At 52.2% G+C, this 57671-nt stretch carries 54 protein-coding genes and 1 riboswitch; of the genes, 2 read left to right on the top strand and 52 right to left on the bottom strand.

Features of this window, described 5'->3' with window-relative positions:
* Window positions 1-72 precede the first annotated feature (72 nt).
* The 23 genes from FKP33_RS18010 to FKP33_RS17900 form a co-directional block, all read right to left on the bottom strand.
* Window positions 73-2691, bottom strand: a complete 2619-nt coding sequence (locus FKP33_RS18010; protein ID WP_141335948.1) for a stalk domain-containing protein — start codon at window positions 2689-2691, stop codon at window positions 73-75.
* Between the two features lie 158 nt (window positions 2692-2849).
* Window positions 2850-4052 carry a methionine adenosyltransferase gene (gene metK, locus FKP33_RS18005; RefSeq protein ID WP_141335947.1) on the bottom strand — a complete coding sequence of 401 codons (1203 nt, stop codon included), beginning with the start codon at window positions 4050-4052 and terminating at the stop codon, window positions 2850-2852.
* Between the two features lie 190 nt (window positions 4053-4242).
* Window positions 4243-4512, bottom strand: a complete 270-nt coding sequence (locus FKP33_RS18000; protein WP_054799369.1) for an alpha/beta-type small acid-soluble spore protein — start codon at window positions 4510-4512, stop codon at window positions 4243-4245.
* An 89-nt stretch (window positions 4513-4601) separates the two neighbouring features.
* Window positions 4602-5135, bottom strand: coding sequence for a hypothetical protein (locus FKP33_RS17995; protein ID WP_141335946.1), 534 nt, complete (start codon window positions 5133-5135; stop codon window positions 4602-4604).
* A 134-nt stretch (window positions 5136-5269) separates the two neighbouring features.
* On the bottom strand, window positions 5270-8365 hold the full coding sequence (locus tag FKP33_RS17990) for an S-layer homology domain-containing protein (protein WP_258313479.1): 3096 nt from the start codon (window positions 8363-8365) through the stop codon (window positions 5270-5272).
* A 494-nt stretch (window positions 8366-8859) separates the two neighbouring features.
* Window positions 8860-12780, bottom strand: coding sequence for an S-layer homology domain-containing protein (locus FKP33_RS17985; protein ID WP_141335945.1), 3921 nt, complete (start codon window positions 12778-12780; stop codon window positions 8860-8862).
* Window positions 12781-13035: 255 nt separating this feature from the next.
* Window positions 13036-14148, bottom strand: a complete 1113-nt coding sequence (locus FKP33_RS17980; RefSeq protein ID WP_141335944.1) for a glycosyltransferase family 4 protein — start codon at window positions 14146-14148, stop codon at window positions 13036-13038.
* A gap of 126 nt (window positions 14149-14274) precedes the next feature.
* Window positions 14275-15018, bottom strand: coding sequence for a WecB/TagA/CpsF family glycosyltransferase (locus FKP33_RS17975; RefSeq protein ID WP_141335943.1), 744 nt, complete (start codon window positions 15016-15018; stop codon window positions 14275-14277).
* Entirely contained in the window at window positions 15015-16145 is a 1131-nt protein-coding gene (gene csaB, locus FKP33_RS17970; protein WP_141335942.1) for a polysaccharide pyruvyl transferase CsaB, read from the bottom strand. Before csaB ends, FKP33_RS17975 begins: the two co-directional genes overlap by 4 nt.
* On the bottom strand, window positions 16118-18178 hold the full coding sequence (locus tag FKP33_RS17965) for a DUF5693 family protein (RefSeq protein WP_141335941.1): 2061 nt from the start codon (window positions 18176-18178) through the stop codon (window positions 16118-16120). The genes csaB and FKP33_RS17965 overlap by 28 nt, the downstream gene beginning before the upstream one ends.
* Window positions 18179-18199: 21 nt before the next feature.
* The gene (locus FKP33_RS17960; protein WP_141335940.1) at window positions 18200-19909 is read right to left on the bottom strand and encodes a phospho-sugar mutase; all 1710 of its coding nucleotides are present in this window, start codon (window positions 19907-19909) and stop codon (window positions 18200-18202) included.
* A gap of 54 nt (window positions 19910-19963) precedes the next feature.
* On the bottom strand, window positions 19964-20395 hold the full coding sequence (fabZ, locus tag FKP33_RS17955; protein ID WP_054796284.1) for a 3-hydroxyacyl-ACP dehydratase FabZ: 432 nt from the start codon (window positions 20393-20395) through the stop codon (window positions 19964-19966).
* A gap of 184 nt (window positions 20396-20579) precedes the next feature.
* Complete coding sequence (locus FKP33_RS17950) at window positions 20580-21101, bottom strand: CDP-alcohol phosphatidyltransferase family protein (RefSeq protein ID WP_141335939.1); 522 nt, start codon at window positions 21099-21101, stop codon at window positions 20580-20582.
* A gap of 117 nt (window positions 21102-21218) precedes the next feature.
* The gene (locus FKP33_RS28565; RefSeq protein ID WP_373423915.1) at window positions 21219-21338 is read right to left on the bottom strand and encodes a DNA-directed RNA polymerase subunit beta; all 120 of its coding nucleotides are present in this window, start codon (window positions 21336-21338) and stop codon (window positions 21219-21221) included.
* 127 nt (window positions 21339-21465) lie between these two features.
* Window positions 21466-22338: a flagellar hook-basal body protein gene (locus FKP33_RS17940; RefSeq protein ID WP_054796283.1), complete on the bottom strand. Its 873-nt coding sequence runs from the start codon at window positions 22336-22338 to the stop codon at window positions 21466-21468.
* Window positions 22339-22406: 68 nt separating this feature from the next.
* Complete coding sequence (locus FKP33_RS17935) at window positions 22407-23306, bottom strand: flagellar hook-basal body protein (protein WP_127609033.1); 900 nt, start codon at window positions 23304-23306, stop codon at window positions 22407-22409.
* 16 nt (window positions 23307-23322) lie between these two features.
* Window positions 23323-24321, bottom strand: coding sequence for a rod shape-determining protein (mreB, locus tag FKP33_RS17930; protein ID WP_127609032.1), 999 nt, complete (start codon window positions 24319-24321; stop codon window positions 23323-23325).
* 228 nt (window positions 24322-24549) lie between these two features.
* Entirely contained in the window at window positions 24550-24837 is a 288-nt protein-coding gene (gene spoIIID / locus FKP33_RS17925; RefSeq protein WP_054796282.1) for a sporulation transcriptional regulator SpoIIID, read from the bottom strand.
* A 181-nt stretch (window positions 24838-25018) separates the two neighbouring features.
* Entirely contained in the window at window positions 25019-25750 is a 732-nt protein-coding gene (locus tag FKP33_RS17920) for a M23 family metallopeptidase (protein WP_127609031.1), read from the bottom strand.
* A 66-nt stretch (window positions 25751-25816) separates the two neighbouring features.
* Complete coding sequence (gene spoIID / locus FKP33_RS17915; RefSeq protein WP_141335962.1) at window positions 25817-26878, bottom strand: stage II sporulation protein D; 1062 nt, start codon at window positions 26876-26878, stop codon at window positions 25817-25819.
* Window positions 26879-27100: 222 nt separating this feature from the next.
* Window positions 27101-28435, bottom strand: coding sequence for a UDP-N-acetylglucosamine 1-carboxyvinyltransferase (gene murA / locus FKP33_RS17910; RefSeq protein ID WP_127609029.1), 1335 nt, complete (start codon window positions 28433-28435; stop codon window positions 27101-27103).
* A gap of 136 nt (window positions 28436-28571) precedes the next feature.
* Window positions 28572-28823, bottom strand: coding sequence for a DUF1146 family protein (locus FKP33_RS17905; protein ID WP_054796281.1), 252 nt, complete (start codon window positions 28821-28823; stop codon window positions 28572-28574).
* A gap of 146 nt (window positions 28824-28969) precedes the next feature.
* The gene (locus FKP33_RS17900) at window positions 28970-31486 is read right to left on the bottom strand and encodes a S8 family peptidase (RefSeq protein ID WP_141335937.1); all 2517 of its coding nucleotides are present in this window, start codon (window positions 31484-31486) and stop codon (window positions 28970-28972) included.
* A 199-nt stretch (window positions 31487-31685) separates the two neighbouring features.
* Between FKP33_RS17900 and FKP33_RS28560 the strand changes: the two genes are divergently transcribed.
* Complete coding sequence (locus FKP33_RS28560) at window positions 31686-31907, top strand: zinc-ribbon domain-containing protein (RefSeq protein WP_372813644.1); 222 nt, start codon at window positions 31686-31688, stop codon at window positions 31905-31907.
* Window positions 31908-32033: 126 nt separating this feature from the next.
* Here the strand turns inward: FKP33_RS28560 and FKP33_RS17895 are convergent, their stop codons facing one another.
* From FKP33_RS17895 to upp, 23 genes are all read right to left on the bottom strand, one after another.
* The gene (locus FKP33_RS17895) at window positions 32034-33551 is read right to left on the bottom strand and encodes an NADH-quinone oxidoreductase subunit N (RefSeq protein WP_127609100.1); all 1518 of its coding nucleotides are present in this window, start codon (window positions 33549-33551) and stop codon (window positions 32034-32036) included.
* A 4-nt stretch (window positions 33552-33555) separates the two neighbouring features.
* A complete protein-coding gene (locus FKP33_RS17890) occupies window positions 33556-35181 on the bottom strand; it encodes a complex I subunit 4 family protein (protein ID WP_141335936.1) in 1626 nt (541 codons plus the stop codon).
* Window positions 35174-37066: an NADH-quinone oxidoreductase subunit L gene (gene nuoL / locus FKP33_RS17885; RefSeq protein ID WP_054796280.1), complete on the bottom strand. Its 1893-nt coding sequence runs from the start codon at window positions 37064-37066 to the stop codon at window positions 35174-35176. The genes FKP33_RS17890 and nuoL overlap by 8 nt, the downstream gene beginning before the upstream one ends.
* Before the next feature lie 44 nt (window positions 37067-37110).
* On the bottom strand, window positions 37111-37428 hold the full coding sequence (gene nuoK / locus FKP33_RS17880; RefSeq protein WP_054796279.1) for an NADH-quinone oxidoreductase subunit NuoK: 318 nt from the start codon (window positions 37426-37428) through the stop codon (window positions 37111-37113).
* 2 nt (window positions 37429-37430) lie between these two features.
* Window positions 37431-37955, bottom strand: coding sequence for an NADH-quinone oxidoreductase subunit J (locus FKP33_RS17875; RefSeq protein WP_127609103.1), 525 nt, complete (start codon window positions 37953-37955; stop codon window positions 37431-37433).
* A complete protein-coding gene (nuoI, locus tag FKP33_RS17870) occupies window positions 37956-38399 on the bottom strand; it encodes an NADH-quinone oxidoreductase subunit NuoI (protein ID WP_127609104.1) in 444 nt (147 codons plus the stop codon). It abuts the gene before it with no gap.
* Between the two features lie 43 nt (window positions 38400-38442).
* Window positions 38443-39450 carry an NADH-quinone oxidoreductase subunit NuoH gene (gene nuoH, locus FKP33_RS17865; protein WP_054799360.1) on the bottom strand — a complete coding sequence of 336 codons (1008 nt, stop codon included), beginning with the start codon at window positions 39448-39450 and terminating at the stop codon, window positions 38443-38445.
* On the bottom strand, window positions 39450-40553 hold the full coding sequence (locus tag FKP33_RS17860) for an NADH-quinone oxidoreductase subunit D (protein ID WP_127609105.1): 1104 nt from the start codon (window positions 40551-40553) through the stop codon (window positions 39450-39452). Before FKP33_RS17860 ends, nuoH begins: the two co-directional genes overlap by 1 nt.
* A 6-nt stretch (window positions 40554-40559) precedes the next feature.
* Complete coding sequence (locus FKP33_RS17855; protein WP_127609106.1) at window positions 40560-41453, bottom strand: NADH-quinone oxidoreductase subunit C; 894 nt, start codon at window positions 41451-41453, stop codon at window positions 40560-40562.
* Entirely contained in the window at window positions 41450-41968 is a 519-nt protein-coding gene (locus tag FKP33_RS17850) for a NuoB/complex I 20 kDa subunit family protein (RefSeq protein ID WP_127609107.1), read from the bottom strand. The genes FKP33_RS17855 and FKP33_RS17850 overlap by 4 nt, the downstream gene beginning before the upstream one ends.
* Window positions 41953-42318 (bottom strand): NADH-quinone oxidoreductase subunit A, encoded by a 366-nt coding sequence (locus tag FKP33_RS17845; RefSeq protein ID WP_127609108.1) that lies wholly within the window; start codon window positions 42316-42318, stop codon window positions 41953-41955. The genes FKP33_RS17850 and FKP33_RS17845 overlap by 16 nt, the downstream gene beginning before the upstream one ends.
* Window positions 42319-42708: 390 nt before the next feature.
* Window positions 42709-43116, bottom strand: coding sequence for a F0F1 ATP synthase subunit epsilon (locus FKP33_RS17840; RefSeq protein ID WP_127609109.1), 408 nt, complete (start codon window positions 43114-43116; stop codon window positions 42709-42711).
* A 143-nt stretch (window positions 43117-43259) separates the two neighbouring features.
* Window positions 43260-44666, bottom strand: a complete 1407-nt coding sequence (atpD, locus tag FKP33_RS17835; RefSeq protein WP_127609110.1) for a F0F1 ATP synthase subunit beta — start codon at window positions 44664-44666, stop codon at window positions 43260-43262.
* 145 nt (window positions 44667-44811) lie between these two features.
* Window positions 44812-45669: an ATP synthase F1 subunit gamma gene (gene atpG / locus FKP33_RS17830; RefSeq protein ID WP_141335935.1), complete on the bottom strand. Its 858-nt coding sequence runs from the start codon at window positions 45667-45669 to the stop codon at window positions 44812-44814.
* Between the two features lie 132 nt (window positions 45670-45801).
* The gene (gene atpA, locus FKP33_RS17825; RefSeq protein ID WP_127609112.1) at window positions 45802-47316 is read right to left on the bottom strand and encodes a F0F1 ATP synthase subunit alpha; all 1515 of its coding nucleotides are present in this window, start codon (window positions 47314-47316) and stop codon (window positions 45802-45804) included.
* 16 nt (window positions 47317-47332) lie between these two features.
* Window positions 47333-47884, bottom strand: a complete 552-nt coding sequence (locus FKP33_RS17820; protein ID WP_054796276.1) for a F0F1 ATP synthase subunit delta — start codon at window positions 47882-47884, stop codon at window positions 47333-47335.
* Window positions 47881-48366: a F0F1 ATP synthase subunit B gene (atpF, locus tag FKP33_RS17815; RefSeq protein WP_127609113.1), complete on the bottom strand. Its 486-nt coding sequence runs from the start codon at window positions 48364-48366 to the stop codon at window positions 47881-47883. The genes FKP33_RS17820 and atpF overlap by 4 nt, the downstream gene beginning before the upstream one ends.
* Before the next feature lie 84 nt (window positions 48367-48450).
* The gene (atpE, locus tag FKP33_RS17810; protein WP_054796275.1) at window positions 48451-48666 is read right to left on the bottom strand and encodes a F0F1 ATP synthase subunit C; all 216 of its coding nucleotides are present in this window, start codon (window positions 48664-48666) and stop codon (window positions 48451-48453) included.
* Between the two features lie 41 nt (window positions 48667-48707).
* Complete coding sequence (atpB, locus tag FKP33_RS17805; RefSeq protein ID WP_054796274.1) at window positions 48708-49490, bottom strand: F0F1 ATP synthase subunit A; 783 nt, start codon at window positions 49488-49490, stop codon at window positions 48708-48710.
* Between the two features lie 33 nt (window positions 49491-49523).
* Window positions 49524-49883 carry an ATP synthase subunit I gene (locus FKP33_RS17800; protein ID WP_141335934.1) on the bottom strand — a complete coding sequence of 120 codons (360 nt, stop codon included), beginning with the start codon at window positions 49881-49883 and terminating at the stop codon, window positions 49524-49526.
* Between the two features lie 4 nt (window positions 49884-49887).
* Entirely contained in the window at window positions 49888-50118 is a 231-nt protein-coding gene (locus FKP33_RS17795; protein WP_127609115.1) for an AtpZ/AtpI family protein, read from the bottom strand.
* A 280-nt stretch (window positions 50119-50398) separates the two neighbouring features.
* Complete coding sequence (gene wecB / locus FKP33_RS17790; protein ID WP_054799355.1) at window positions 50399-51541, bottom strand: non-hydrolyzing UDP-N-acetylglucosamine 2-epimerase; 1143 nt, start codon at window positions 51539-51541, stop codon at window positions 50399-50401.
* Between the two features lie 30 nt (window positions 51542-51571).
* Window positions 51572-52201 carry a uracil phosphoribosyltransferase gene (gene upp, locus FKP33_RS17785; protein WP_054796272.1) on the bottom strand — a complete coding sequence of 210 codons (630 nt, stop codon included), beginning with the start codon at window positions 52199-52201 and terminating at the stop codon, window positions 51572-51574.
* A 246-nt stretch (window positions 52202-52447) separates the two neighbouring features.
* Between upp and FKP33_RS17780 the strand changes: the two genes are divergently transcribed.
* A complete protein-coding gene (locus FKP33_RS17780; RefSeq protein WP_141335933.1) occupies window positions 52448-53212 on the top strand; it encodes a TrmB family transcriptional regulator in 765 nt (254 codons plus the stop codon).
* 182 nt (window positions 53213-53394) lie between these two features.
* Here the strand turns inward: FKP33_RS17780 and glyA are convergent, their stop codons facing one another.
* From glyA to FKP33_RS17750, 6 genes are all read right to left on the bottom strand, one after another.
* On the bottom strand, window positions 53395-54642 hold the full coding sequence (gene glyA, locus FKP33_RS17775) for a serine hydroxymethyltransferase (protein ID WP_141335932.1): 1248 nt from the start codon (window positions 54640-54642) through the stop codon (window positions 53395-53397).
* Between the two features lie 53 nt (window positions 54643-54695).
* On the bottom strand, window positions 54696-55316 hold the full coding sequence (locus FKP33_RS17770) for a TIGR01440 family protein (RefSeq protein WP_054796269.1): 621 nt from the start codon (window positions 55314-55316) through the stop codon (window positions 54696-54698).
* A gap of 19 nt (window positions 55317-55335) precedes the next feature.
* On the bottom strand, window positions 55336-55794 hold the full coding sequence (gene rpiB, locus FKP33_RS17765) for a ribose 5-phosphate isomerase B (RefSeq protein ID WP_054796268.1): 459 nt from the start codon (window positions 55792-55794) through the stop codon (window positions 55336-55338).
* Window positions 55795-55899: 105 nt separating this feature from the next.
* Window positions 55900-55980, bottom strand: a riboswitch (ZMP/ZTP riboswitch).
* Window positions 55981-56065: 85 nt separating this feature from the next.
* Window positions 56066-56650, bottom strand: a complete 585-nt coding sequence (locus FKP33_RS17760; RefSeq protein ID WP_054796267.1) for a low molecular weight protein arginine phosphatase — start codon at window positions 56648-56650, stop codon at window positions 56066-56068.
* Window positions 56651-56743: 93 nt separating this feature from the next.
* Window positions 56744-57307, bottom strand: coding sequence for a manganese efflux pump MntP (locus FKP33_RS17755; RefSeq protein WP_127609117.1), 564 nt, complete (start codon window positions 57305-57307; stop codon window positions 56744-56746).
* 84 nt (window positions 57308-57391) lie between these two features.
* On the bottom strand, window positions 57392-57671 hold a 280-nt coding region (locus FKP33_RS17750), incomplete at its 5' end, for a Sua5 family C-terminal domain-containing protein (protein WP_306439364.1).

The raw sequence follows: 57671 nt of genomic DNA, 5'->3' as shown, positions 1-57671 counted from the left end.
CGCCATTTTTCTCGTTCGTTCTAGCAATATAGTACCATAATCACGAAAGAATGTGAGAGCTTGAAGCACTAATTATTGCATCGTGATTTGCTGAGTCTTAGCGTCCCAAGTCACCTTCCAGCCCAAATTCTCGGATAAAATCCGGAGTGGAACCATAGTTATATCACTTTTAATGACAGGCGCTACCTCGGCTGTGATGCGCTGACCGTTGACAAGCAAGTCTTTCTGATCGATCCATAGGTCGATCATCTTGGTTCCCCGGATGACCGTAACTTTGCGTTCCTTCTCGTCCCAACGGACCGTACCGCCCAGCGCATCCGTTACGAAACGAATCGGAATCAATGTATTTCCTTCCGTAATATAGGGCGCCTGCTCCAAAGTCAGGCTTTTCCCGTTCACCGTAACCGCCTTCTTGTTAATCGTCAACCCTACCGAATTTTGTGCCGGCTGCTGGACGCTGCCGCGATAAGTAAAGGCGATATCGTCGATTCCGATACTGCCTTTCGCCGCCCGTTCGTCCTGTCCGATTTCTTCATTAACCAAATACAAGCTCTTCACACGAATCGGATAATTCATTTTATATTCGGATAAGTCGGCTGTCAACTGCTTCCAGCCTTTCCAGTTAATATTGCGCGCCAAATCGACGTAATGGATTTTTCCGCTGTTATCGAGAATTTCGGCCCGCAGCCAGTTTAAGCTCTCGTCACCGTTCACTTTTACCTTCAGCATTTGCGGCTGACCTTCAATGAGCACTCCGGTATCCAGCGTCGCATAAGCCCATTTGTTGCCTGTCCCCTGCGTAAAATCATACTGCAGCTCGAGGTACTTATTATTCGTCTCGCTCGGTTTGATCTGTACGGACGCTTTAACTTCCGCGGGCTTCTGATCGGACATCGTCATGACAGCAAAATTGTCGAGGTCATACCAGGTTTTGTCGATCCCGACCGGAATTGTCGACATTGTGCTATAACCGTCATAACGGGCGATCAGTTGAGCGCCAGTGCTGCCGTTGAGGCTTTCAACCGTCAGTTTCCCGTTAGCCGCCTGACCTTTAATGCCGAGAACCTCCCACTCGATGAGTTCCGCCGGAATCTCCCTCGTTTTGCCCGAGACGGTTGTCGCGACTACGGGGATTTTATAAGTCTCGCCTTCGGACAAAGCCAAGCTATCGGTCATGATCTTCATACTGGCGATTTGGTTCCTTCCGGCAACCTCCACGTCAGCCGTAAAGCTTGCTTGGCCGGATACGGCGGTTACTTTAGCCATACCCGCCTTGGTCGGTGTAAATACGTTTTCTTTAAATGTGCCCCTCTGATCGGCGACGCTCCACTGGGCGGTCATCGTACCCGCTTCCATCGGGTTGTAGTATTCGTCGTAAGCTTTGGTGCTAAGCGGCGAATGTTCCCCGAGGAACAATACGTTAGGGGCTTGGACGAATAAACCTTTTACTTGCCCCTTAGGGGCAATGGAGTAGACGCCTACACCATTCACAACTTTCCGTTGTATGCCGGTTTCCGTCTTGTTGACAAGCACCGGCTCGAATTCACCGAGCGGTCTGGCGACCATTTGCGTAGAGCCGCCGCCGTCGAGATTTAATCCCTTCCATACGCCGACCTGAATCATAAACTGCTGCAGCTCGGTCATACTCAAACCCTTGCTTTCGCCGCTGTAATCGGCTGTAATGAGATAAGCCGTTTTCTCGTCCTTCGAGTACCCGATCGCCGTTCGGGAACGGGTGCAGCACAAGCTCGCCACTTCACGCGAGAACTTTGCGGGCTGGCCGCCGTCCACCAGAATCGTGTGGCCACCGATCATCATTTTGAACTTGGTCACGTCGTACTTCGTATTCGGGTCCTGAGCAAGCACTTCATAGTCCGCCTTTATCGGATCTCCTACTTTCAGGTGGGCACGCACAAACTCGGCCGCTTTGCCCGATGCGCGCAAAATATACCCGTCTTGGGGAGCAATCATATTCACAACGCCGTTCTCCGGGATCTGCGTGATGATGCCGTTCTGCACCAGCACTTCGGTCGGATAAGTCACTCCGTCGTTGGAGCGGTCCACCTGCCCCCAGGCATTCGTGTACATGAAGAGGCCGTCGATATGACTATGCTCCCCGCCCGGCTCAAACCAGTAATACGTCTTATTAATCCCGCCAAGCGGATAGCTCGCTCCATCTTTCGCTATGATGTTTCCTTTAAAAGTAAATAAGTCCACAATCGGTTTATTGTTCTGATCGAGGGCGAATGTGTAAAAGCCCGGTAAATACGGCGGAGTCGCCATAAGCTGTCCGTTACTTATTTGCGGGCCCATCGGTACCCCTTCAGCCTGCGTGTTATAGAAATCTCCGTTCACTCCGGCTACGGCTTTCGTCTCTATAGCCATTCCGAGCACGGTCTGCTTTTTCGTAAACTGATTGTTGGTACCCGTCATCACATCCAATTTGACGTTCGAATTCGTCAAGTCCACTTCCACTACATTCGCGTTCACTTTTACGTCTTTATTGTTACGGGTCGTCTGCCAAGTGTATTTTTTCAATATAGCGCCTGACGTTAAAATTTCCTGGTTCACCATCGTTAGAACAGGTTGGCTTTGTGCAAAGGCAGCGGTTGTCGCTGACCAAGATGATAGGATAACGCTAGCTGCTAGTACGACATACGACAACTTTCGCCACTTCTTGTGCAAAATCACGCTATTAATCTCCTCTCTATTTCACTCTCCTTTCTATTAGACTCTTATTCTATGAGAAAAGTTACGTTCATTGCATAGTATAATATTCGACAAAGTCAAAAAGACGATCCGAATCGAATCGGATCGTCTTGCTTAGACAGATCATGAACGCTGATATATTACAGTGCGTCTGCTTTCAACTGCTCCGCTTTGTCCGTACGCTCCCAAGGCAAATCGATATCCGTACGGCCAAAATGTCCGTAGGCTGCCGTTTGCTTGTAAATCGGGCGACGCAGGTCGAGCATTTTGATAATGCCTGCAGGGCGCAGGTCGAAGTTTTTGCGAACGATTTCGACCAGCTTCTCTTCGCTCACTGTACCTGTACCGAATGTATCGACGGAGATCGATACCGGCTTAGCCACACCAATTGCGTAGGCAAGCTGTACTTCGCACTTGTCGGCAAGACCTGCGGCAACAATGTTCTTCGCAACATAGCGTGCTGCATATGCGCCGGAGCGGTCAACTTTCGTCGGATCTTTACCGGAGAAAGCGCCGCCGCCGTGACGAGCGTAACCGCCGTACGTATCGACGATAATTTTACGGCCTGTGAGACCTGCATCCCCTTGTGGTCCACCGATAACGAAGCGCCCCGTCGGGTTGATGAAGTATTTGGTATCGGCATCGATCAAGTGCTCCGGTACAACCGGCTTGATGACATGCTCTTTAATGTCAGCTTGAATTTGCTCCAGCGTAATTTCTTCCGCATGCTGGGTAGAAACGACAATCGTGTCGACACGAACCGGCTTTGCTCCATCGTATTCGACAGTAACTTGCGTTTTACCATCCGGACGGAGGTAGCCAAGCGTACCGTTCTTGCGAACTTCGGACAAGCGGCGGGACAATTGGTGAGAAAGAGAAATCGGCAATGGCATCAATTCAGGAGTTTCATTGACTGCAAAACCGAACATCATCCCTTGGTCGCCCGCTCCGATCGCTTCGATCTGATCGTCCGACATTTGACCTTCGCGTGCTTCGAGGGCTTGGTCTACCCCTTGTGCGATGTCAGGCGACTGCTCATTCAAGGAAACAAGCACGGCGCAAGTGGACGAGTCAAAACCATACTTAGCTCGCGTATAGCCAATATCTTTAATCGTTTGACGTGCGATCGATTGGATATCGACAAACTCCGAACGGCTTGAAATTTCACCGATCACAAGCACTAAACCTGTAGCAACGGAAACTTCGCACGCAACACGCGCGTTAGGGTCATTAGCAAGAAAAGCATCCAGAACGGAATCGGATATTTGGTCGCAAATTTTATCCGGATGACCTTCGGTAACGGACTCGGATGTAAACAAGCGACGACCGGTTGAATTGGACATTAGAACAACCTCCTACTGCTAGTATTAATTAATGAATAAGTCTACATGCAAAAAATTAACCTTTTCCGAGTGGAAAAGGTTTCTTTAATGTTTACCTTCATTCTGTATGTTACTGGATTTGTCCAACACTGTCAATGAATTCGGGACTTGTTCAAAAAAATTAACAATTAGTGCTTTAAATTGTTTCCAGCTAGAGTCCGAACAACGTTTCCTCGGCCTTTTTAATTAGGCGGGAAGTAATCGTTCCCCCGACAGCGCCTGCATCACGAGATGCGATATGCCCCCAATAATCCTCTTTCACTTGTTGGGACGGAATTGAACCAAGCTCTGTCGCAAACTCCACATTCATGCTCGCCATCTGTTTACCTACCGGTAGCCCCAGTTCGGCCGCAATTTCATACTTCAGAATATCCAACGCTTTTCCGCTCTCCGGTACGACCTTCTTGTTTGTTTTCGACATAATCGAAAGCCTCCTTCATCGGGATGTGGGCTTAGTATGACCGCTCCGAAGGAAGTCAAACGTATAAATGATTGGTCGCAAGGGTAAAATTATGGAGTAGCTTTTGTACCGTCGGCATTTAAAATGGAATAGCTTCCGCGTACCATGACGAATATGTCTTGTTTGTTTTTAGGGTCCGGCTTAATTCCCCGTCCTTCGCGTGGAACAATAAGCAAATGATTCAGCTCGACCGGTGCGCCATTCGTAATATCTTTACCTATGGTAACGTCAGCGATACCGCTTTCATCCGAGCTGGTGACGAGTACTTTGCCTGTGCGGACGATGATCTCTGTACCGGAACCACCGTATAAAGTTTGGGATTGCTTGAGTTCAACGATGGTAAGGTCGGAATTGGTTGCGGCTGGAGTTGGGGTTGATGAATCAGGTTTATTGCCTGCATTACTTGTATATTTGGCAATAGCTTCTGTAATTTTCTTATCAATATTTTCGTCGAAATAGCTTTTCGTAATGAGGGGATCGTTGACCGAACCAGGTGAAGTTACACCCTCCGCATTTGTAATATAGATGACACTTAGGAATAGTGCGATCACTAGAATAAAGGTTTTATTTATTGACGGTTTCACTAGTTTAAGCTCCTCTTCCTATATTTTAAAGCTTAGTTAAGATAGTTTCAAAACAAATGTATTTCTAATCATTAAATATTAAAAAAAGAAGACCCAAAGGTCTTCTTTCTTCAAGAAAGCTTAATGATGATTAGTTACTCACCAACAGAAGTTGTAGCTTGCAAGCCAGTTGCAGTTGTTGCAATCAGGTCAAAGCCAGTTACACTTGGATCTGCAGTAATGTTGCCGTATTGGTCAACAGTTACTTTACCATCTCCACCCTTAACAGTCCAAACTACACCGAAGAGATAGTTATACTTCTGAGCATCAAGTCCTTCATAAGTAACACCGTAGTTATCCGTTACTTTCAGGTTAGACAATACGAAGGCATTCTTCTGAGCATTAAATTGAGCAAGTGTACGAGTAGTGTTACCTGCTTCAATTTTCGTCGATGTAATATTATCATCCAGAACGTTCACATTCAAGGTTTTCAATACAAGTTCATTTTCGTTATTAATGAACGATACATTAACTTGTGCAGAACCTTTTTTGTTACCAATTACGTAACCTTTTCTAATGGTTACACCGTTCGCTGTGGATTCTCTAACATCTGTTCTTACAGCAGCTTGGTTAGAAGATGTGATCGACTGAACAGTTTGTGGAATTGCAACTGTATTACCTGCGCTATCTGTTGCGGTAATTTTTACTTGTTTTGCAAACTTACTAAATCCGGCCGACTCTTGTTCTGTAAGTTCAAGCGTTTTATTAGTGTCATATGTTGCTGCGTAAACAGAGCTTGCATCAATTGCGTTGAAAATATCGCTAACAGCAGCAACATTGTAAGTCAGTTCTGCTTCATTTCCTATCGCTTCGATCTTCTTAGTAATGCTGTTGATCGTATTACCGTTCTTTTTGATTTCAGCTTTCAATTCTGCATAGCCGCCAGCTGGAGCACCACTGTTGTAAACAAACTTGTGCTCTTTATTAAAGAGCTCAACATCAGTACCATTTACGACAGTTGGAACAGAAGCTTCTGGAGTGACGTTCAGATTAAAAGAACTGTCTGGAACAATGCTAACACCTTTGTAAGTGGCAGCTGTAACTGTTACGCTATACTGGTCTTTCGTTCCTACGCCGCCGTTACCATCAGTGTTTTGAATATTTTTCAACTCTTTACCGTATTGGTCAAACACTTGAATTTTAAATTTGCTTTCGCCACCAGCAATGATTTTCTTATCGGAATCCGTTACTACTTTGAAGCTTTCAGGCACGCGAACATCAGCAATCGTAAATTGCTTCGTAACCGTGCTGTTAGCATTTGGCTCAGCAATATAAGCCGTCAAAGATAAGATTGATTTAGATGCTGTCGGTATGACAGGGATTTTGATTTTGCCTTTATGCTCTCCCACTGTTACCAGTTCAGCTTTCTTTATATTTGTGTCAGAGGATGCGCTCAATTTGATTCTAGCTTTGTTTTGAGTGTTAGTAAGATCATCAATGCTTAAAGCATTACCGTCAGCATCATAAGCTGTGATTGGAACATAAGCATCTTTGTCACCAGCTGCAATCACGTTATTAACATCGCCAAGTTCTACTTTAACAGCAACTTTGCCAGATGTCAGTTTTACCGTGCCAGTAGATGTACCCGCTTGGTTGTAAACCGTAAATGTGAAGTCACCTGGTTTGTCGATATTGTTTTTAAGGAAGATTTTCACATCAGCGATATCATCGCTGTTTGTGTCACCAACGGAGTAATCCAAGTTTGGCTCATAGCCATTGAATACTACGCGAGTATTAGTATCATCTGATGTGCTGTAAGGTACAATGTTACCGTATTGATCGTAGTTCACAACGTCGAAGGTAGCTGTTTCGCCTTTAGTAGAAATGCTGTCTTTGCCGTTGGAGTACTTAATTGCGCCCAATTCCATTTTGGAAATGAACGGCTCAGTTCCTACTTTAAATGTTTTTGTTGCTGTAACACGTGTTTCGTTGTGGTAGATGTTAACCGCAACCAATCCGGTTCCAGAAGTGTAGGAGCTTGTATCCAATTTCAACAACAACTCACCGCTATCCAATTTGGACAATTGTGCATTTGCTGCAGAGTCAGCATATACGGTATAAGAACCAGCGGAGAAAGAAGCGTTCTCGCCGTATTGGTTGGAAGCTTTCAATTTCACACGAACGCGGTTGCTTTTTGCAACAGTTTCGCTAGCGTTAACAAAATCGATTTTCGTTACTTTCTCGTCTTCAGCAGTAAACTCAGCTGTAGTTTTATCTACAGTCGCTGCATCAAGACCAGTAACTTCTACCGAGTAAGAACCAGCAGATACTTTAACGTCAGTCAAAGGCAACGTTGCTGTTTTCTTGTCATCGGAGAACTTTGCATCTCCTGTTGCAATTTCAACAGTACCTTTTTTCAATTTGAATCTTGCTTTATCAGTATCAACCGGTTTATTGAAAGAAATTTCAACTGTTTTCGCGCCAACTGCTTTTGCACCAGTTACGCTAACTTTACCAGCTGGAACGTATTGTTTGTCAGCAGCGTAGGAAGACAATACGAGCAAGTCACGAGTAGCTGCGGAAGTACCACCGAAAGTACCGTCTTCGCCGCTAGTCAAGATTTTTTTCTCGATTGCTACTGCAACGTAACCTTTAGCCCAGTCGGAAACTGTTTTGTCGCTTACGCCAGCGCTTGCTTTTGCTTCAGCTTCCCAACCAAGACCGCGAACCAGGAAAGTTGCGAGTTCTTGTTTAGTAACTTCGCCAGCAGGATTGTATTCACCAGGTGCATAACCGTCAGTCAAGCCAGCTGCTTTCAAAGCTTCGATGTAAGGAAGAGCGTAGCCGTTAGCTGGGTCTTCTGCTTTTACATCGCTGAAGCTGGAAGTTTTCAAGGAAGTGTCAACTTGCAGATCAAAAATCAAAGCTGCAACTTTAGCGAATTGAGCGCGGTTCATTTTGTCTTTCAGACCAAATGTTTTTTCGCCTACGCCGTCGAAGATGCCGCCAGAGATCATTGCATCGAAAATTACTTTTTGTTCTGCTGCCAGATCTTTCAAATCGTCGAAGTCAGCAGATGTTTTCTTAGCTTCAGCTTCAGCGCCGAACGCAACGGAAGAAAACATCGAGAATGCCATAGCCAAGGACAAAATTGCAGATAAACTTTTTTTCATAACCTTTTTTTCTCCTCCTCGAATATCTTTCGGTTGTTGAGAGTTTTCTTTAGATAAATTATAGCTCATTTCCCTCATTAGCCGATTCACCCCCTTCCCAGAGTTTAGAGCAAAAATGATTTTAACTTAGTTAAGTCTGCAACGTATAAGTTTGCAGAAACTAGTAAACACTAATAATGTCCCTACTTAGAGACTCGCATGCCATTTAACATTATACACTGACATGCCACCAAAGGTAAAGAGCAAATTTTGTGAATATTATCCAATGTTTAATGCTCTTTCCTTGTTCCTTGCGTGATTCACTGTATTAAACGCAAGGTTTTTTAAAAAGTTGCGCCTCTCGAAAAACTTTTTTTGTTTTTCTGTCGTTTTTTTAACCCGCAAGCTTCGCTTCACTTTTATCTATCATTTCGTGTGCCGCTCACTTACGAAACTTAGTATATCGCGATATATCACTTTCGTCATTACTTAGTATTTTCCATACACCATACTCATTGGACATCCCTTGTATGTAACGAAACTATCTTCGTCTGCAACTGCTTGCAGCGAAGATAGTTTCTTGTCGTGATTTCTTATTTCGGGAATTTCTTTTGCTGCTGCAGGACACGATAAGCGATAGTTGCAGCTTGCGCTCTAGTGATGTTGGAGCCAGCGTCAAAGCGGACTGTTTGTTTGCTTTGTCCCTCAAGCAAATCATTCGGAATTCCGTCCATCAATTTTGCTTTCGTGATAGCTTCAATAGCCGGAACAAACTCAGGATCCGTAATGTTAACCCCGTCGGTATAAGCTTTCTGAAGCGCTTGGGACGCTTTCGTGAGATCGGAGTTCATTTTCAAATCCGCCGCTCTTGCGATCATCAGAGCCGCTTGCGCCCGCGTTAGCGATTGGTCATGCCCGAAGATATTGCCGGCTTGGCCACGAATAATACCTGCACGGGCAGCCGCTTCAATATGCTTAAAGTCATACAGGCCAAAGCCGCTTCTCAAGTCGCTGCCGCGCGGAACATCGATAAACATGCCGTTATAAGTGCGATCCCCGGTATCGACACGTGTATCCGGGTTTTCTAACGGCAGATCGAAGATATTAGCGAGCATCTGCACGAATTCGCCCCGGGAAATAAACTCATCCGGCAAGAAACGGTTCGGTTCCGTATCCTTGCTGCGCATAATGCCTTTGGAATACAAAGCTTCAATATAAAGCTTCGCCCAGTGTTTGTTCGTAGCCGTATCCAGATCGCCAAAACCATTGTCCATGTACATGACCTGGAAGTAGCCGAATGAATCGATCGGAACGGTAATCGTGTTGTTCTTCGGATTCACGACGCCGCCGATATTGCGCCATTCTCCGTTTGGTCTTGAAGGCGTGAGACTCCCATTCAAATTCTCAAATACATTATATTGATACACGGTGAGATAACGCCATGCATCGTCACGGATTACGGCATCGTATTTCAGAGTAAGCGTACCCGGTTTGCTTGGAACGACTAAATAATTGATATCGCGATTCTGGAATTGACCTACACTTGAATTAATGTCGGACGGTTCCGTCGGCAAACGGCCGCCGCCCTTGGTCAAAGCTTGCGTCATAAGCGCTTCTTTGTTTGGATCGCCGTCGGCAATATTCTCAATCGTACCGGCATCGATCCAGAAACGTTTACTTGCCGGTCTGAACCGTCCTGTCGTTTCATTCAAGAAATCTTTGAACGCCGGTGTTTCTGTTTTCTCGACACGTCCGTCAACCGTGCTGGCAATCGCAAACAGAAGGCTCCGCTCGGATGTAATGAACTTATCATTACGATCGTTACGAATCAGTTTCGTGTCTTTAGGGAACGTTAAGCTGACATCCCCCTCGAATACTTTAAACGAAGTGCCCATTTTCGCTTTGTATTGCAGACCTTCAATAGCTGTATTCGTATTGTTCAACACGATAGAACCCGCTTGTTGATTCGTACCGCGTACGACAGTGAATTTAATTTCGTTTTTGCCTGCTTTTAAATTTGTCACTTCATAACGGAACACGCCCGGATATGCCTTTTGCTCCATCGCCTCTTCTTTGCCGACGAGAACTTGTGTTGCTTTCTCCGCATAAATCAGAAGCGTCTGATAGTTTTTGTTGATATTCAGCTGCGCCTTGCCGTCCGAGTTTTTAATCAATAAAAGGTCTTGGAAGCCCGTAGAATTGCCCAGCGATAACGGATCAATGATGCGGTAAGGCTGCGGTTCCTTCGTAATACGAATTTGCTGCTTCACTTCGGACCCGCTTGCAGCCTTGACTCTCAAATTGAATATAAACTCCCCGTAGGTATCTGCAGGAAAGGTGTAATCGTTCACGCGCACATCGTCATACGCAGGATCTCCATTCGCCGGAGTTACGGTCGTAATGGTTTTGGCTATCGCTATTTCCGTCGATTTGCCCGGCAGCTGTACGGTTACATCAATGACAGCATTGTGAGACAACCCGTTCGTGACACGACCGATCAAATCAATCTGCGTAGCTGTCGTAATGTAGCTCTGAGCGTTCTTGACGAAGCGCGGATCGCTCACATTGTAGTCCAGATCGAACAAGGTAATGGTAGGACCGTTATCGGAAATAATGAAAAATTCGTATTTGAATGTAACCTCTTGACCATTGACCTTCACTTTGAACGTCAATGTCTTTTTACCGTCGGTGTTGAGCACGTTGTTGACGTTCAATCCCGCCCCGGAGATTCGGAACGTTTCAATGTCAGCCGGGCTGTTCGGATAGTCTATCGTTAACGGCTCTCCATTAAGGGTCGCCTCCATCGTTGCCGAGGCTTTATTAATAATACGTCCGGAAATACACACCTGCCCCAGCATAGCCGCGGCCGTACATTTCAGTTGATCCTTACCTGTAATCACCATACCGTTATAAACGTTGTCCAAGAGCAGCAACGGCGAAGAGGAGATTTGCAGATTATAGGTTTTCGTCGAAGCCAGTCTTGGTGCCGAGCATGTGGCGTCCGCGCACGGAACAACTTCCAGAAGAGCGGATCCGTCCGGAATTCCTTGTAATGTCACCGTCATCTCCCCGGTATGAGTCGCCGGTGCAGCCGGAGTTACAGCAGTAATCGGATAGATGCCGCCTGTATTGGCTGTGGCCGCGTCCATATCGTCATACGGCTGGCCGTTGATTTTCACCAGGACACCCGCCGAGTTGTTGGTCAGGACCTTCAATTTTGCTGGAAATCGGGTGATTTGCGTGAATCCGTTCGGCTTGTTCAGCGCAACCGTCTTCGTCGCATCTACAAACAATTGCACGTCTTGATTAATATACGGTTGGTCTTTATCGACAAAATCGAAAAAGAACTGTCTTTTAAAAGAAGGAAGACGGTTATCGGCATCGACATAATTAACCTCAAAAATCTGGTTGGAGCTTCCTGTCGCGACAGGCAACTGTACGGTTATATCATGAATGGAAAAATCGGGGCTATCCGGCGTCTCCGAATGAAACGTGTTCACACCCGCCGTATCATTGTTCAAATCGGGATCGGTCCCCGTACTGGTAAACCCGTTCGACGCAAAATCATAACGGACAGTATATTTCCCTGCCGTACCGGATATGTACAAATCGGCATACTCGTATTGGTATACAGACGTTGTTACATTGGACTTCAGCTTCAAACGAAGTTCGACGTCACTGACGTTGTTGGTTTCAATCGTCGGACGATAGAGAAGCTCTAACGGGGAGGTGGCTGCGCCCAATCCTTTAATGACTGCGTCATATGGATAGGCCTTGCCGTCATCATATAAGAACTTGCGAGTTAACGAGTACGTATTGTTGCCTTGCTTCGAAACAAAAGTAAGCTCGTTATTACCGGCTTCCAGATTCATGTCGCTGATCCGCCCGGTATTAAAATAAAAAGTAAATTTGTTGCGCGAAAAGCTGGCCGGATAATACGCCGTACCATTCAAATAAACGACGATTTCATCGGCATTCGTCGCTGTACCTGTGATGGCCTCAAGCGTACCGGCTCTCTTCACCGTTGAGTTGTCGTTAAGCTGTTGATCGTTCAATTTCAGGTCACTGATCGACAAGGCCGCCGAGAAGTTCGCCCACCCTGGTACGGATGTATATCCGAAGGAATCGTGTTTCATCTCGATTTTATTCAAGCCTTGCGACAGCATAATATTATTAAATGTAATTTCGCTGCCGTTTTGAACGGGTTTAATGGCTTTGTCTTCCGTTACCTTCTTCGTTGTCGTATTCGTAATCCGAAGGTAAATGCCTGCGACTTGGTTATCCGGTATTCCGGCAATAGTGGCGCTCACCGTGACGGGATTCGTCGTAAACGTATCCACCGTAGCCGCCGAGCTTGGGGTATCGTCAGTCGCCGATACCGGAGCCGACACGTTATTCAAATTTGAGATGGTGATGGAAACCGCAGCCGCACTTACCGAAAGAGGCGTCCAGAGCGTTAGCAGCATGGCGAAAATAAGTAATGCGGATAACGCACGGTTGTTCTGGCGTTTCAAGTTGATCTCCTCCTTGCTTGCTTATGGTTATGTTGGTTATTCAAAGCATGGGTACGTAATAACGAACGTCTGAGCAGTTCCGAAAGTGCCTCCTTCCAACGCATTTCTACATGGTTAGACACACTAACCCTGTATAAAGTCTCATGTACTTTACTTATCGGTTAAAGAAGTAGAAAAATTTAGGTTTGCGCTGAAATTCCAACTACAAAAAAATCCCAAGCCGCGGAAGGCCTGGGATTCGCTAAGGAATTAAAATTAATTATTTCGAGATTTCGTATTCAATTGCATTGTCTTCATGGCTTTGTTCAAGAACTGAAGTACCGGCTTCTTTGTCTTACTAATAATCCCTATCGCTTCCGCGCCTAACACCAAGATACACAGAAGCACAGTGACGAGCAATACCGTTCCCCACAGCGTTTGCTGCTGGGACATATAAGAAAGCAGTACCGCCGACGTTCCGAACACTAGGGAGATCCCGTAAATGATCAGCACCGTTGAGCGATGACTGAATCCTAACTGCAGCAGGCAGTGATGCAAATGACTTTTGTCCGCGACAGAAATGGGCAGGTTATTCACCCAGCGACGCATAATGGCAAAGAACGTATCGGACAATGGCACGCCAAGAATCATGATCGGTACAAGCAGTGAAACGACCGTCGCTTGCTTAAAGCCCAGAACGGACAACGTAGCTAGCGTAAACCCGAGGAACAACGCGCCGGAATCGCCCATGAAAATTTTTGCCGGATGGAAGTTGTAGAACAAGAATCCCCCGATGCTTCCTAGCAAGACCGCACACAGCAAGACCACGGTCACATTCCCCATCATCAAGGCGAGTACAAGTATCGTGCAGGTTGCGATTCCCGATACGCCGGCGGACAAACCGTCCAGACCGTCGATGAGATTGATCGCATTGGTCACGCCAACGATCCAGAAGATCGTTAACGGCACCGCCAACCATTCGAGCGAAATAACACCGTCGCCGAACGGCACGTTGACAAGATCGATTACAACGCCGGAATAAACGACAACGCTTGCGGCCAAAATTTGTCCGAGCAGCTTAAGCTTTGGCGATAAATCAAAGCGGTCGTCCAACGCTCCGATCACGACGACGATCACTCCACCCACCAATAGGCCAAAAACGACGTCCGATTTCAGCGCGTCCATCGCAGGCGATACAACGAAGTAAGCGGCAACGAATGCGATGAAAATCGCCAGTCCGCCCAAACGCGGCATGATACGGCTATGTACCTTGCGGTGATTCGGCGCATCGACGGCTCCTACCCAAAAGGCAAATCGTTTCACCAGCGGTGTCATCAGCAGCGCGATCAGCATAGCTACGGCAAAACCGATTACGTATAACCAAGTCATTTGTATGGTCACAACCCCTTTTTCTATGAAAACCCCAAACACTTCAAATTATACTCGTGCGGCCGGAGAAACTCCATACGCATTTTTTGTGAATTTGGGCGTTTTCAGGATGTTTTCATAGCTTATTCAAGGTTTCTGCACCGTTTCCTTCTCGCGAATCACTTTCAGAGCGAATTTCGGCAGAACAAGCATCCTTTTGTACCGCCACGGCTCCTGCAGTAAGCGATAAAACCATTCGAGGCGCAGCTTTTGGAAGAAGACCGGCGCCCGCTTCAGCTTCCCGGACAAGACGTCAAAGCTTCCGCCGACGCCCATAATGACCGGAACGCCCAACTCTTCTTTGTGCTGCGCGATCCATGGCTCCTGTTTATCCGCCGAACGTCCGACGAGCAGGATGTCGGGAGAGAGCGCCCGAATCGCCTCGATAACGCGGCTGTCCTCTTTTTCACCAAAATACCCGTCCCTGAAGCCTACCAACTGCAGAGCCGGATACAGCTGCTTCAAACGATTGGCCGCCGCCTCTATAATATCCGGAGAAGCCCCGACCATATATACTTTCCAGCCGCGGGTTTCGCCTAATTTCATGAGCTCATGCATCAGGTCGTAACCCGCCACGCGCTCAGCCACCGGATTGCCCACATACCCTGCGGCCCATACAACGCCCGCTCCGTCCGGAACGACAAGCTCGGCTTGCTTCATCATCGTCATATAACGCGGGTCTTCCAGCGCGGTCATGACCATGATCGGATTCGCGGTAATAATTTGATGCGGCTTGCCCGTCTCAATGATCTTCGTTAAGTAGGCGACCGTTTCCTTCATATTCATCTTAGAGATCGGCACGCCGAATATGGTCACTTTGGGAAAACTCATACGTTCCCACGTCCTTTCGCATAAAATGCAGCGATTCGTTCAGCCGGACGTTGGGCTTCTTGTTTCAAGCGCTCGATCGCTGGCTGCTTCTCCCGCCGCCAGGCCTCGCGCTCCGATAAAAGGCGAAGCATCTCCGCGGCTAAAGCGTCCGCGTTCGGTTGTTTCGTATTCGCGGCCGATTTCATACCGAGTCGATTCAGGAACTGATCGATCTTCGGATCGTAGGACAGCCCGACCATCGGGACGGACCGGCTTGCCGCATAAATCAAGGCGTGCAGCCTCATACCGAGAAGTATGTCGCAGGAGGCCACTTCCGCCAGCATATCCTGCGGATGCGTGACATTCCGGACAACCGAAATCCGGTGTTTATAGATTTCCCCTAGAAGGTCTTGCACATACAAGGAGGCTTGTTCGTCCGCCGGCAGATGGAACGGCAGAAAACGAATGCTGGCCCCGCTTCGCTCCAACACCGTTCTAAGCGCATCCGCTGCCGCGTGCAGCTCGGATCGGTCTTCGTTCCAGAATCGGACGGAAACGCCAATTACAGGATTCGCAGCGAGCGACCTGGTTTCAGTCGGTTGCCCGCCGCCGCGAAGCGACAGCCCCATAACCGGATCCGGTACGACATCGACGCTGGACGCGCTAATTCCCATTCGGCCAAGCAGTGCTTTGGACTCCTCATCCCGCACGGTGATCGCCTCGGAACGCCGGAAAGCGGAACGAATCCAGCCATAGAACAGCTTGCGGTGAACCGGTCCGATGCCTTGCGCGTAAATAAACACAGGTTTGCCCAGCCACTGGGCCAGTCGGATAACGGCGATATAGTAAGGGATCGTCTTCGGACTCGTTTCATCCTGCAGCAAGCTTCCGCCGCCGCTAATGAGTCCATCGGCGCTGCGCAAAGCCCCCCAGACGTCACGAATCCTCATACGGTGGACGGCTTCCACGCCGTATGTGTTCGAGGTCCATTCCGGATTGACGGACAAAACGACAGGGGTCAGGCGCACACCCTGTCGTTCTCCTTGTTCCTGCAAAGCAAGCAAAATCGATTGAAGCACCGCTTCGTCGCCACTGTTGTTAAATCCGTAGTAGCCGGATATTACGATTCGTTTAACCGGGGTACCCAACGACGCCAACTCCTTACAACAATCTCCCAAACCGCGATCAGAACGAGCCCGATCAAGGTGCCGAACGCAAGCCCGTATACGACACGGATGGAGGAAATGACAAGCGGTGTATGCAGATGCGCGAACGTATCGACGATCGACGCTTGTCCGATGACTCCGATCATGATCAGAATCAACGCGTTCCTGTATTTATAGCTTAAATAAGCGCCTAATAAGAAGAGCGGATGCGCGATCAGGAATTCCTTGGTACGCGGACGCACGCCCAGCGTGTTCTCCAGGAACGAGCGGAAGTATCGCTCGAAGGCCGACGCCTGGCCTTCATTCCCGGTCCGGGATAAGTAATAAAATCCGGCCGCAGCCACCAGCGCGGCGGCGATGATCCACAGCACGCTGATATGTTTGGATAACAGTGCCCGAGTCCGCTTGATTCGTTCCCTGTAATTCATCGGTTCCAGGAAGAGCAGCCAGTAAATGCCCACGATAGCGATTGGCGCCAGATGAAGCAGGCTGACTCCGCGGAATTGTTCCAGTACAAGCATATACGTAATTTGGTTAAGCAAGCCGACGATAAACAACAGCCCGATAACCGAGATAAGCGACGAGCGCAGCAGCAGTCCTATCGCAAAACCCAGACGCGACCCTACCGGCTTCTCCCGCCGGCGCCGGGCCGCTTGGAGTGCGAACATGATGGCCAGCGAAGACGCACACGTTCCGGCCCCCAGCGCCAAGGCTTGTGCAAACAAGCTTGAGCTCAGCACGAACAGTCCGGCCGATCCGATCATGCCAAGCACAAATACCGCTAAGGCAATCTCCGGAATAAAATACGATATCGTAAGCGCAATAAGCGCGACCGCTCCAAGCCACAAGAGAAGCTTGGCCACCGTCTGCCAACTCGAGTGGACGAGCTGGAAGCTCTGCGCCGTTCCGAATTTATACCCGGCGGCCTCTATGCGCGGAAGCGCGCCGTCTTCTTGCCTGTCGAGCGCCTGATACATGGCATCCAGAGGATTGACGATCTTGCCTTTCTCAGCACTCTTCACGGCTCGCGCATTTAGAAAGATCATGCGAATGTTGCGATCCTTCACAGCCAGGACCAACCGGTCAGCTACGCCTTGAATCCGTCCGTCCATCTCTTCCGGCGTAATGTTCTCGGTCAGCTTGGTCGAGTCCGTTTCTGTAAAGGAGTGCAGGCGAACGACATTGTGATGAATACGCTTCGCCAGTCCATTAAAGCCCTTTTGCGGCGTCTTCTGCATTTCAATGGCGGCTAAACCGATGCGATGTTTGCGCATCATCTCGCCCATTTTATCCAAATTCACCGTATCTTCCGCACTGACAAAGCCAGGAACCGCATCCCCGTCTACGATAAACCACTTGACGCCGAGCTTCTGAAGCTCGCCCAGCAGCTTGTCCATCGGGTTCGTTTGGAAAGGCCGGCGATTCGACATCCGAACGACTAACGAGAACCCTTGATCTTTCAACTTCTTCATCGTGGTCAAGTCCGGGTCCATCGTTTGCATGAGCGCTTCTTCCATGCCCATCTCAATGATCATGCCCGGTTGATTCTTGTAGCTCCACGGACGAAGCTTCACATTCTGCGCACTGAACGCTTCCGTGATGGTTTGCTGCAGCTGCCCGACCGATTCCTTCTCCGAGAATAAAATGTACGTAAAATTCTCATTCGGAGAAATCGGCGTTTGGGTCAGCGCAGTCGCTTCGTGGGAAGAGAATACTTCGATACGGCGGCCCAGCTTCAGCTCGTTCAATGTCGATTCATACACCGCAAGCGAGCGAACGCCATGCTGCCCAAGAAGCTTCAATTGTTCTTCGATAAACCTGCGGGGATCGGGCTGCGTATCGGATATTTCAAGCAAATCCCGATAGTCGAAGACGACTTCTACATTTCGTCCTGATCCCTGCTCCGTCTGATGTCGTTCATACGCCACGGGAAGGGAGGCCAGCATCCCGAGGATGACCAGCCACCACAAACCTTTCATCGCCAGTTGATTGAATCGTAAATACCTTTCCTTCACGCTGTCAGCTCCCAAATTATATCAATGAAATTGATCGACGCGGGACATTACGGTTTGAACGAGACCTTGAATGGCACTCGCAGCGCCCTCGCCGGAAGTTCCGCGAACGGCGAAATACACTTTAATTTTCGGCTCGGTCCCCGACGGACGCAGGCAAAACCAGGAATCGTCCTCGAGCGTATACTTCAGGACGTTCTCTACCGGCAGCCCGTACAGCCCTTGAGAGAAGTCCTCGACCTTCACGACCTGCAGTCCGTTGAGCTCGACCGGTGCATTCGCGCGCCAATCCTGCATAATCGACTGGATTTTCTCTACGCCGTCTTTACCCTTCAAGGTACGGGACTCCAATTTCTCCAAGAAATAACCGTACTTGCCGTAAAGCTCCTGCAGCACGTCGTATAGCGTCTTTCCTTGACTCTTGTAATAAGCGGCCGCTTCACAAATCAGCATGGACGCGATGACCGCATCCTTATCGCGCGCATACGTACCCGCGAGGTAACCGTAGCTCTCCTCGTAACCGAACAAGAACTGCGCCTCGCCTGTCCGTTCGTATTGCGTCATTTTTTCGCCGATGTACTTGAATCCCGTTAGCGTGTTTACGACTTGGGCACCATAGTTTTGCGCGACAACCGCACCCATCTCGCTCGTCACGATGGTTTTGACGACAACGCCGTTCGCCGGCAGCTCGCCTCGCTCTTGCAGGCTCCGCAGCAGGTAATCGACCATAATCGCACCCGATTGGTTGCCCGATAAGACGAAATATTCGCCTTGCGCGTCCTTCACAACGGCCCCCATCCGGTCGCAGTCCGGGTCCGTGCCGATAATAATGTCGGCGTTAATTTTCTTCGCTTCCCGGATGGCCAGCGTGAACGCTTCGCGCTCTTCCGGATTCGGCGATTTCACGGTGGAGAAGTTCGCATCCGGCAGCTCCTGCTCAGACACCACATGCACTTGGCTGAATCCGATGGTGGCCAGCGCCGCACGCACTGACAGGTTGCCCGCCCCATGCAGTGGCGTAAAGACAATGCGGAAATCATCGCTGATCCGCTGCACAAGCTCCGGATTCAGGCTAACCGACGTAACGGCGCGAATATACGCCGCGTCGACGTCGTCGCCGATCCATCGAAGGAGACCTTGTCTTTCCGCTTCCGCTCTGGACAAGCGCTGCACGTCGGCGAAAGATTGAACGCCGCGAATCTCGGCAATCACTTGTTCCGCCTGATCAGGGACGAGCTGTCCTCCGTCGTTGCCGTATACTTTATAGCCGTTATATTCCGGCGGGTTGTGGCTGGCCGTAATAACGATCCCGGCGTCGGCCTTCAGGTACCGGACCGCGAACGAAAGCTCCGGCGTCGTACGGAGCGATTCGAACACGTACGCTTTGATCCCGTTGCCGGCCAGCACTTTCGCCGCTTCAAGCGCAAACTCCGGTGATTGATTCCGGGAGTCATAAGCAATCACAACCGAAGGCGCAGCCGCGTCCGACTTCAACAAAAATTGCGCCAACCCCTGCGTAGCCCTAGCGACCGTGTACGCGTTCATCCGGTTCGTTCCCGCACCGATGACACCGCGAAGTCCCCCAGTTCCGAACTCCAGATCGCGATAGAATCGATCTTCGATTTCTTTGGCGTCTTCCGAAATGGAGCGAAGCTCCTCTTTCGTTGCTTGGTCAATCGCTTGATCGTTCAACCACAATTCATACTGTTCCTGTACGCGTGTCTGTGTACTCATGTTCTCCCATCTCCCTCTACCCATGTATTCGATGTATGTAAAGTATGATCGGTCTCAATTTTTATCGGCTAGCGCGAACATGATTTCACCTTCCGCGACCACGCGATCCCCTACCTTTGCGGTTGCCTGCCCTTTGCCGACCGCACCCTTCATTCGGGTAATGACAACCTCCAGCAGCAGCGTGTCCCCCGGTTTCACCTGATCCCGAAAACGGAAGCCGTCCACGCCGGCAAGCAGTCCGATTTTACCTCGGTTCGCTTCGGCTTGCAATAAGGCGACAGCCCCGACTTGAGCGAGCGCTTCCGTAATAAGGACGCCCGGCATGACCGGATATCCCGGGAAATGACCTTGAAAGAACGGTTCGTTGATCGTGACGTTCTTAAGACCGACAGCTCGAACTCCGGCTTCGACCTCCAAAATTCGATCTACCAATAGGAACGGGTACCGATGGGGAATAATAGCTTGCACTTGTTCGGCGTTCAACATGATGATGCTCCTTCCATAGCGATTTTCGGTTCATTCGGATAATAATTCGAGGTTCGACATACCCTAACGCATGTCCCCTTCATGATCTGCAGTAATGAAGGTTGATATAAGGGAGCTTATGTTAAGGTTTACGGCGCAAGCAGCAAACCCGTACATAAGCTCTTTATATTGAAAAGCAGCGATGTCATGAGCTGACGCTTCGTTTATTTAACAAGTTGAACTGCAGGATGTAGATGATCGAGGTTACAAGGGAAACGACGATCACAAACCACAAATAGGCTTGCGCATACGGCAGCTCAAAGACAATCATCAGGATGGCCAAGTAGTACAATACCGTCGTCAGCTTACCCATTGCGTTCGCCGGCACCGTCTTCTTCCCGCGGAAGTGAGAGACGGCCGATCCAATGATCATACCCGCATCCCGTAAAAACATCGCCAACGCCGCCTCCCATGAAATCATATGGGACAGAACGAGCGATAAAATCACCGCAATCAGCATCGCCTTGTCGGCCAGCGGATCGAGCATGCTCCCGATAGGTGTTACGAGGTTGTTCTTCCGGGCGATATACCCGTCCAATACATCGGTCAAACCGGCGGCGAGCAGCACAAAAAAAGCGCTTTTGACGAATCCAGCCTCAAATACAAACCAATAAACGGGAATCAGCAGAAAGCGGGATAGCGTCAAAACATTGGGCAAATTCCACACAACACTCGTTCCCCCTATGAGCAATCAGGCCTTGGTGTTCCCATTCCATTCATTATACCTTTATCACCTAAAAAATAAAACTCCCATATCGGGAGTCTTCGTAATCATCACGCCGTTTTATGTACTAGCAAAAATCAGGTCGAACAAATGACGCCAGGTGGCCAAATCAAACACTTCGCTCATTGGCTGCTTGCCTATATACACATACCCTATCGAAAGTCCTATGAAAAGCGCCACCACGCATACGATCGGTATCCAAGTCCATCGGATGAGGCCGATGACTATTTTTTTCCATCGTTTCGTGGGGGGCGTCGCCTTTTGTCGGTTATCGCTCAAGCGCCCTACCTCACTTTACGTATGGCCCTTATACGCGCAAATTGTTGGCCAGATTCGTCATTTGATCCGCTGAGGTCACCGCGCGAGAATTCAAGGTGAAGGTGCGCTGAATCGTCAGCAGCTCGGTCATTTCGTCCGCTAACCGGACATTGGATTGCTCAATAAATCCTTGCCGTACCGTGATCGGGTCGATGTTGTTGTTATCTGCGGTGACCGTCTGTAAAATTTCCTCCCGCTGCTGAGGCGTGATGTCGGCCGCTAAGCCATACAGGTTATCGCCGACTTGCTGAAGCAGCTGCGGGCGAACGACGCGAACCGTCTTGATCTGTCCTATCTCGATCGGCATAGCGGTCTTGTCCACTTCGTTATAAGCCAAGACTACGCCATTCGGCTGAACGTCTATGCGGTGGCTGTTCGGCACCCGAATCGGGTTATTATCCGCGCCGACGATGTAATGCCCGTCTTTGGTCGTCAAGTAACCGTCCGGATCTTCAGGATCGATCGAAGGCGAAATTTCGAATGCCCCATTGCGCGTCCAATGCGTCGTGGTCACCGGGACGTTATTCGTATCGAGCGTCACCTCGGCGATCTCAAACAAGCCATTGCCTTCGATCGCGAAATCCAGCGGGTTGTCCGTCGCCTGCAGCGAGCCCTGCTCCATGTTCACATGCGCTTCAACCAGCTTGCTCCCCCAGCCTTGATTATAGCCGAGCGGCGTCAAACGGCCTTCCTTCTGGAAGCTGCCGGGCTGCTGCTTCACGCTAGTAAGCACGTCCTGAAAGGACGCTTCTTTGCGCTTATAGCCTGTCGTATTTACGTTGGCGATGTTGTTGGCGATCAAGTCGAGCTTTTGCTGAATCGAACGCATACTAACAGATGAATTAATCATCGAGTTGTTCATGTGTGATCCTCCTGAATCGTATCAAGCGTCAGGCCCGGCTCCAACCGGAAGCGGAGGTCCAGCGGATCCTAGATTCGCCCGATCTCGTTAACCGCTTTTTCCATGCTTTTATCATAAAATTGGACCATCTTCTGGTTCGCTTCATACGCACGCAATGCCGACATCATGTCGATCATGGACTGACCGGCGTCGACGTTAGAACGCTCCACGTACCCTTGCCGCACTTCGACCTGGTCGGCGGCATCTATCGGGCGGAACCCGCCTTCATCGGGATTGCTTAACCGATACAGACCGTTCCCTTCGCGAACCAGTTCATTCGGATTCTCGATACGCATAATCATCATCGCCATCGGGTCTCCGTTCTCCCCGGCAATGGGTTGTCCGTCGACGTTCGTAAATATGCCCGTTTGCGTGACGCGAAAGTTCGTGATCGGGGTCCGGGTCCCCGGCTCTACCAGCACGATAGGCTGACCGTCGCGGCCAAGCACCCGATGACCCTCGGAATCGATCATTTGCCCGTTCGCATCCAGCGAGAACTTCCCGTTCAGCGAGTACCGTTCCTCTCCCTCGGCATTCAGAATCGTGAAGAACGCCTGCGGTTGAATGATGCGTTGTCCGTTCTCATCGACATATTTACCCGAGCTGTCGAACGTGGCCCCGGGCACTACAATGTTCGAAACAAGCGCAAAATCGAACGGATTATTCGTCTCCTGCACATCCCCTTGCGCATGAAGAGAGACGTTCTCTTCAGCCATGACGCCGGTGTTGATCCGGCCGACCGTAGCTGAACCGGGCTCGTCCTTACCGCTGCGCACCCGAGCAATAAGCAGCTCGGGGAAAGAGCGGTTGATACCTGTCCCACCCTTAAAGCCTGGCGTATTGATATTGGCGATGTTGTTCGTCACGATATCATGCTTGCGCTGCTGGGCGATCATGCCGGAAGCAGCGGTATACAAGCCTCTTAACATCGGGGTCCGTACCTCCCTAGAATTTACGCTTGGTTACTTTATCCAGGTTGTCGAGCATGATGCCTGTCCCTTTGACGACGCAGTGCATCGGGTCTTCGGCAATCAGAACCGGGACCTTGAGCTCGTCCGCCAGCAATTGATCGATACCATGCAGCATGGCCCCGCCGCCGGTTAAGATGACGCCACGGTCGATGATGTCCGCCGACAGCTCCGGCGGCGTCCGTTCCAATACGGTCTTCGCAGCCGTTACGATAGAGGATACCGGTTCCCACAACGCCTCTTGGATTTCCTTCGAGTCGATGGTAATGGTCAACGGCAGCCCGCTTACCATATCCCGCCCGCGAATATCCATCTCTTCCCGTTTGCCGTCCGGATGTACCGTTCCAACCTTAATCTTGATATCCTCGCTTGTCCGTTCACCGATCAGGAGCTTGTACTTGCTTTTAATATATTTCATGATGGAGGAGTCGAACTTGTCCCCCGCGATCTTGATGGAGGAGGAGGTGACGATGTCGCCCATAGACAACACGGCGACGTCCGTAGTCCCTCCCCCGATATCGACGACCATGTTGCCGCTCGGCTGAAAAATATCCATGCCGGCGCCGATCGCCGCAGCCTTGGGTTCTTCCTCCAGAAAAACCTCCCGCGCCCCGCTCCGCTCGGCAGCTTCCCGTATGGCCTTCTGCTCGACGGACGTAATGTTCGTCGGGGCGCAGATCAGAATGCGGGGATGGCTGTACCACTTTCTTCCGCCAACTTTTTGAATGAAGTACTTCAACATCATTTCCGTAATTTCGAAATCGGCGATAACACCGTCTCTCAACGGACGAATAGCGACGATGTTACCCGGCGTCCGCCCCACCATGCGGCGGGCCTCTTCGCCGACGGCGAGCACCCGTTTTGTCTCGCTTTCAATCGCGACAACGGACGGTTCATCCAGGACCACGCCCCGACCTTTCACATGAATCAGGACGTTAGCGGTCCCCAGATCTATGCCGATATCCTTACTTAACATTCCAATCTTATCCTCCCTAACCAACCGTCCATCCTTCATTAATAGAAGCGGCACTACGAATGATATACGTTTCCTATTAATTTCGACGTTAAATCGGAAATTCCTCTTTTTTGCAAATGGTTTTTCGACAAATCTCGCTTCACGGGCGGGCTGGTTCGGGAGAGAGGACAGTGACTCGGCTTCGCCCGTACAGCGGTTTCCCACCTCGGCGCGTCGCGCCGGGAGCGTTTACTTTACCGTCACAAGCTTATCTTGCGATTTCGGGCTGCGCGTTTTGCGATACTTGATTTTCGTCGCTTCTCCCCCGCGCAGGTGACGGATCGACTTGTGGTACTCCAGAATGTGCTTGACCTGATTGGCAAGCTCCGGATTGATTTCCGGCAGACGCTCCGTGAGATCCTTGTGCACCGTGCTCTTGGAAACACCGAACTCCTTAGCTATTGTGCGAACCGTATGCTTGGTTTCCACCAGGCAACGGCCGATCTTAATGGTTCGCTCCTTGATGTAATCGTGCACTCCCCTCGCCTCCCTACTCGAGTTAGTTTGGTACATTATATGAGGGGTGTTCGCTTATATTCTTTGTTTCACGGTTGTGACAAGCTTAGAATGTACAATTATTTTCAAGGACGAGCCGGCGAAGCCCCCGGACAAGCGTTCCGAAAAAAAAAAGCAGGGGGTTCAAGTCCCCCTGCATTCCTTATGGTTGAACGATATGCTGCTCCGGATTCAAGGCCGGACCGCCTTGACCTTGGCGAAGCTCAAAGTGAAGATGTACGCCTTGCTCTTTCTCAAGTTCGTTGCGTCCCGCCATCGCGATGACATCGCCTTTCTTCACTTCCGTGTCTTTCGCGACCTTCACGTCCGCCAGGCTTTGGTACACCGATACGAGACCGTTGCTGTGCGTAATCTCAATGAGGTTGCCGACGATCGGATCTTTCTGCACCGCGGTTACCTTGCCGCTCATCACGGCCATGACGTCAAACGCTGTGTTGTCATGTTTGGCAAAATCCATTCCCATGTGCGGAGTGAACGTATCGCCGTATTCCACCATCGCCGCTTGTCTCACTTCGTTCGAAGCTTTGTTGTCGAAGAACGGGAGAATCACTTCCAGCTCATTGCGGTCTTTAAACGGCCATTGCAACGTTTCCTGCTTTGCGGATGTAGCGACAGCGTCAGAACCGGATACGTTATCCGTAACGGTCCCGGTCTTTGCGGGGTCAGTCCCTACCGTGGTGTCGGAGTTAAACGTGCCCGCACCCTGGTACACCCACATTAACGTTAAGATGATTGCCGCTGCTGCCATGTACGTTGCTGGAAACACCCACTTTTTGCCGAGCAATCTTTTCCAGGATGAGGTATTGCCGCCTTGCGCTCCTTCGATAGTTTTAGGAGCTTCTTGTTTTTGTACATCTTTCTTTTGATCATTCATCTATTATCACCTCGCTAACCAGTCTTGCCGGATTTGCGAGATTTATACGCGGCTAAACCTAGCTTTTTACAAACTTTTTCCTTTCAATAAGGTAGAGGCCTTGCCGAAGTCGATGCCGGTATAGAAATACTTCACGATCTCCTCCGCTTTCCGCCCTTCTCGCGCCATGCCGTTGGCGCCCCACTGGCTCATGCCGACCCCGTGACCGTAACCGAACGTAACAAATGTCCATGTCCCGTTCGCATAGCTCCATTGGAACTGGCTGGAGTTCAAGCCTAGTTTCTCGCGAAACTCGCGGCCAGTGAAAGATTTGCCGCCCACAGTCAGGCGCTTGATCCGATGACCAGCGCTACGCTCCATCACTTTCAGCCCTGTCTTCGCGCCGGCGGTTACCGGTACGGCTGCCGGGAGTCCCAGCTTGCGCTGCAGCTCGCGGGCCGTGAACGTCACGGTTTCCTTGTAGCGCGGCGATAGCTGCGCATCCCAAGGACTCGCCACGCTGCGCAGGTAAGGCAATTTCAAGTTCCAATAATCCTCCGAGTTTTCCGTGTACCCGTTGCTGGTAGAGAAGAAGCTCGCATCGATCGGCTGGCCCTCATACGTAAGCACGATATCCTTCGTCTCCTCGACCGACCGCCTCAGCTTGGCCATATTCGTCGCATATAGCTCCGGCTCCCATCGGCGCCTTAGCTCCTCGTCGTTTACATAGGCCTGATGCGCCGTCGTATCGGTAACCACCGCCTCCGAGCCGGGGACCTCGATCCTGTCTCCGCTCAACACCCTGCGGACGATATACGTGCGCGCAGCCATCGCCTGCGCCTTCAGCGCTTCCAGCTCGAACTCGACAGGCATCTCGGCGGCAACAACTCCAAGCACGTAAGTTTCCAGCGCGATGCGATCGGTCATTTGTTTGCTGCTGACGTAGACGGGAATCCGCATCGAGGCCGCTTCTTCAGCTGAGGGCGGGCTCCCTTCATGGCGGACCGCTTGGGACGATTCATGCTTTACCCCGGGCGTATGTACAAACAGCCAAGGAACGATCACGATGACAGATAAAAACCCTGCCAACCACAAAGCGAACCAGCGGGCCCATTTCGACTGCGTGCGTGAAAGCTTGTACTTCATCATCGGCTCGCGCTCCTCCGTCCTCTGTTGCATCTTAAACCGTGCTGCAGGTATTTTCATTTTATGAGGCCAAAAGATAGAATAGAACCCTAAAGAAAGAGACGCCTCCGCACATGCGAATTGAAAGATTCAAGGCCGGAAAGCTGCCGGCACAGCGCCCCCAGACACAGCAAAAAACCGATTCTTCCTGAAAGAATCGGTTCACGCGTCAGTCATGAATATAGGTCAAGCCAAAGTCGGCTGCACCACAAACAACGGCAGGGTATCAGGCTCCCTTTGCTTTTCCGTTTCCGGCAATTCGATAGGCATCCGTTTAATATCCGCCCCGAGCCGGGAGAGCTTCTCCGCAATCTCGACATACCCGCGGTCGATATGGTGAATGCCTGTAATCTCGGTATCGCCTTCGGCGGCCAGCGCCGCCAGTATCAATGCCGCTCCGGCGCGCAGGTCGGTGGCGCATACTTTCGCGCCCTGCAGTTTCACACCGCCGCTAACGACGGCAGTCCGGCCCTCTACCTTAATCTGCGCGTTCATGTTCGTCATCTGCTCCACGTGCATGAAGCGGTTTTCGAACACCGTTTCCGTTACGAGGCTGGTACCGTCTGCGGTTAACAATAGCGCCATCATTTGCGACTGCATGTCGGTCGGGAATCCCGGGTACGGCAGCGTCTTCACGTCCACTGCACGAAGCGGCCGATCGGTGGTGTACACGCGCAGCCCGTTCTCGTCTTCATCGATTTGAACGCCCATTTCCTGCATCTTGGAGATAACCGGGCGCAGATGATCGCCAATCGCGCCTTCAATGTATAAGTCGCTGTTCGTGATTGCGGCAGCAATCATATATGTACCTGCTTCGATCCGATCCGGAATGACCGTATGAACAGCACCTCTCAGCCGTTCAACGCCGTCGATGCGAATGGTTCCCGTTCCGGCTCCCCGAATCGTGGCCCCCATGGCGTTCAAGTAATTGGCGAGGTCTACAATTTCAGGCTCCTTGGCCGCATTCTCGATCAGCGTCGTGCCTTCGGCAAGCGTGGCCGCCATCATGATGTTCTCGGTCGCCCCAACGCTCGCAACGTCCAAGTAAATTTTCGCGCCCTTCAGTCTGCCGTTAATCCGCGCTTCAATGTACCCTTGGCCGAGCTCGATCTCCGCACCCATGGCCTCGAATCCTTTCAGATGCTGATCGATCGGCCTGGTTCCGATCGCGCAGCCGCCGGGCAGCGAAATTCTTGCTTGGCCCATCCGCGCCAGCAGCGGCCCCATGACGAGGAAGGAAGCGCGCATTTTACGCACCAGTTCATATGAAGCTTCACACGTTTGAAGACGGACGGCATTGATGCGAATGGATTCCTGTTTATATTCAACTTCAACGCCCAAACTCTCAAGCACCTTATTGATCACCAAGACGTCATCCAAAGGAGGCGCATCATGGATGACGCTCTCCCCTTCCATTCCCAGTAAAGAGGCTGCGATAATCGGCAGCACGGCATTCTTGGCGCCGTGAATTCGCACTCTGCCTGATAATTTCTTGCCGCCGCGGACGATAATTTTGCTCATCTGGATCCCCCTCCGCGTATCATTGTACGTTTTCGTTTATCGATCACGATAGCATTCGTGACGAAGGTTGATTTTAATACGGTTGTACTATCCATTGTTGACAAGATTCTCCTTGGTTATTCGAATACCCGGGATTTCAAAAGATTCCGGAGAACCACGTCGACCAGGCCAAGTAATCGATCACGAACTGCGCAACCTGATAACCGAGCGCGACGGAGAGCAAAATTTGCAGCAATTTGGCCTGCATGCTTCGAGGCCGCTTAAACAAGCTATCAAGCTTCAATTCCTGCAGTGACCACCAGGAAACGCCGATTAACACAAGCACAAGCACAATATTCAGCATGCCCTTCATACCGATGGAGGCGTTCATTTGATCTACATAGTCCATTGGAAATCCACGCTCGCTTTCTCGTTCTCTTCACCATCCCGTATTTGCTTCATCGGTTGACAGTGAGTCTCTACATGCATGTTTACCCCGGAGCTTGCAGGATTAATCGGTCTTTGGAACCACATGTTAACCGGGCCGTCACGCTCTTACGGCAATGCCCCTGCAAGCAACTGAACGAATTCGGCTCGCGTCGCTTGTTGATCGGGCCGGAATGTACCATCGTCGTAGCCGCCGACCAGACCTTCCGCCTTCATCTGCTTCAACAGACCTGCGCCCCAATAATTTTCTTCGATATCGGAAAAAGGCGCCTGTCCCCGGAGCTTGCCGCTCTTGTTCAGGCTGCGCGCAAGCATCGCCGTCATCTCCATCCGGGTAACGGGTTGATCCGGCCCGAACGTACGGTCGGGGTAGCCTTCGATCACGCCGGCCTGCGCCGCTTGGGCGATATAAGTGTAAGCCCAATGCGTGCTGCTTAAGTCCGAATACGCAATGCTCCGCAGTTTATTCAGTTGAAACGCGCGTGACAGCACGGCCGTCGCTTCCGCTCGTGTAATCGGGCGATCCGGTTGAAACGTGTAATTATCATAACCGTTAATGATTTGGCGGTTTGTTAATCGGACAATCGCCTCTTGCCCCCAATGTCCGCGAATATCGCTATACCCGCCAGTGAGCGGCTTGCTATCGACCAGCAGCTGATACATCCGATTGTCGAACGGTTGATTCGAAGTGAGCTTCACGTAGTAAGTGCCGGGATCAAAGCGCCCGGATAATTTCTGGTTATCCGCAAAGTCGTTCATCGAGCCGGCCATTGATTTCAACGTACCGTCGAATAAAGTCATGTAGATTTGGACCTGCGACGGAATTTCGCTGACGACGATCTGCACATAGCTGTCCTCTTCGATGCGGAACTGATACCAATCGATATCGTTCGATTTATCGAGCAAGCCGTTGTATGGCATACCGAGCGAAACAGCCGTCGCCTGATAGGAACGGTTATTCGGCTCATTCGGATCGATCAGCTTCGCATTGTACTCGATTTTCAGCGTATACTCGCCTACGATCGGATTTTCGTATTCCTTCACGTTCGTTACGCGGATATAGTAGCTGCCCGGGAACACCTCCGACAATTCGTAGCTTTCCGTCACGCCGTCGTCGCCCGAATCTACCGTCACCGACCTCTCGCCTTGTCTCTGCACCAATAAGACCGGGTCGATCCGCGCCGTATCGGTCGACAACGTCACTCGAATAGAGCCGGACTGCTCGACCGGAATTTCAAACCAATCGGCATCGTGGTACTGATGGAACGTGCCTTTGATCGTTTGACTTCGGGCCGGGAGCACATAGGCTTTATACTGTTTATCGTTATCTTCAAAAGGATCGCGGTACGTTTCGAAGGAAGTGGTCCATTGGTACGGAACCATGGAACTGAAACTGCGATCTTTCAATTGAAGCTGTATGTAACTGCGTCCTTTCGTCACCTTAAAAGGAACGGTCTGTCCGTTCTGCGCCGACTTGCTCGTAAGGACGCCGGAAGCGTCCGTGTGCTGGATGTTAACCGTCTGCCCCGGATCGATATCAAAGGTAACATTAACCGTCCCGTCATAGGGCGCGTCCATATAATACCAATCGGTATCCGATCCTCCGGCGAAGGCGGCAGCCGTCTTTTTGCTGATAGAGATCGATTTCGCCTGATCCTTGCGTTGATTCGGTTCGTACATGTCGAGGGAAAATGGTTCGGTCAACAACCGATCGACGCGCAAACTGCCGTACCCGGTCGAGGAATCCCACCCGCTGGCGTCCAAATCATCGGCGGTTTGACGAATCCACTGCCGAATTTGGTAAGCCTTCATCTCCGGATTCCGCCCCCAGATAAGCGCTGCCGCTGCCGCCACCTGCGGCGCAGCCATGGAGGTGCCGTCTTTGTTCTCATAAGAGCCGCCGAGCCCCGTCGTAAATACGTTCCACGGCGCCACAACGTCGATTTCGAGACCGGTATTCGATCTGGGGTCGATCTGTCCGTTCTCGGTCACTCCCCCTACGGCGAGCACTGTCGGATAAGCAGCCGGATATTTAACCCGGTTACCTTCGTTTCCGGTTGCGGCTACCAGCAGCACATCCCGCTCCTCCGCATACTTGACGATATCGCTTAAATAAGCCGAATATTTATTCAGCCCTAAGGAAAGCACGACGATTTTGGCCCCGTGATCAACGGCATAGCGGATTCCTTCACCCAGCTTCTGCTCGTCTCCCGAGCCATCCGCCTCGAGCGCCTTAATCGGCATCATGCGGGTTTTCCACAGCATGCCTGCGACTCCGCGGTCGTTATTGCCGACTGCGCCGATAATACCGGCGACGTTCGTCCCATGCCCGTTATCATCTTCCGGCGGCAGCGACGGCTGAATCAGATTGACGCCTTCTACCAGGTTCGGCTTCAGATCCGGGTGCGACAACTGGACGCCTGTATCGACGATGGCAATCGTCATGCCTGTATTTTCTTGCGTTACGTCCCAGGCTTCGCTCATATGAATTTGCTGCAGGTTCGATTGCTTCGTCAAGAACGGGTCGTCCGCTTGAGCGGCAAAAACCGTCCCGCTGCACGTCAGGAAAATCGCAAGGCCTGTGAACGATGCGATCATGGTTTGTTTGAACGTTTTGGGGTTCATCGTCATCAAAATCCTTTGTACTGATTTTCACCTGCCACACTTCATTATCCCATTCTAAGCGTTATGGCTAGAGGGTGCAACTGGATATTTTTTTTCGCGTGTTCCTCAGATGCGTGGCCGGTTGTCCGTTCGAGTTTACATATGAATTTACCGGGGCCGTTCCTTCATACGCTAGCTATGCAATCCATAAATCATATGAATGCGAGTGATGCAGATGGCGGTGTCCTTTTGTTCGCATTGTAATGAAAAGCTGCAAGAAGGTTCTCTGGTCTGCAAGTACTGCGGAGCACTGGCAAACGAAGCGGCAGAAGCTTCTCGGCCCCACAGCGATGATACGACAACGTCCCGCAAAGGCAGGTACGTGTACATTCTCCTCATCGCGATCGTCATCCTCGTTCTACTCTTCTTCCTATACAGCTAACCGATTTGGGGCAGCCTCCGCTGCTCCTTTTTCATCCCGCATTCCTCCCTTCAAACGTACGTAAAAAAGCCCGCAGTCCCGGAATCGATACGATCGTTCCGGAAGTGCGGGCTTAGCCCTCGGCTATTAACTAAACATAAACAAATCTTGCGTGAGCGTGAAAATCTGCTCGATGTAGGCCAGCACGCCTTGCGGGAACAGACCGAGCAGTACGCTGGCGGCCGCGCAGAGCCACATGGTGATGCTCAGCGGAAGCGCCGGCCGAATCGGTGCGGATGCGTCGTCGCTCCGCATGAACATTTGGCGGATGAGGCCGAAATAGTAGTAGAACGAAATGACGCTCGTCGCAATCAGGATCGCGCCCAGCCAGTAATGCTGCGTCTGCATCGCGCCCAGCAGGATGAACAGCTTCCCGAAGAAGCCGGCCGAGACCGGCAGTCCCGCGAGGGACAAGACGAGCAGCACGGTGGCGACCGCCATACCCGGAGCGCGATAGTACAGGCCGGCGAACCCTTTAAGATCTTCTTCTCCGGTCGAGCGCTCGATGATCATCAACACGGCGAACATCCCGATGTTCATGAACAGATACGCGATCAGGTAGTAAACAAATTCGGCAAAATTCGAGAAATGCACGATCGAGAATTGAACCGCGATCGGCACAAGCAGGTAGCCCGAGTTAGCGATGCCTGAATAGGCGAGCAGGCGCTTCAAGTTCGTTTGGCGAAGCGCGACGAAGTTGCCGACGATCATCGCCGCAGCCGCCACCACCATCATCCCCAGCAGAAAGTCGCTGTGAATCGGCGTCCCCATGATGCCCGGCGAGGCGAAGACAGTATACATGACGCGGAACAAGATCGCGAATGCGGCCGCTTTCGAGACGACGGCCAGGAATGCGGTTACCGGGGTGAAAGACCCCTGATACACGTCCGGCGCCCACATATGGAACGGCGCTGCCGCTGCTTTAAAGCCGAAGCCCGCCAGCAGCAGGAAGAAGCTCAAGTAAATCATCGGCTGCAGCGTCTCTCCGCTCCGCTCCAGCACGCTGCTAATCTGCGGGATCACCGTCGAACCGGTCATTCCATAGAGGAACGACATGCCGTACAAGATGACCGCGGACGAAATGCCGCCCAGCACGATATATTTAAAGGCGGCTTCGTTAGTCAGCCAATTTTTCTTCCGCATCGCGACCAGGATGTAGGATGTGATGCTAAGCAGCTCAAGGCCGACGAACAGCGTAATCAATTCGCCGGACGAAGCCATGATCATACCGCCGATCGTGGCCGGCAGCAGCAAGTAATAGTATTCGCCGACATGCGGCACTTCCTCTTCCCGAACCGAGCCGATGCTCATGAACGTTACAAGTCCGGCGCCCACAAGCAGCACCAGCTTGATGATGCTGGCAAAATCATCGATCCGGTAGCTGTAGAGAAGCAGCTGCTTCGGTTCCGCCGGATTCAACTGATACAGGACGACGAATACGGCCGATATCGCAATGCTGATCAGCGACAACCAACCGAGCCACGTTCGGCCGGCTTGACGAGGCAGCAGCAAATCGAGCAGCGACAGAATGACGGCAGCGACGACAAGCGTCAGCTCCGGTGCCAGCAGACCGAGATCTTGGAGTTGAAGACGTATTGGTTCCACCGGTCTAACCCCCCATCTTCGTTACGCTGCGAATGAATTGATCGAAACCGACGACGGTTTGATGCAGCGGCTCGCTCAGTACGCTCGGGTAAATCCCGAGCACTACAATAAACGCCACGAGCGTAATCATTGGAATCGCCTCGATGAAACGTGCGTCCCGCATCGCAGGCAGCTCGGTCCGGGACGGACCGTAGGTGATGCCGAGCACCCCGCGCAGCACGTACACGGCGGCCAGAATGATGCCGAGCGCTCCGACAGCCGTCAAGATGGGGTGCGATTCAAACAGCCCTACAAAAGCAAGAAACTCGCTGATAAAGCCGGACAGCCCCGGCAGCCCGAGCGACGCCATACCCGATACAAGCAGGATGCCGGAGATGAACGGCACCGACTTCGCCAGTCCGCCGAGCTCATCCAGCTTCGTTGTACGGGTGCGCTCATAGATGCTGCCGACGATCAGGAACATCAACGCCGAGATCAAGCCGTGCGAAACGAGCTGGAAGATCGCGCCTTCCATGCCGATCGTGTTGAATGCGGCAATCCCGAGAAGCACGATGCCCATATGGCTAATACTCGAGTAGGCCAACACAAGCTTGAATTCCTTCTGCACGAAGGCGAGCACCGCGCCGTACAAAATATTGACGATTCCCAGCACGGCGAGCACGGTTCCCCAGGCCACCGCTTGATCCGGGAACAGCAGGATGCCGAAGCGGATTAAACCATACGCCCCCATTTTCAGCAAGAGGCCGGAGTGAATCATGACGATCGACGGGGGCGCCTCCGTATGTACCTTGAGCATCCAGGTATGGAACGGGAAGAGCGGCAGCTTGATGCCGAACGCCACGAGCAGCATGAGGAACAGCGCCCATTTCATCGTATCGCTTAAGAAAAATACGTTGCCTTCCAGATCGCTCTGATTGACATAAGAGTCGGCATTTTGAAACAAGTTTTCCGTGATTACGTTGAGATCGCCGGAGTAGTGAATCGTAACGCCGTTCTCCACCGCCGTTTGCGTGAAGCCAGCCGTACTGACCAAGATGAGAAAGGCGATGATCATAATCGCCGAGCCGAGGCCGTTATAGATGAGGAACTTGTTGGCCGCCCGTTCGCGGTCCATGTACCCCCAAATTCCGATCAGGAAGAACATCGGCACCAGCGTCAATTCGAAGAAAGCGAAGAACAAGAACAGGTCTTGCGCCATGAATACGCCGAACATCCCCATCTCGAGCAGCAGAAACCAGATGAAGTACGACTTCCACCGCTTCTTGATGTACACGGAAGCCAGAGCGGCCATCGTGGAGACAAGCGCCGTCAGGAACACGAGCGGCAGCGACAGCCCGTCGACCGCGAGCGTGAACTTGAACTCCAGGAAGTAGGCCGACATTTGGCTTAAGCCCTGCGTCTCTCTATCAAGCGGGATTGAAATCCACGGCAGATCTTCTTTAAACTGCATGCCGCCCACATTCGAATTGAATTTCACATAGAGCCATGCGGACAAAATCAATGGAATAAGCGTGACGGCAATAGCCGTAATTTTGATCCATTGGCCCTGCGTCTTAGGCATGAACAGCAGGATCAGCACACCGATGAGCGGCGAGAACGTAATCAACGACAAAATCGGGAAATTATCCAAAGTTGATGAACCTCCTTCCCGCGATCACAAGCATCAGGACGAGCAAACCGAGCAACGTCGCAAGACCGTACGTTTGCACTTGCCCGTTCTGCAAGCGGGAACCGAGGCGGCCAAGACCCGTTACGGCATAAGTCGATAAGCGCACGACCCCATCCACCACGTATACGTCGAACAGATTCAGCACCTGTCCGATCGCCCCCAGCGGACGTACCCATACGGCTTGATACAGTTCGTCAATGTAATATTTGCGGTTCAGCAGCCTATACAGCCAAGGCGCCGAGGACACGAACGACGCTGAAGAAATCGATCGTTTCACGAACACCAGGTAACCGAAGCCGATGCCCAACAAGCCGACGACGTTAGATAAAATCATAACGAGCGCGGATGCATGCTCTTCTGCTTCATGACCGGTCAGCCACCCGCCTAACCACGGGTTAAACGGTGTGAACACGAAGCCCGCTGCGACGGCTAATACGGCGAGTACGATCAGCGGGAATGTCATCGTCCCCGGCGATTCGTGAACGTCATGACGGTGCGGGTTTCTCGATTTGCCGAAAAACACCAGGAAGAACAATCTCGACATATAGAATGCCGTGAAGAAGGCAGCCGCCAGCCCGACAATCAGCAATCCGTAATGTCCGGTGTTATACGCCTCCGTCAAGATCGCGTCCTTCGACCAGAAGCCGGACAAGGGCACGATGCCGCTAAGCGCCAAAGCGCCGATGGCGAATGTCCAAGCCGTGATTTTCATTTTGCGGCCTACGCCGCCCATCTCGTGAATGTCCTGCGTATGCACGGCATGGATGACGCTGCCCGCTCCGAGGAACAGCAGCGCTTTGAAGAAAGCATGCGTGAACAAGTGGAAAATCCCCGCCGTGTAAGCCGCCGCCGTTCCGATCCCAAGCGCCATCATCATGTACCCGAGCTGACTGACCGTCGAGTAAGCGAGAATACGTTTTATATCGTTCTGCGCGGTGCCGATCGTCGCCGCGAAAATCGCCGTAAACGCCCCGACCACCGCTACGACGGTAAGAGCCGCAGGCGCTGCCGTGAAAATATCGAAAGTACGCGCCACCAAGTAAACGCCGGCCGCTACCATCGTCGCGGCGTGAATGAGCGCACTGATCGGCGTAGGACCTTCCATCGCGTCCGGCAGCCACGTATGCAGCGGGAACTGCCCCGATTTCCCCATCGCACCGATAAAAATCAGAATGGCAATCCACGTCGCTATTTCCTCGGAAATTTTTCCGCTTGAGAAGGCGTTGCTGATCGAAGTGAAATCGAGCGCATGATCCGGCATCGCCCAGAACAGCAGCAGAATGCCAATGAATAATCCGACATCGCCGACGCGGGTAACGATGAACGCCTTCTTCGCCGCTGCGCGCGCTTCCGGCTTGAAATACCAGAAGCCGACAAGCAGGAAGGAACAAACGCCGACGAGTTCCCAAAATATGTAGAGCTGTACGAGATTCTCGGAAATGACGAGTCCCAGCATCGAAAACGTAAATAACGCGATATAGGCGAAGAACACGTTGATCCGTTCGTCGTCGTGCATGTAGCCTTTGGAATAAATATTGACGAGTAAGCTGACAAGCGTCACGATCACGAGCATGAGCGAATTGAGATTCGTCACCTCGAAGCCCATCGTCAAGACGACGTCGCCGAGCTTAATCCATTGCAGCTTGTTCCACGTGTAACCTTCAAGGTGTCCCCCGATCCGTTCCATGAAGACCAGCACGGACAACACGAACGAAGCGAACACGGCTACAATGCTAATATAGGCGCCTACTTCCCGCAGCGAGCGTCCTGCCGCCGTTAAGATCAAAAACGACAGCAGCGGAAACAACGGGATGAGCCAGGCGTATTGCGAGTAAGCCGATATCATGAGCTTAAATCCTCCTCTACGCGTTTGCCGACGGCAAACCTGCGCTATCGCTTCAGCGAATCCATATCCCCAACATCCGTTGTTCCCTTATTGCGGTAGAGCGCAATCAAAATTGCGATGCCGACGGCCGCTTCGGCTGCGGCAACGGTAATGTTGAACAGTGAGAAAATTTGACCGGTCAAACTTGGCTGAGCCCCGAACTTGGAGAATGCGACCAAATTCAAGTTGACCGCATTAAGCATCAGCTCGATGGACAGCAAGACGATGACGGCATTTTTCTTGGACAACGCTCCGTAAAGCCCGATGCAAAACAAGATGGCCGCAAGCGTTAAATAAGGGGTGGCTAAGCCGCTGGCTCCCATGCTTAATCCTCCTCCCTCTTCGCCACGATGATCGCACCGATGAAGGCTACCGTCAGCAGCAGCGACATCAATTCAAACGGCAGAACGTGAAGGTTAAAGAGCAGCTTCCCGATTTCCATCGTATTGTCTTCCACCTTCGGGAACTCGCCGGTCGGCAGCTCCGTCCGTTGGATGACGTAGAAGATGATCCCGAACAACCCCGCAGCCCCGATGAACAACAGCCCGTTATGCCAAGGGCGCTTCGGCTCCTCTTCTTCGTTGTGGTGCTTGGTCATCATAATTCCGAAGATCATCAAAATCGAGATGGCCCCGGCGTAGATAAGAATTTGGACCACGGCCACAAATTCCGCCTGCAGCACGACGTACAAGCCGGCCAAGCTAACGAAGGTTAACGCGAGCGCCAATACCATGTGCACCACTTTCGTGTAGCTGAGCATGAAGATCGCTCCGCCGATGGCCAGCAGCGCACACACGAAGAACACCAGGTTTTCACCGCTGGATAAAAAAGTCACGACGTTGGATAGCATTTACTTCGCACCGCCCTTCGGCATCGCGGAGTTATTTTCTTTACGTATGTTCGAATTGTTATCGTTCAACCACTCCAGGTTTTTGAACAAATCGTCGCGGCTGTATGTGCTCAGCTCGAAGTTGTTCGTCATGACGATCGCTTCCGTCGGACAAACCTCGGTACACAGATCGCACAGGATGCAAATTTCAAAATTAATATCGTAGGTGTCGATGACCTTGCCTTTTTTCTCGGGGTCGGGATTCGGTTTACCTACCAGATTGATGCACTCGGTCGGACAAATGCGCGCACATTGATTGCAGACGATACATTTCTCCGGATCGAAGTGCTGGATGCCTCGAAACCGGTCCGGCATTTCGAGCGGGACGTCCGGATAGGCGTACGTGATTTTCTTCTGCGTCAAGCTCTTCAACGTTACGCCCAGGCCTTTTACAATGCCTTTCATTTCACATTCACCCTTTCGTCAATCAATACGGCAGCCGGTTTCGTCACATCGCAATCGCCATGTAAATTGCCGTCACAAAAATGTTCAGCAGCGCCAGCGGCAGCAGCACCCGCCATCCGAGACCCATCAGTTGATCCACCCGAACCCGCGGCAGCGTGCCCCGGATCCAGATGAGTACGAATACGATGAGTGAAAACTTCAGCAAGAACCAGACGATTCCCGGAATAAAATCGAGGAACGTGAACGGCGCATGCCATCCGCCCAGAAAGAGCGTCGTCGTCAGTCCGGAAATCGCAAACACATATACATACTCCGCCAGCATGAAAAAGGCGAACCGGAACCCGCTGTACTCAACATGGTAACCCGCAACAAGCTCAGATTCGGCCTCAGGCAAGTCAAAAGGCGTCCTGTTTAACTCGGAGACGGCTGCCACAACGAATACGGCGAACCCGACAATTTGCGGCAGGAAGTTCCAATGCCAGAAGCCGCCGGCTTGGCCTTCTACGATTCGATTCAAGTTCATGCTGCCGGTCATCATGATCACGCCGACGACGGAGATGACGAGCGGAATTTCGTAGCTGATCATCTGCGCGGCGGAACGCATGCCGCCAAGCAGCGCATATTTGTTGTTCGACGCCCAGCCCCCAAGCACGATGCCGATCGTGGAGATTCCCGACAGCGCCACGTAATACAGGACGCCGACGTTGAGATCGCTGCTGATCAGGGTGCTCGAATAAGGGATGACTGCCGTGACGACAAAGGCCGGAATAAACGTAATGATCGGCGCAAGGATGAACAACTCGCGGTCGGCCTTCCTCGGAATCGTGTCCTCTTTAATCAACAGCTTGAACACGTCCGCCACCGTTTGCAACAGACCGAGCGGGCCCGTACGGTTCGGTCCGATCCGCAGCTGCATCCATCCGAGGATTTTGCGTTCAAAGTAGATGGCGTAGGTCACGAAGCCGAGAATGACGAGAAGCAGCACGACGACCCATGCAAAGAAAATGGCCGCGTTCGTCCATGTTAAAGGCTGCTGCAATAAATCCGGCATTAACAATCGACCTCCCCGACGACGATATCAATGCCTCCGAGGATCGTAATCAAATTCGTCATCGTTTCCCCGACAAGCAGCTTAGGCAAAATTTGCAGATTGACAAACGACGGTCTGCGGAATTTTAAGCGGTATGGCTTATCTTTGCCCTTGGAAATAATGTAACAGCCGATCTCGCCGCGGGGCGATTCGATCGCCGAGTAAATTTCCCCTTCGGCCGGACGCAGGACACGAGGCACTTTGCCCATGATCTCACCGTCCTCCGGAAATTGCTCGACCGCCTGTTCCAAAATGCGGAGCGACTGGACGACTTCCTCCATTCGCAGGTTATAACGATCGAAGCAATCGCCGTTGGTCGATACCGGTATGTCGAACTCGAAGCGATCATAGATGCTGTAAGGCTGATCCTTCCGTAAGTCCCACTTCACCCCGGTGCAGCGCAAATTCGCGCCGCTTAGCCCGTAAGCGATCGCCGTCTCGGCATCATACTTGCCGACTCCTTTAATCCGGGCCAAGAAAATCTCGTTCCCGGTCACGAGATTATGATACTCATTCAGTTTATCACGCATATAGGGAATGAATTCCCGCACCTTCTGAATCCAGCCTTCCGGTGCATCCCATTTCACTCCGCCTACGCGCATATAGTTATAGGTTAAGCGGGCGCCGCAAAGCTCGTTAAATAGGTTGATGATAATTTCCCGATCGCGGAACGCGTACAGGAAAGGGCTCATGGCCCCGATATCGAGCAAGTACGTTCCCCACCAGACCAAATGGCTGGCGATACGCTGAAGCTCCATCACAATCAGCCTTAGAAACTCGGCGCGCTCCGGGATTTCAAGCCCCATCAATCGCTCCACCGCATTGACGAGTACATAATTGTTCGTCATGGCGGAAACGTAATCCATTCGGTCGGTGTAAGGAATGATTTGCGTATACGTCAGGTTCTCGGCCAGCTTCTCCGTACCACGGTGCAAATAGCCCATGACCGGAATCGCTTCCGTAATCATCTCGCCGTCCAGCTTGACGATAATTCGGAAAACGCCGTGCGTACTCGGATGCTGAGGCCCAACATTCAATAAAATTTCTTCGGTTCTAATGGCCAAGCTTCATTACACCTCCGGGTCGAGCGGCTCATAATCTTTTCGCAGCGGATAGCCAACCCAGTCGTCGGCCATCATGATACGTCGCAGGTCGGGATGACCCGGGAAATCGATTCCGAATAAATCGTAGGCTTCGCGCTCATTCCAATTCGCCGTCGGCCAAACGGGTGTCACGGACGGAATCGATGGCGTCTCCCGATTCGTCTTGATCTTCACGCAGTACTCCCGCTTCGTTTCCAGCGAGATCAGATGATACGCTACTTCCATATGAGTTTCCATATCAACGCCGGACAGGTTGCGCAAATAATTTAATTTTAATTCCATATGATTTTTCAACAGATGCGCGGCTTCCGGCCAAACCTCGCCTTTGAGCACCACATAAGGGAGATGACCGCCCTTTTCATTAATGAAAGCTTCCTCGACCACTTCACCGAAATTCTCTTTCAGGATCGCTACGAAACGATCGAGCAGCGGCTGATTCGGCGACGGTTCTTTGGGAGCATCCGGAGCCGCTGCTTCCGTCTTAGCCGCCCGTTCGCGGGCTCTAGCCGCTCTAGCCTCCGCAGCCGCCTTAGCCTTGGCTTCCTTCTCCTCATCCGTCGGGGCTGCCTTCTCCGCCTCCGGGGCGTCCCCTGCTTCGGCAGCTTTGGCCGCCCGTTCAGCCGCTCTAGCGGCTCTGGCTTCTGCAGCCGCTTTGATCTTCGCCTCTTTATCCGCATCGGTCGAGGCCGCCTTCTCCGCCTCGGCTTGTTCCGCTGCAGGTGGATTCGCACCCGCGTACCCGCCCGGCGGCTCGCCCGCTCCGCCCGTTTTGGTGATTTCGGCGCCCTCTACCTTTTGCGGTTCACCGCTCATACCGGTGCCGGCTGCTTCGGGTCGATCGCGCTTTTGGTCCTCACTCATCGATTGGTCACCTGCTTACCGGTTTTCGCCTCATAGCGTATTTTCTCCTGCAGCTTGTTGATCCCGTAGATCAGCGCGGCCGGATTCGGCGGACAGCCAGGGATATAGACGTCTACCGGAACGATCTGGTCGACGCCCTTTACCACAGCATACGATTTGACGTACGGACCGCCCGCCGTCGCACAGGAACCCATCGCGATCACCCATTTCGGCTCAGGCATTTGCTCGTATAACCGGCGCAGCAGCGGCGCCATCTTCTTCGTTACCGTACCGGCAACGATCATCACATCCGATTGCCGCGGAGACGTCCGGAAAATAACGCCGAATCGGTCCAAATCATAATGCGAGCCGCCTGTGCCCATCATCTCTATCGCACAACAGGCGAGCCCAAAGGTAAGCGGCCACAGCGAGTTGCTTCTCGCCCAGCCCTTGACCTGTTCCAAAGTGGTCATGAACACCGTGCGTTCCATTTCTTGACGCTCTTCCGGAGTAATTTTTTCTAAATTGAAGTCCATTGCAGCACCTTCTTCTTCCAGGCGTAAAGTAAACCTATGATGAGCAGCGCAACGAATATACACATCTCCACAAGCGCAAACAAGCCTAATTGCTTATATGCAACGGCCCAAGGATAAAGAAATGCAGTTTCCACATCAAAAATGACGAACATCAGAGCAAACAAATAGTAGCGGATGTTAAAGCGAACTTGCCCTTCTCCTACCGGTTCGTTACCGCTTTCATACGTTGTGTATTTTTCTTCAACCGGCTTGTGCGGCCTTAATAATCGACCAATTGTAAGCGCTGCAATCGGAAGCAACACGCCTAAGAAGAGAAAAATCGCTACGACCACGTAATTGTTCATGTACATCGTGAACGAACCGCCTCCCTATGTATCATTATGCCCTTATCCGGCTCTGCGGAAACCCGGCGTCGAACTTCCGCGCTACAGCCGATGACGACTGTCTTCTCATCGCAAGGGCTTCGATCAAAAGCTTTCTTATTATTTCCACAAAAATTGTTAATATGTGCCTTTCCAATTATATCAAATGGCTTTTGGGGTGTCTAACATTTTTGAGCAATTCCAACGGTTCTCAAACCGTTTAGACACACAACATATGTTATTCCCGCAATCTAAGATTCGTTATAAAAAAATGCGAAGCCTTCGTTTCTTACACACCGGGTAGTATTCCATCATCCCTATTTTCGGATTAAAGTGAAAAAGCGAGGGAACTGTCGTTCCCCCGCTTAGCTCACATTTTTATTTTTTTCCGGAAACGTCCAGCCGGTTAACAGCTCGCTGTAAAGCCAGCTCGGCGCGTTTGAAATCGAGATTTTCTTGCTTGGCGTCTTTCAAACGCTTCTCGGCGCGTTCCTTAGCGGCTTTCGCCCGGTCGACGTCGATTTGTCCCGGCAGCTCGGCGCTTTCCGCCAGTATAACCACCTTATCCTTGCGCACTTCCATAAAACCGCCGTTCACCGCGAGGATTTCGTCTTTCGACCCTTGCTTCTTTACGGTAATCGGTGCGATTTTGAGCGGAGTGACCAGCGGAATGTGATTCGGCAGAATACCAAGCTCTCCTTCGACTCCCTTTACGATAATCATGTTCACCTCTTCGGCGTACACTTTACGCTCAGGAGTTACGATTTCCAGCAGGAATGTGCTCACTTGGATTCCCCTCCTAAGGGTTTTCGTCAGAAAACCGCTTCGTAAGCAATAACTAAGGACATTCGGCAGAATGTCACCTCGTAAGCCTCATGTATACCTATGCCCGCCCCCAGACGGGAGTGGGCATAGGCACGATGTTTCAATTACAGTGTTTTTGCTTTTTCGACCGCGTCTTCGATCGTACCGACGTTATGGAACGCCGGCTCCGGAAGATGGTCGTATTGGCCGTCCAAGATTGCACGGAAGCTGCGGATCGTGTCTTTAACCGGAACGTATAAGCCCGGGATCCCGTTAAACGCCTCGGCCACGTGAAGCGGCTGAGACAAGAACAGGCGCAAGCGACGAGCGCGGTGTACGACCAATTTGTCCTCATCGGACAACTCGTCCATACCCAAGATCGCGATGATATCGAGAAGCTCTTTATAGCGCTGCAAAATTTGTTTTACGCCTTGCGATACCGCGTAGTGCTCTTCGCCAAGAATTTCCGGCGTCAAGATACGGGAAGAAGAAGCCAGCGGGTCAACGGCTGGGAAAATACCCGCTGCCGCGATGCTGCGCTCCAAGTTCGTCGTTGCATCCAAGTGGGCAAATGCCGTTGCCGGAGCCGGGTCGGTATAGTCGTCCGCCGGAACGTAGATCGCTTGGATGGAAGTAACAGAACCTTTTTTGGTCGAGGTGATCCGCTCTTGCAATTGACCCATCTCGGTTGCCAGCGTCGGCTGGTAACCTACCGCGGATGGCATACGGCCCAGCAAGGCCGAAACCTCGGAACCCGCTTGAGTAAAGCGGAAGATGTTGTCGATAAACAGAAGAACGTCACGGCCTTCCTCGTCACGGAAGTACTCCGCCATGGTCAAGCCGGACAAGGCTACGCGAAGACGCGCACCCGGCGGCTCGTTCATTTGGCCGAATACCATCGCCGTTTTCGAAATAACGCCGGATTCCTTCATCTCGTGGTAAAGGTCATTACCTTCACGAGTTCTCTCGCCTACGCCGGCGAATACGGAGATACCGCCGTGCTCTTGCGCGATGTTATGAATCAACTCTTGCATCGTTACGGTTTTACCTACACCGGCACCACCGAAGAGACCGATTTTACCACCCTTGGCATAAGGAGCCATCAGGTCGATAACTTTAATCCCCGTTTCCAGGATTTCGGCTTTCGTCGACAAATTGTCGAATGCAGGAGCCGATTTGTGGATCGGGCTCGTCAGTGTACGGTCTACGGTAGCATTTCCGTCGATCGGCTCACCCAGTACATTAAACACGCGGCCGAGCGTAGCCGGCCCTACAGGTACGGAAATCGCAGCGCCGGTATCGACAGCTTCCGCACCGCGAACCAATCCGTCCGTGGAAGACATCGCAACGCAGCGAACCATGTTGTCGCCAAGGTGAACAGCCGCTTCAACCGTCAGGCTAATGTCTTGCCCGCCGTTGTCTTGCGCTTTTGTTTCAATTCGAATTGCATTAAGAATCTCAGGGAGGTGCCCACGCTCGAACTCGATGTCGACGACCGGCCCTGTGATATTCACAACGCGCCCCTTGCTCATGTTTTCCCTCCTCCAGGTTTTTGCTGTAAGCAAAAACCGCATCGTAAGCATTAACTCTGTTTTGCCTCAGCAAAACGACTTCGTAAGCATTTCTTGAACCTATTTCAAGCTTTGCCCAGCAAAGCCTTCGTCTTATTTACACCGCTTAACTGCTTGCGTTCGCGCCTGCGACGATCTCGGAAATCTCCTGCGTGATCGAAGCTTGACGCGCCCGGTTGTAAGCAAGCGTGTACGTGCTGATCATCTTCGTTGCGTTTTTGGTCGCGCTGTTCATAGCCGACATCCGCGCACCGAACTCACTTGCTTTTCCTTCCAGAACCGCACTGTAAATAAGCGTTTCAGCATACTTAGGAAGCAGAACTTCCAGTACGCCTTCCGGCGACGGTTCATACTCGTAACTGGCCGTCGCCGTTCCGGACACGTCATCCAAAGGCAGGAGACGCTTAATCGTCGGAATTTGGGTCATTGCGTTCTTGAACTGGTTATACACCAGGAACAACTGGTCGTATTCACCCTGCTCGAATTTCGCAACGGCTGCGTACGCGATCGACTTAATGTCCGCGAAGCTCGGCAAATCCGGAACTCCGGTGACTTCATCCGTGATCGGCATATTCCGTTTCTTGAAGAAGTCGCGACCTTTACGGCCGATGACGAAAATGGTGTATTCGTCCGTCGACTTGTGGTTCTCGCGAATTTCGGAGGCCACTTTACGCAATACGTTCGCATTATAACCACCGGCAAGCCCGCGGTCCGATGTGATGACCAGATAGCCGGTCTTTTTCACTTCACGGGTTTGCAGCATCGGGTGCTTCACACCCTTGGTGCCTGCAGCGATGCTTCCGACCACTTCCTTCAGCTTATCCGCGTAAGGTCGTGCGGATTCGGCCGATTGCTGCGCTCTTCTCAAGTTCGCAGCCGCCACCATTTCCATCGCCCGGGTGATTTGCTTCGTATTTTGTGTGGATTTGATTTGACGCTTAATCTCGCGCATTCCTTTTGCCATACTTGCTCACCTCTCTTTCGAGGCCCTTCCCGGCGAGGAAGAGGCACCTGGCGTTGTCGCCTTGGATGGTCATTCACCGGGAGGAGAAGCCTGCTGTAGAAAAGATTGATTCCAAGCTTGCCGTACTATCGTTTATGCCGAAGGAGCAAATCCTTTTTTGAATTGTTGGATCGCTTCCGACAATGCTTTTTCATTATCCGCAGTCAAGTCTTTCGTGTCGCGGATGCTGTTCAAAATTTCCGCACGGCTGGAATCGAGGAAAGAAAGGAATTCTTCTTCGAAACGACGTACGTCTTGAACCGGAATATCGTCCAGGTGGCCTTTAACAACCGTGTACAAGGACGCTACTTGTCTTTCGAGCGTCAACGGTTGGTTTACGCCTTGTTTCAAAATTTCCAGCGTACGAACACCACGGTTCAAGCGAGTTTGCGTCGCTTTATCGAGGTCCGATCCGAACTGAGCGAACGCCGCGAGCTCACGGTATTGAGCCAAGTCGACACGGAGTGTACCGGCAACTTTTTTCATCGCTTTCGTTTGAGCGGAACCCCCTACCCGGGAAACCGAGATACCGACGTTAACCGCCGGACGTTGGCCGGAGTAGAACAAGTCGGACTCAAGGAAGATCTGTCCGTCCGTGATCGAGATCACGTTCGTCGGAATGTAAGCGGAGACGTCGCCCGCTTGCGTTTCGATGAACGGCAGCGCGGTCAAGGAACCTCCGCCCAGCTCGTCGCTCAATTTCGCAGCGCGCTCCAGCAAACGGGAGTGCAAGTAGAACACGTCGCCCGGATATGCTTCCCGGCCCGGAGGACGGCGAAGCAGCAAGGACAGCTCACGGTAGGCAGCCGCTTGTTTAGTCAAGTCGTCGTATACGATCAGGACGTGCTCGCCTTTGTACATGAAGTATTCACCCATCGCGCAGCCCGCATAAGGAGCAAGCCACAGCATCGGGGATGGCTCGGAAGCCGAAGCCGTAACGACGATCGTGTAATCGAGAGCGCCTGCTTTACGCAATTGCTCGACAACGCCGACAACCGTCGATTGTTTTTGACCGATAGCAACGTAGATACATTTCACGCCGTTGCCTTTTTGGTTGATGATCGTATCGATCGCGATCGACGTTTTACCGGTTTGACGGTCCCCGATGATCAACTCGCGCTGACCGCGGCCGACAGGAATCATCGCGTCGATAGCTTTAATACCGGTTTGCATAGGCTCATGAACCGATTTACGGGCCATAACGCCTGGTGCCGGAGATTCAACCGGACGGAAAGTCGTCGTTTCGATTGGACCTCTGCCGTCAACCGGTTGACCAAGTGCGTTCACGACGCGGCCGAGAAGCGCCTCGCCTACCGGAACCTCCATGATCCTGCCGGTACGTTTCACCGGATCGCCTTCACGGATATCCGTGTAAGGTCCGAGAATAACGATACCGACGTTGCTTTCCTCAAGGTTAAAGGCATAGCCCAGAACCCCGTTGGAAAACTCGAGCAGCTCACCTGCCATGACGTTCTCCAAGCCGTGTGCGCGGGCGATACCGTCACCGACCTGAATGACTGTACCAACGTCAACGACTTGAATTTCCGATTTATAGTTCTCAATCTGTTGTTTAATCAATGTGCTGATTTCTTCAGGTTTGATACTCAACGATCCTCACCCCTATCTACAGTGCTTGAGATTGATTCAAGGTTCTTTCCAAACGCTTGAGCTTGCCGGACAAGCTGCCGTCGTACAGACGGTCGCCGACGCGGATTTGAAGGCCGCCTAGCAAGCTTTTATCAATAACCGATTCCACGCGGATTTGTTTGCTTGTCAATGTGGAAAATGTGCTGGCTACTTGCTGAAGTTCCTGCTCGGATAAAGCAACCGGCGTATAAACGATCGCGCGCGCTTGTCCCAGCGATTCATTCGCAATGGCCGAATAATAATCGACCAAGGCTTCGAGCAGCTCCTCACGGCCTTTGTCGACAAGAAGCATAAGCGTGTTCAAAACCGTCTCCGACAATTGAGCGCCGAATACTTGTTGAAGGATCTCGTTCTTGGCCGAAGCGGCAAGCCCCGGATGAACGATCAGCTTGTAGAAGTCTTCATTGCTGCGCAGAGCCGAAACAACAGCCTGCAGCTCTTCTTCAATTGGACTGATGCGATTTTGGTCGCGGGCGATTTCGAACAAGGCCTTTGCATACCTTTTGGCTACAACAGTATCCTTGCTCATTGCTTGCCCCCTACTTCTTTCAGATAGTGTTCAACCAGCTCTTCTTGCGATTTCTCATCGATTTGCTTCTCAATAATTTTGGAAGCGATGAGAACGGACATCGCGCTGACTTCATTTCTCAAAGAAGCAACAGCTTTATTTTTCTCCGTCTCGATATCACGGACAGCCTCTTCTTTCAAACGAACCGCTTCCTCTTTCGCTTGATCGATAATGTCCTGACTTTGTTTATTGCTCATCGCGCGGGCTTGCTCCAGAATAGTCTGGGCTTCCTTACGCACGTTCTGCATAGCTTCTTTTTGCTCCGCAAGCAAGCTTTCGGCCGCTTTGCGGTCTTGCTCCGTTTTCGAAATTTGCTCAGCGACGATGCGTCTGCGCTCTTCCATAATCCCGAACAAAGGTCCGAAGGCGTACTTATTGAGGAGCCAGTAGAGCACCACAAATGCTATGATCGCAAACACGAACGATTCCCAATGCCAACTCATCTATGCCACTCCTTTCAGTCATTTTAGGCAAAACGAAGGCGTGGATGGCTCAGGCCTTCCGCGCCAAACCTAATCGTCATGGAATTAAGCACCGAAGAAGATCAGGAATCCGAGTACGACGCCGATGATCGGAACAACCTCTACGATACCGACCCCGATAAACATCGTTGTTTGCAACGTACCGCGCAATTCAGGCTGACGGGAGATCCCTTCAACTGTTTTGCTTACGATCATACCGTTACCGATACCTGCGCCAAGTGCACCCAAACCGATTGCTAATGCTGCTGCCAAAAATTCCATTTTAAAATCCTCCTCAATAATTTTGTTTTTATAGTTTCATGCTAGTGGCTATCGTGACTCTCGTCGTGAACGGTAGCCTGCGAAATGTAAACCATGGTGAGAATAGTGAACAGGAACGCTTGAATGGCTCCGACGAAAATACTGAAGCCTTGCCATGCCATCAAGAGCGGCGTTCCGGCAATACCTGCCATCAAAATCGTGGCAATCAACACCTCGCCCGCAAAAATGTTCGCGTACAAACGCAAACCGAGCGTAAGGGGCTTGGAAATCTCTTTGATAACGTTAAGCGGGAAGAAGAACCAGAACGGCTCGAAATAGTGTTTCAGGTAATGCTTGGTGTTCTGTTTCAATCCCAAATAATGAATCAGGAAGAACACGATGATCGCCAAGCCGAAGGTAACGGAGACATCCGCTGTAGGTGACTTCCACCAAGCCAGTTCGTATCCGTGCCCGCCATGCGCATTATGAATCATTTCCTCTGTAATGATCGGATAGCCTAGAAAAGATAATGGCTCCGTATAAGAGAAAACAAGACCGAACGGCAGTCCAAGCAGGTTGGATACAAATATGAACATAATGATCGTCATCCCAAGCGCAACGTAAGGCTTCACTCGGTTTAAAGGCATCGTGCTCGCTATAATGCCATGCACGAATTCAATGACCCATTCCATGAAATTTTGCATTTTGGACGGATTTGTTACGGATAAATTTCTCACAGACAAACGCGCCAAGATGAACACAATCAAGCAGGAGACGATAATCCCCAGAAACGTGGAGAGGTCGATATTTAACCCGCCAATTTGCCACACCGGAAAATGATGCATCTGATATTTTCCTCCTTTCCAAGAATTTCATGATTATTTTTTAATAAAAAGATAACCCATCAGGAGTGTTGCCAATTGGACCGAAAATAATCCAGCGATGGTGAATACGAGATTGAACTGCGGGTATTTCACGGCGATCATGACGGCCAGAAGAGCTACGCACATCCGGGAAAGCGTCCCGAGGTTCACGCGCTTTCTTCCTTCCTGCTCGGTGAGCTTGGACAACGTTTCGATCTTCAGGATCAGCAGCCAGGCGTTAGTCAGGCTGGCCAATGTTCCGAGGATGAATCCGGAAGCGTACGTCCGGTACGCAGGCAAAAAGGCCCAGACAAGCAGCAGGGCGGAAATCATGAATAAGGCGATGCGGGCGATTACTTTCAACTGGTCCTTCATGTCTCTACGGCTTATCCTCCAGAAACTTTTTCACAACCAGTATGGACGTCAGGATTCCAACCGCGAACCCGACCAGCACCCCGCCGATAACCCAAGCTTTCAGACTGCCTAGATGTGTTCCGGTCCAGCTCCCAACCCAATAACCGGCTGCCGTACAAAAAACAACATCAACTCCCAGAGCGCTGACGAGCGCAGCGGCACGCCATGGATTGTCATTGGAATTTTGCCGTTTCATAACCCTTCCTTTTGGACGTGCGCCGGAAAAGACTCCTGCCTGCGGCCGTCCCATAGGATTGCAACCGTTCACACAGCTACACACTGAGCCGGTTGGTCGATCGACTCGTAACTCTAACCCAAATCCTAGTTTATTTTATCTAAGTAAAGTGATCTTTGTCAATTGGACAAGTTTGCTTATCATCTATGACATAAATCACAAAAAGCCCGATAGAACAAGGGTTTTCGGCATTTCAAACCAAACAGTGCAACTGTATGCTGTATCGTTTGTCATCAGATTGTCACGGTTGGAAAGTTTGCGGCCTTTCAGAGCGCTGTCCGAAGTGATATAAAATCGCTTCGACGATGCGTCCGGACGCTTTGCCGTCGCCATACGGATTCGCTGAACGGCTCATGCGATCGTACAGGTCCGCATTGCTCAGCAGTGCTTTAGTCCGTTCGTACACGTTCGTCTCATCCGTACCGACCAGCTCGAGCGTCCCCGCCTCAATGCCCTCCGGACGCTCGGTCGTCTCCCGCAGCACAAGGACAGGCACGCCGAAAGAAGGCGCTTCTTCCTGTAAGCCGCCGGAGTCCGTCAAGATCAGATGCGCGTGCGGATAAAAATTGTGGAACTCGAACACGTCGAGCGGTTCAATCAGTTTGATCCGGTCATGACCGCTGAGCAGCTCGTAGGCCGGTTCCTTCACGGCCGGGCTCGGATGCACCGGATATACGATCGCGATGTCGTCGAACTCGTCGGCGATGCGCCTTATTGCGCGGAACACCTGACGGTGCGGCTCTCCCTGCGATTCCCGGCGATGCGCCGTCATCAGTACAAGACGCTTGCCGGCCGCCCAATCGAGCACAGGATGCGCAAATTGTTCCCGCACCGTGTATTGGAACACGTCCGTCACCGTGTTTCCGGTAATATGAATCCGATCCTCCGGCTTGTTCTCCTTCCGCAAGTTGCCCGCAGACCAGCCGGTCGGCGCAAAGTGCAGATCGGCCAGCACGCCGGTCAACTGCCGGTTCATTTCCTCCGGATAAGGAGACAGCTTGTTCCAGGTACGCAGACCTGCTTCCACGTGGCCGACTTGAATTTGATGCAGGAACGCCGCATAACTCGCAAGGAAGGTGGTCAGCGTATCGCCGTGAACGAGAATCATATCGGGCTTCTCTTGCTTGAACACCGGATCAAGCCCTTGCAGCACCCGGATTGTAATCTCGTTCAATGTCTGACGATCCTTCATGACATCCAGATCGTAGTTCGGTTTAATATTGAAAATGTCGAGCACCTGGTCAAGCATTTGCCGATGCTGCGCTGTTACGCAAACAAGCGACTCGATCTGCTCCGAATGCTTCTCCAGCTCCTTCACCAGCGGAGCCATCTTAATCGCTTCGGGTCTAGTCCCGAAAATCGTAATGATTTTCGTCTTTTTCATGGATACGGCTTCCCCTTTCCCCACCGAAAATTATTTCGTGCCGAATAAACGGTCCCCGGCATCCCCTAAACCGGGCACGATATACCCGTGATCATTCAAATAATCGTCAATGGCCGCCACATAGAGGTCGACATCGGGATGCGCTTGCTGCACGGCTTGAACGCCCTCCGGCGCGGCAATCAGGCACATCAGCTTTATCTGGGTGCAGCCCCGGTTCTTGAGCGCCGTCAGCGCCGCATTAGCCGATCCCCCCGTAGCGAGCATCGGGTCGATCACGATAAGCTCCCGCTCCTGAACGTCGGTCGGCAGCTTCGCGTAATATTCGACCGGCTCGAGTGTATCCGGGTCGCGATACAAACCGATATGCCCGACTTTCGCAGCCGGCACAAGCTTCAGGATGCCATCCACCATGCCGAGTCCGGCACGCAGGATAGGAATCAATCCCAGCATCCGCCCGGAGATGACACGGCCCTCTGCCGTAGTCACTGGCGTACGCACCTCAACCTTTTCAAGCGGAATATCTCTCGTTATCTCATAAGCCATCAAAGTCGCCACTTCGTCTACAAGCTCTCGAAAATCTTTCGTCGTTGTGTTCTCATCCCGAATATACGTTAATTTGTGCTGAATGAGCGGATGATCGCAAACGAATACTTTTCCCATGCCTAAGCTTCCCCCTAAAACGCTAAAAATGCGCGACAAACCGCTTTTTATAAGCTTTTTTCGCCAAATCTCGTCTATTATACCACAAGTGCATGAACTTATCCCAACTGTCGTAAAAAATATACATTTGCCCCGAATTTGATCCACGTGGAACAGTTGTACGTGTTGGTTTGCCCGCTTGACGACAGCTTCCCGAATAGGCAGTATTATGACATACCACCCAAGTATTAGGAAGCAGGTGTCCCTATGGAATTATTGAAAAAGATCGGCTTGTCCGATTTGGAATCCCGCTGCTATTTGACGCTTCATGAACAATCGAAGCTATCCGGCTATGAAGTGGCGAAACGCGTGTCGGTCTCCCGTACGAACGTGTATGCGGCTTTGCGTTCTTTAATTGACAAAGGGGCATGCCGCATGATCGAAGGGGATCCGGTCCGGTACGACGCCGTACCGATCCAGCAGCTGGTCGGTCATCTGCGGCTGGAGTTCGAGCAAGCGGCAGACAGCTTGGTTCATCAGCTGCGGACTCCGCCGAGAACGGCCCCGTCCTTCTACAATTGGGAAGGCGGAGACGCGCTGGAGCAAGCGGCGCGAAGAATGACGGCCAACGCCCGGGCCTCCGTCATCGTCGAAATCGGGTCCGAAGACTTGCCGCGCCTGGAAGATGCACTCGTCTACGCCGAGAACAAAGGCGTTCGCGTCATCTTGATGTCGTTCGGCGAGGTGAATACCCGCCTGAAGCATGTGCTCGTCCATAGGCGGTTCGATGAGCCTGCATCCGGGCAGCCGCGTAAATTTACCATGTTGTTCGACCATCGGTACGCGCTGCTCGGAAGCTTCGGAGGACCGATGAAGCCGAGTGCGCTTGAGACCGATCACCCCGCCGTCGTTGAAACGCTGACGAACGCCTATCACCACAACGTGCTGATGCTGAGAATCGAGGCCGACTTCGGTCCTCAGCTTGCAGCCAAATACGGCGACAATTATAAGAAGCTGGAGGCCGGTTCGTAAAGAGAGGCGCTGCAAGTGTGCGCATAGTTCCTCTGGTTGCCGGGAGAAGCCGAGAACTACGCCAGAGCAGGCATCCGATTCCCGCTGCGGCATAAATGGCAAAAAATAAAGACCGACGCTCGCGGACAGACGAGAATCGGTCTTTATTGGGCAGGCCGGATAACGGCCCCGTGCGTATTCGCTTAGTAGCTCAAGCCCGGATACAGCGGGAATTGGGCTGTCAAATCCTTCACCATGCCGCGAACTCGGTCGTGTATGGCGGCGTCGGTTGGGTTTTTCAAAGTCAATGCGATAATCTTCGCGATCGTCTTCATCGCTTCTTGATCCATGCCGCGGGAAGTCGCCGCCGGCGTACCGATGCGGATACCGCTGGTGACGAACGGGCTGGTCGGGTCGAACGGAATCGCGTTCTTGTTGCATGTCACGCCGACTTCGTCGAGCAGGTGCTCGGCGTCTTTACCCGAGATGTTCAAGCTGCGCAGGTCGATCAGCATCAAGTGATTGTCCGTACCGCCGGACACGAGGTTGATGCCTTCGGCAAGCAAGCCTTCAGACAACACTTTGGCGTTGTTCACGACGTTCTGCGCGTAAGTCGTGAATTCCGGCTGCAGCGCTTCGCCGAGCGCTACCGCTTTCGACGCGATGACGTGCATCAAAGGACCGCCTTGCGTGCCCGGGAACACAGCCTTATCGATCGCCGCCGCCCACGGCTTGCGGCACAGAATCAAGCCGCCCCGAGGACCGCGGAGCGTCTTGTGCGTCGTCGTCGTCACGAAGTGCGCATGCGGCACCGGATTCGGGTGCAGGCCTGCCGCCACGAGACCGGCAATGTGCGCCATGTCAACCATGAACAGCGCGCCTACATCGTTCGCGATTTGCGCAAGCACTTCAAAGTCGATCGTACGCGGATACGCGCTGGCGCCCGCTACGATCAGACGAGGCTTATGTTTGAACGCCGCTTTGCGGACGTCGTCGTAGTCAATGCGGGAATCTTTCTCCGAAACGCCATACGCCACGAAGTTATACAAAATGCCGGAGGCATTCACCGGGCTGCCGTGCGTCAAGTGACCGCCATGCGCAAGGTTCATGCCGAGAACCGTGTCGCCGGGTTGAAGAGCCGCCAGGTATACGGCCATGTTGGCTTGCGCGCCGGAGTGCGGCTGGACGTTAGCGTGCTCGGCGCCGAACAGCTCTTTCGCGCGGTCGCGGGCGATATCTTCGACGATATCGACGTACTCGCAGCCGCCGTAGTACCGCTTGTTCGGGTAGCCTTCCGCATATTTGTTCGTCAATACGGTACCCATCGCTTCCAGCACCGCTTGGCTCACGAAGTTCTCGGAAGCGATCAGCTCGATTTTATCGCGCTGACGGCCGAGCTCCAGATTCATTGCTTCGACGATTTTCGGATCTTGTTTACGTAAAAAGTCCATGATAAGGTTCCTCCCGTTGATGTCAGGTATAAATTCAGAGTCGTTTCTCAACTTTATTCGCAGGTTTCATTCGCAGGCTGCTGCATATCCGCCGCATACACCGCTCTGGCGCCCCCGATCAGCTTCGGACGGGTGAACGCCGCCTGCACGAACGCTTCGCCGATCCGCCGCACCGACGGCTTGAACGGAACCGCCACCCGCTTCAGGTGCATCCCGATCAACGTCCCGCCGATATCGACGCCCGCGTGCGCCTGCACCGTCTCGACGACCACGGCAGACCGTAAATGCCGATAAGCATAAGCAGCCATCGACCCGCCGGCTTTCGGCACCGGCACGACGCTTACCTGCTCGAAGCCGTACCGCTCCATCGCCTCGCGCTCCAAGACGAGCGCCCGGTTCAAATGCTCGCAGCACTGATACACCGGGTAAAACCCGGCGTCCGCCCGCACGGCTTCCACCGCCTCGTACAACTGTCGGGCCACCGCTTCGCTCCCCGACGTTCCGATATGCCGTCCGAGCACCTCGCTCGTGCTTGTCCCGATAACCAAGAGCCGTCCGGGCTCGAGGTGTCCTGCCGCGGCAAGCTCGCGCAGGATCGTCTCCGCTTGCGAGCGGACCATCGTCAGATCCGGAGCAACCGCGGAAGCATCTTGTCCGATATTGGGAATGTTCATGTCGCGCCCCTCTCTCCGGTTACGGATGCAGCGCGTATTTATCTTCAAGCGCCTTCACTTTGCCGACGCGGTTCTTATGACGTTCTCCATTGGAAAATTCGGTTTCCAGCCAAATTTTCACAATCTCTAGGGCAACCCCCGGGCCGATCACGCGTTCGCCCATTGCTAACACGTTGGAATCGTTATGCTCCCGCGTCGCTTTCGCCGAGAACAAATCATGTACAAGCGCACAGCGGATGCCGGGCACCTTATTCGCCGCAATGGTCATCCCAATGCCGGTGCCGCAGATCAGAATCCCTCTGTCCGCTTTCCCCGACACCACGTCGTCGCAGACCGGAATCGCATAATCGGGATAATCGACAGAATCGGAACAATCGCAGCCGTAGTCGATGACCTCGTGACCCAATTGTTCAATGAACGGCTTGATCACATCCTTCAACCGATACCCGCCGTGATCCGCACCCATTGCAATTTTCATCTCTCTCGCCCTCCTCGCTATTGTCCATTTCATTATAACTCAAAACGCGACGGCAAAAAAACGAAAAAAGAGCATGACACAACGCGAGATATCCCGCGTGATGCTGCTCTTTGCCCAGGCGACCGGCCGTATATCCCGATGCTCCACCGTGGTTGAATCCACTTGTCGCCAGTTACACCGGGTCTGATGTTGTTACAATTATCATATCCCATTCCGCGATGGCTGTAAAGCCTAACTTGTTACGGCTTCGAATCGTAGAGCGGACCGGCGGTTAGCGGTTCGCCCGCAGCTTCGCCGCCAGCTTGATTAAGCATTCCTCTATCTCTTGGGCTGCGCTCTGATACATCCGAAGCGAGCCGCCATACGGGTCAGCGATATCGTGCGAAGGCACCTCTTGCTGCAGTTCCTCGATACGGCGGCGCTCCTCGTCGGTCACCGGCTCGGACAACGCCTGCTTCAGCTGAACCTCTGTCAGCAGCGTTTCGATTTCCGCGATTTTGACCGCTGCTCCCGCGTCATCCTGCACATATTCTTTCAGCGTATACACCTTATCGACCGCTTCCGGGTACAGCTGGATCGTATGTCTTTTATGGCTGGAGGTCATCGTTAACACCAAATCGGCCCAATCGACCAGCGATTGTGACAGAAGCGTCGATTCCGACGGCCCGCTGCTGCCCTTCATGGAAAGCACGGATGCGGCATGATCGGAGATCGGCGTTCCCGGGTACGCCGACACGCCGGCCGAGCGAACCTCGATGTCGGACAACCCCGCTTCCGCCAATATGCTGCGCATGATCCCCTCCGCCATCGGACTGCGGCACGTATTGCCTGTACATACGAACAAAATCCGGTTCATCTTCTCTCCCCGCTTTCTTCATCCATTATGATAAGAATGGTCCTGCCTTTCTTAGTTTACCTCAAAATCGCCCAATTATGGATAACTAGGCGCTTAGAACAAAAAATGAATGCCAAAGGCGAGCAAGATGACGCCGCCCAGCGCCTCGCCGTATTCGCCTGTCCACTCGCCCACGCGCCGGCCGAGCAGCAATCCGGCGATCGACATGAGACCGCCGGCGGCGCCGAACATCAGCACCGTCATCATCACGTCTCCGGCAAACATCCCCAGCGACACGCCCACGGAGAACGAATCGATGCTAACGCTGAAGGCGAACAGCATCAATCCCCAAAAGTTCCGGTGGTTGTGGCCCCGCGTTTCATTCGACTGCAGCGCGCTGTACACCATATGTGCGCCAAGGAGCACCAGCAGGAGACCGCCGCCTACCGTCGCCACTTTCCCGAGCAGCACGCTCAAGTAACCGCCTGTCCACATGCCGGCCAGCGGCATGACCATATGAAAGAGCGCGGTCACGACACTGATTTTCAATACATCCAGCTTGCGGATGCCTCTCATCCCAATGCCGAGGCCAAGCGATAGCGCATCCAATCCGAGGGCCAGCGCCAGTAAGCCGGTGGACACGAGTTGTCCCCAATACAGCGGTGCTGCCAAATCCATGCCTTCTACCTCCCTGTCCCACTCCTAACCAACCTATGCGGGACAAGGGGGAAACATGTCTTCCTGCAGGAAGCATCATGATCCTTACACTTGTAAAATGCGGCCGCTTGCGGCTTTACGCAGGCGGTTCATGACTGCGGCGCCAATCCCTTCCTCGGGACAAGCCTCCGCCACGATGAACGTGGCGTCCGCCTCGTCGAACGAACGGAGCGCCGCGTACAGCTCCCGCCCGACCGACGCCAGGTCGGAGAGGCGGCCGCACACGGCCGCATGGTCGGCCTGCACGGCATCCGCGTGCTCAGCGAAGACGAGCGCGCCCGTGCGTTCGCCGCGAGCGTGCGCCGCCTCCAGCTCGCGCCGCATG

The organism is Paenibacillus sp. tmac-D7, from assembly GCF_006519665.1.
GTDB lineage: Bacteria > Bacillota > Bacilli > Paenibacillales > NBRC-103111 > Paenibacillus_G > Paenibacillus_G validus.
The sequence above is the reverse complement of the archived record's forward strand: the minus strand, read 5'-3'. Positions and strand labels throughout refer to the sequence as shown.

Excerpts from the sequence above, each read along its gene's own strand:
- FKP33_RS17800 (WP_141335934.1), bottom strand. The coding sequence starts at position 49,883 with ATGAAGGACCAGTTGAAAGTAATCGCCCGCATCGCCTTATTCATGATT.
- atpG (WP_141335935.1), bottom strand. The coding sequence starts at position 45,669 with ATGGCAAAAGGAATGCGCGAGATTAAGCGTCAAATCAAATCCACACAA.
- FKP33_RS17820 (WP_054796276.1), bottom strand. The coding sequence starts at position 47,884 with ATGAGCAAGGATACTGTTGTAGCCAAAAGGTATGCAAAGGCCTTGTTC.
- murA (WP_127609029.1), bottom strand. The coding sequence starts at position 28,435 with ATGAGCAAAATTATCGTCCGCGGCGGCAAGAAATTATCAGGCAGAGTG.
- FKP33_RS17940 (WP_054796283.1), bottom strand. The coding sequence starts at position 22,338 with ATGAACAACTCGATGATTAATTCATCTGTTAGTATGCGTTCGATTCAG.
- atpF (WP_127609113.1), bottom strand. The coding sequence starts at position 48,366 with ATGAGTTGGCATTGGGAATCGTTCGTGTTTGCGATCATAGCATTTGTG.
- nuoK (WP_054796279.1), bottom strand. The coding sequence starts at position 37,428 with ATGGGAGCCAGCGGCTTAGCCACCCCTTATTTAACGCTTGCGGCCATC.
- FKP33_RS17855 (WP_127609106.1), bottom strand. The coding sequence starts at position 41,453 with ATGAGTGAGGACCAAAAGCGCGATCGACCCGAAGCAGCCGGCACCGGT.
- FKP33_RS18000 (WP_054799369.1), bottom strand. The coding sequence starts at position 4,512 with ATGTCGAAAACAAACAAGAAGGTCGTACCGGAGAGCGGAAAAGCGTTG.
- atpE (WP_054796275.1), bottom strand. The coding sequence starts at position 48,666 with ATGGAATTTTTGGCAGCAGCATTAGCAATCGGTTTGGGTGCACTTGGC.
- FKP33_RS17960 (WP_141335940.1), bottom strand. The coding sequence starts at position 19,909 with ATGAGTACACAGACACGCGTACAGGAACAGTATGAATTGTGGTTGAAC.
- nuoI (WP_127609104.1), bottom strand. The coding sequence starts at position 38,399 with ATGAAAGGCATTGTAAAAGGCCTGGGCGTAACGTTGAAGAGCTTGACG.
- rpiB (WP_054796268.1), bottom strand. The coding sequence starts at position 55,794 with ATGAAAATTGCAATGGGTGCGGATCACGGCGGGTATCGGTTGAAGGAT.
- upp (WP_054796272.1), bottom strand. The coding sequence starts at position 52,201 with ATGGGAAAAGTATTCGTTTGCGATCATCCGCTCATTCAGCACAAATTA.
- FKP33_RS17900 (WP_141335937.1), bottom strand. The coding sequence starts at position 31,486 with ATGAACCCCAAAACGTTCAAACAAACCATGATCGCATCGTTCACAGGC.
- FKP33_RS17795 (WP_127609115.1), bottom strand. The coding sequence starts at position 50,118 with ATGAAACGGCAAAATTCCAATGACAATCCATGGCGTGCCGCTGCGCTC.
- FKP33_RS17845 (WP_127609108.1), bottom strand. The coding sequence starts at position 42,318 with ATGTACATGAACAATTACGTGGTCGTAGCGATTTTTCTCTTCTTAGGC.
- FKP33_RS17755 (WP_127609117.1), bottom strand. The coding sequence starts at position 57,307 with ATGGATTTGGCAGCACCGCTGTATTGGGGACAACTCGTGTCCACCGGC.
- wecB (WP_054799355.1), bottom strand. The coding sequence starts at position 51,541 with ATGAAAAAGACGAAAATCATTACGATTTTCGGGACTAGACCCGAAGCG.
- atpD (WP_127609110.1), bottom strand. The coding sequence starts at position 44,666 with ATGAGCAAGGGGCGCGTTGTGAATATCACAGGGCCGGTCGTCGACATC.
- FKP33_RS17760 (WP_054796267.1), bottom strand. The coding sequence starts at position 56,650 with ATGAACCGGATTTTGTTCGTATGTACAGGCAATACGTGCCGCAGTCCG.
- metK (WP_141335947.1), bottom strand. The coding sequence starts at position 4,052 with ATGTCCAATTCAACCGGTCGTCGCTTGTTTACATCCGAGTCCGTTACC.
- FKP33_RS17770 (WP_054796269.1), bottom strand. The coding sequence starts at position 55,316 with ATGAACATTCCCAATATCGGACAAGATGCTTCCGCGGTTGCTCCGGAT.
- FKP33_RS17780 (WP_141335933.1), top strand. The coding sequence starts at position 52,448 with ATGGAATTATTGAAAAAGATCGGCTTGTCCGATTTGGAATCCCGCTGC.
- FKP33_RS28560 (WP_372813644.1), top strand. The coding sequence starts at position 31,686 with ATGCGAGTGATGCAGATGGCGGTGTCCTTTTGTTCGCATTGTAATGAA.
- fabZ (WP_054796284.1), bottom strand. The coding sequence starts at position 20,395 with ATGTTGAACGCCGAACAAGTGCAAGCTATTATTCCCCATCGGTACCCG.
- FKP33_RS17920 (WP_127609031.1), bottom strand. The coding sequence starts at position 25,750 with ATGAATGATCAAAAGAAAGATGTACAAAAACAAGAAGCTCCTAAAACT.
- spoIID (WP_141335962.1), bottom strand. The coding sequence starts at position 26,878 with ATGATGAAGTACAAGCTTTCACGCACGCAGTCGAAATGGGCCCGCTGG.
- nuoH (WP_054799360.1), bottom strand. The coding sequence starts at position 39,450 with ATGCCGGATTTATTGCAGCAGCCTTTAACATGGACGAACGCGGCCATT.
- FKP33_RS17850 (WP_127609107.1), bottom strand. The coding sequence starts at position 41,968 with ATGGACTTCAATTTAGAAAAAATTACTCCGGAAGAGCGTCAAGAAATG.
- mreB (WP_127609032.1), bottom strand. The coding sequence starts at position 24,321 with ATGTTAAGTAAGGATATCGGCATAGATCTGGGGACCGCTAACGTCCTG.
- atpB (WP_054796274.1), bottom strand. The coding sequence starts at position 49,490 with ATGCATCATTTTCCGGTGTGGCAAATTGGCGGGTTAAATATCGACCTC.
- FKP33_RS17875 (WP_127609103.1), bottom strand. The coding sequence starts at position 37,955 with ATGCTATCCAACGTCGTGACTTTTTTATCCAGCGGTGAAAACCTGGTG.
- FKP33_RS17990 (WP_258313479.1), bottom strand. The coding sequence starts at position 8,365 with ATGAGGGAAATGAGCTATAATTTATCTAAAGAAAACTCTCAACAACCG.
- glyA (WP_141335932.1), bottom strand. The coding sequence starts at position 54,642 with ATGGACTTTTTACGTAAACAAGATCCGAAAATCGTCGAAGCAATGAAT.
- FKP33_RS17935 (WP_127609033.1), bottom strand. The coding sequence starts at position 23,306 with ATGTTAAGAGGCTTGTATACCGCTGCTTCCGGCATGATCGCCCAGCAG.
- FKP33_RS17905 (WP_054796281.1), bottom strand. The coding sequence starts at position 28,823 with ATGGACTATGTAGATCAAATGAACGCCTCCATCGGTATGAAGGGCATG.
- FKP33_RS17975 (WP_141335943.1), bottom strand. The coding sequence starts at position 15,018 with ATGAGTTTTCCCAAAGTGACCATATTCGGCGTGCCGATCTCTAAGATG.
- FKP33_RS17980 (WP_141335944.1), bottom strand. The coding sequence starts at position 14,148 with ATGACTTGGTTATACGTAATCGGTTTTGCCGTAGCTATGCTGATCGCG.
- nuoL (WP_054796280.1), bottom strand. The coding sequence starts at position 37,066 with ATGATATCGGCTTACTCGCAATACGCCTGGCTCATCCCGTTGTTTCCG.